This window comes from Rhodococcus olei (assembly GCF_039540555.1).
GTDB classification, from domain to species: Bacteria; Actinomycetota; Actinomycetes; order Mycobacteriales; family Mycobacteriaceae; genus Rhodococcus_G; species Rhodococcus_G olei.
On record NZ_BAABFB010000050.1, the window covers coordinates 284,537 to 342,207 of the forward strand.

Consider the following 57,671-nt stretch of genomic DNA (forward strand, 5'->3'; position numbering starts at 1 on the left):
GATGGGCGCTTCCTCGGTGCACATGAAGCGGGTGCCCATGTTGATGCCGTCGGCTCCGAGCGCAAGCGCTGCGACGAGGCCACGTCCGTCGCCGAAGCCGCCGGAGGCGATCATCGGGATCGTGATCTGTTCGGCTGCCGCGGCAATCAGGACGAGGCCGGGAACGTCGTCCTCGCCGGGATGGCCCGCGCACTCGAAGCCGTCGATGCTGATGCCGTCGACGCCGACTTCCTGAGCCTTCACCGCATGCCGGACGCTGGTGCACTTGTGCAGCACCTTGACCCCCGCGGCATGGAAGCTCGGCAGGTGCGGGGCCGGGTTGGAACCGGCGGTCTCGACGATCTTGACGCCGGACTCGATGATGACCTGTCGGTATTCCTCGTACGGAGGCGGCGTGATCGACGGCAGAATCGTGAGGTTGACGCCGAACGGCTTGTCGGTGAGTTCACGGGTCCGCGCGATCTCCTGCGCGAGCGCCTCGGGGGTCGGCTGCGTCAGGGCGGTGAGCATACCGAGCGCGCCTGCGTTCGCGACGGCCGCGACGAGTGGTGCGCGGCCGACCCACTGCATGCCGCCCTGGACGATGGGATGTTCGACGTCGAAGACGTCGGTGAATGGGGTTCTCAACAGTCCTCCGATGGTTCGGCAAGCCAGTTACCTATCGATCGCTAACTGCCTATCACGACGTGGCGGGCGCAGGCAACCGTCAACAATAGCTAGCGCACGCTAAGTCGGCTCTGGTAGGAATGGTCGGAGTGCGATTCAGGTCACACGGTGCCGAACCGTTGGCGTCGGCACCACGCGAAAGGTGAAATCACGTGCACTCCATGACCACGGCCGCCGAACAGCCTCATCTCGCCCGGCGGGCACACTGGATGAACCACGTCGAGCGGCATGCCGCGACACTCGGCGACCGCGCGGCGATCCGGTTCAACGGGTCCACCACGACGTGGGTGCAGCTCCGAGACCGGGTCCGCGCGTTGGCGAACGGATTCGCGTCACGCGGTGTCGGGTTCGGCGACCGCGTGGCCCTGGTCACGGGCAATCGTCCCGAGTTCGTCGAAACCCTGCTCGCCGCGAATCTTCTCGGCGCGATCGCGGTTCCGGTCAACTTCCGCCTGACGGGGCCCGAAGTGGCTTACATCCTCGCCGACTCCGGCTCGAAGATCGTCGTCGGGGACGAGATCGGCACACCGATCATCGCGGCCGCCGTGAAGGAACTCGACGAACGCCCCGAGGTCATCGCCGTCGAAGCCAACTCCGAGGGATTCGAGCTCTATTCCACCCTGGTCGGTGAGCCGGTGCCTGCTTCCGCCGCGCTGCCGGACGTCCCCGAGGACACGCCGGCCCTGATCATGTACACCTCCGGCACCACCGGAAAACCCAAGGGTGCCGTGCTGACCCACCTCAACCTGCAGGCGCAGGGAATCACTCTGATGCGCGCCTTCCAGTACGTCGACGAGGACGAAGTCAGCCTGATCGCCTCGCCCCTGTTCCACATCGCCGCGGTCGGGACGGTTGCCCCGGTGCTCTTCGTCGGCGGTACCGTCGTCCTCCATCCGACCCGCGCCTTCGCCGCGGGCGAGATCCTGGACACGATCGAAAACGAAGGTGTCACAAGCTGTTTCCTGGTGCCCACGCAATGGCAGGCGCTCTGCGCCGAGCCCGGTGTCACCGGCCGCACGCTCGACCGGCTGCGTGTCCTGGGGTGGGGCGCCGCGCCGGCGACCGACACGCTGCTGCGTCAGATGGACGAGACCTTCCCCGGCGCGATGAACGTCGCGTTCTTCGGCCAGACCGAGATGTCGCCGGTCACCTGCGTCCTGCAGGGCAAGGATGCGATCCGCAAGCTCGGTTCGGTCGGCCGGCCCGTTACCTCCGTCGCGATCCGGGTGGTCGACCCGGACATGGACGACGTGGCACCGGGCGAGGTCGGTGAGATCGTGTACCGCGGTCCCGGACTGATGCTCGGGTACTGGGACAAGCCGGAGGCTACCGCCGACGCCTTCCGGGGCGGATGGTTCCACTCCGGAGACCTCGTCCGGGTCGACGAGGAGGGGTTCGTCCACGTCGTGGACCGCGCGAAGGACATGATCATCTCCGGCGGCGAGAACATCTACTGTTCCGAGGTCGAGAACGTCCTCGCCGCGCACCCCGACATCGTCGAGGTCTCGATCGTCGGCCGGGCCCACGACGTGTGGGGCGAGACGCCGGTCGCCTTCGTCGTCCTCCGGGACAACTCCGCCCCGCTCGACATCACCGCCCTCCGCGAGTGGGCGGCGGCATCGCTGGCAAGGTACAAGCTTCCGACCGAACTGCGGATCGTGCAGGCCCTTCCCCGCAATGCATCCGGCAAGGTTCTCAAGAACAGCCTGCGAGAGCAGGTTCAGCCCGTCTGACCGGCGACACCGGTCGAGCCTGTGCCCGTTCGTGTGCGGCGATCGGTGGTGGCATCACCTTCACCCTGCCCGCCGACATCCGTCCGGTCAGTTCGAAGGCCACCCTCGGTTTCGTGTTCGCTCGGCGTGGCCTGGTCCCGGAGTCGTGCTCGAGTTGGTTCCTGCCGCGCATCGTCGGAATGACTCACCGCGCTGGAATGGGTGATGACCGGCCGACTCGTCGGAGCCGAGGAGGCGCACGCCAAGGGCCTGGTGCACGCGGTGCACCACCGGAGTCGCTGCTCGACGAGGCCTACGCGATCGCGCGGCAGATCGCGACCCGGACGGCGCCGGTCTCCGCCGCGCTCTCCCGGCAGATGCTCTGGTGCTCCTGGGAACTGGATCACCCGATGCGGGCGCACGAGATCGAGACGCATGCGCTGAACGTGCGCGGCACGAGCAACGACTTCCGTGAGGGCCTCGCCGCGTTCTTCGACAAGCGCGATCCCGAGTTCGTCGACCGGGTCAGCTCCGATCGCCCCGATGTCTTCGCCGACCTGCCGGCCGGCGCGACCAGTAGTCGCAGCCCACCCGGCGATCGGATCGAGCGCCGTCGCGTGACGCGTTCACGTGCCGACGGTGATCGACGAGACACCCACGAAACGGCGAACGCGCGCCGCACCTTTCGGGGTGCGGCGCGCGTTCGGGATCAGTCGAGGATCACATGCCGTAGCCGGGAGGCATCAGCACGGACTTGAGCTCACAGAAGGCGTCGATGCCCTCGGGTCCGTTCTCGCGGCCGATGCCGGAGTTCTTGTACCCGCCGAACGGCGAGCCCGGATCGAAGGCGTACCAGTTGATCCCGAAGGTGCCGGTGCGGATCTGCCTGGCGATCTCGATGCCCTTGTCGATGTCGGTGGTGTACACCGAGCCCGCGAGGCCGTAGTCGGAGTCGTTGGCGATCTTGACGGCCTCCTCGACGCTGTCGTAGGGGATCACCGACAGGACCGGTCCGAAGATCTCCTCGCGCGCGATCGTCATCGAGTTGTCGACGTCCGCGAAGATGGTCGGCTCGACGAAGTAGCCCTTGTCGAGGGCGGCCGGAACGCCGCCGCCGAGGACCACACGCGCGCCCTCCTCCTTGCCCTTCTCGATGTAGCCGAGCACCTTCTCGCGCTGCTTCGCGGTGATCATCGGGCCGAGCTGCGCGGCCGGGTCGTCCGGCATGCCGACGGGCATGAACGAGGCGAAGTTCACCATCGCCTCGACGATCTCGTCGTAGCGTGAGCGCGGTGCCAGGATGCGGGTCTGACCGACGCAGGCCTGGCCCGCGTTCATCAGGCCGGACATCACCAGCATCGGCATGGTCGCCGCGACGTCCATGTCCTCGAGCAGGATCGCGGCGGACTTGCCACCGAGCTCGAGCGAACACCGCTTGAGGTTCTGGGCGGCGATCGCGCCGATCTTGCGGCCGACGGCGGTGCTGCCGGTGAAGGTGACCTTGTCGACGTCGGGGTGCGAGATCAGGTACTCGCCGGTCTCCGCGCCGCCCGGCACGATCGACAGCACGCCCTCCGGCAGCCCGGCCTCTGCGAAGATCTCGGCGATGACGTTCGCGCTCAGCGGCGTCTCGGGCGCCGGCTTGAGCACCATCGTGCAGCCCGCGACGATCGCCGGGGCGAGCTTGTTGATCAGCAGGAACACCGGCACGTTCCACGCGATGACGGCGCCGACGACGCCGACCGGCTCCCGCAGGACCTTGGTGACACCGAACGGACCGGTGCGCTGTTCCTCCCACGGGAACGACTCCGCGATCGCCGCATAGGTGTTCAACACCGCGAGCGACGGGACCTTCTGCATCATCTCGACGCCGGGGGCAGGCGCGCCCATCTCGGACGAGATCACCGGGATCAGCTCCGCGGAGCGCTCCTCGATCAGCTTGGCGGCCTTGGTCAGGATCTCGGCCCGCTGCGCCGGCGTCGTCTGCGGCCACGGACCCGACTCCAGTGCGGTGCGGGCGGCGGCGATCGCGGCGTCGATGTCGGCCGGAGCGGCGACCGGCACGCTGCCGACCCGCTCCTCGGTCGCGGGCGAGAACACCTCGAGGCGTTCGTCGGTGGACGGTGCCACCCACTGTCCGCCGATGTAGAGCTTGTCGTAGTCGGTCATCAGTTCTTCCTTGCTGGTGCGGATTCCGTCGATGGTCGGGGGTCGGGGGTAGGCCCGGGTGTCACGGCACCCGGGCCCAGTACGTGCCGTCGAGCATGGCCTCGAGCGTCGGGCGGTGGAGGATCATGTCGTCCGGGTCGGCGGGTGGCGCGGCCTGACCGAACGCGATCGCGCGGCTCTGCACCCGGAACATGATCGTCGCGTGCCGCAGGGCGGCGTAGACGCTGTAGTAGTCGAGGTTCTCCGGGGTGTGGCCGGTCAGTTCCGCGTAGCGCGCGGTCACGTCCTCGCGCCGCATGAAGTCCGGCAGGCCCGGCAGTCCGGCCATCGACGCGAGGTCCTCGAAGAACCTGTGCAGGAACACCATCCACGCCACGTCCATCTCACGGGGACCGAGCGCGGCCATCTCCCAGTCCAGCACCGCGACCGGCGCGAAGTCCCGGTACATGATGTTGCCGATCCGGGAGTCGCCCCAGCACAGGACCGCGGGAGACGGGTCGGCGGGCACGTTGGCCTCGAGCCAGTCCAGTGCGCGCTCGATCAGCGGGGAGCGGGGCCCGTCGGCGGTCGCCCACTCGTAGTAGCCGCGCTGGCGGGCCAGATGCGCCCGGAACGACTCCTCGGCGCTCGATCCGGCGTCGTGCAGGCGCAGGAACCCGAAGTGATCGGCCGGGTGCGGGATCGCGTGCAGCTGCGCGAGCACCTCGACCGACGCGTCCTGCAGTGCGCGTCGCTGCTCGGGCGTCGCCTCGGACAGCCAGGAGCCGAAGTTGTACGGCATCACGTCCGGCGGGACCTCGCCCTCGATGCGCTGCATCACGAAGAACGGTGCGCCGAGCGCGGTCGGATCGGACTCGGACCAGTACGTGGTCGGTACCGGTACGGAGCAGAGTTCGCCGACGGCCTTCATCACCGCGAACTGGGCGCCCATGTCGTAGCTGGGGAACACCGGCATCGACGTCGCGGCGGGTTCGATGCGGGCGACGAGCGGATGGACGCGGCGGGTGCCGGACTCGGTCCACTCGGCGTCGAACAGCACCGTCTCGCTGGAGATGCCGTTGGCCTCGGGTACGTGCACGTCGGTGACCTGCGGATCGGCTCCCGCGTCGAGGCGCCCGGCCAGCCAGGCCTGCAGGTCCTCGCGGAGTTGCCCGGGCTCGCGCCGCGACTCGGTCGGCCGCGCGACCTCGGAGTAGTTGTCACCTTCGCCGAATGCTGTTTCAGCTGCGCTCACGGTGCCCTCGTTCCGTCGTCCTCGCGGGCGCCGGAGGTCCGGCGACCGTCGAGGCTGGGTGTGGTGAGAAGCACACTAGAACACGTTACAGAGTTCCGCGGGGTAAATCAGCCCCATTTCCGGTTGAGCGTGTATCGAAATTGAAATCGGTCAGTCGACCTGCGTCAACAGGCCCGCACCGATCAGCGTCGCCCGCCCGCCGAGCGTCGCGGGCACGAGCCGGAGGTCGCGTGCGAACGTGAGCCGCGCGTGCCGACGCGCGGCCGCGCGCATCGGCTCCCACAACGGTGCACCGGCCTGTCCGAAGCCACCGCCGACGACCGCGAGATCCAGGTCCAGCAGCGCCGCGGTCGACGCGACCGCGGTCCCGACCGCCGTCCCCGCCCGGCGCAGCGCCGCGAGCGCGACCTCGTCCCCGGCGACCGCGGCCCCCGCCAGCTCGAGTCCCGTCGATCCCGGCCAGCCGTGGGCGTTCGCCCACCGCACGGCCGACGGCCCGGACGCCACGGCCTCCAGACAGCCATGACCACCGCACGCGCACAGCGCGTCGTCGGCGCCCGGGACCACCACGTGCCCGATGTGTCCGGCGTTGCCGGTCCGGCCACCGGCGATCCGCCCGTCCAGCAGGACACCGCCGCCGACCCCGGTCGAGACGATCATCCCGATCTGGTTCGGTGTCCCGCGGCCGGCGCCGAACCGGTACTCGGCGAGCGCGGCGCACGCCCCGTCGATCGCGAGGGAGACGTCGGCCTCCGGGAACAGCGACTGCACCGCGTCGACGATCGGAAAGCCGTCGCGCCACTCGGGGATGTTCAGCGGTCCGACGACGCCGGCGGCGACGTCGACCGGGCCGGCCGAGGCGATCCCGACCCGCTGCACCCGCCGACCCTCCGCGACGTCGGTGAGCAGCGTCGCCGCGGCCGTCCACACGCCCGACCCGGGGGTCGGGACGCGGCGTTCGCCGGTCAGGGTGCCGTCCGGGTGCACGCACGCGGCGGCGAACTTGGTGCCGCCGATGTCGAGGGCGAGTGCGGTCATCGCCGCAGGGTAGGGCATCTCCGCCGCGACCGGCCGGATTCGGGGGACACGCCTAGCGCCGGCGCAGGACGAGCACGAGGTTGGAGACCAGGAATTCGCGCACCCAGGGCACCCGGACCAGCCACCACGCCCAGCGCGGGTGGTAGCGGGGGAACGCGGCGAGCAGCTCGCCGTCCGGGGTCGCGCGCGCCCACGCCAGTCCCTCGGCCGCACCGACGTCGAACAGCGACACCCCGAACCGGTTCTTCGGTTCCCTGCCGTGCTTGCGGGCGTACCGCCGGGCCGCGTACTCGCCGCCGAACGCGTGCCACGGTCCGGTCTCGTGGCCGCCGAACGGACCCCACCACAGCGTGTACGACAGCACCATCAGCCCACCGGGCCGGGTCACCCGCAGCATCTCGTCGGCCATCGTCCACGGTTCCGGCACGTGCTCGGCGACGTTCGACGAGAAGCAGACGTCGACGGCCGCGTCCCGCACCGGCAGCGCCATCCCCGACCCGCGGAGGCCACCGTGCGCGGGCAGGCCCGCGGCGTGCATCTCGGTCGGATCCGGCTCGACCGGCACGTAGGTCGCTCCGGCGCCGCGGAACGCCTCGGCGAAGTAGCCGGGGCCGCCGCCGACGTCCAGCACGGTCACCCCGTCCAGGGACCGGCCGGTCGCGCCGGCGTGGAGGTCGGCGATCAGCTCCAGCGAATCGGAGGCCAGCGCACCGTAGAACCGGTCCGGATCGGTCTGCTCGTACCGGAAGTCCGACAGCAGGCTCACCGACCTGCGGAGGGTCGCCCGGCGGGCGAAGATGCGGGTCACGGGCAGCGCGGTCACGAGGTGCCACCCTATCGACCGGGCCGCCGATGCGGTGGGGTGGAGTGCAACAGCGGCAGACGCAAAGCCGATAGGGTGTGCAGCGGCCGCCGCCGCGGTCGACACACCCGACGTCCAGGAGTAGTGCCGTGCGCGAGGTTCTGTTGCTGTGCTGGCGGGACACCGGGCACCCGCAGGGCGGCGGCAGCGAACGCTACCTCGAACAGGTCGGCGCCGGACTCGCCGCGCGCGGTATCACCGTCACCCTCCGCACCGCCGCCTACCCGGGCGCCGCGAAGGAGGAGGTCGTCGACGGCATCCGGATCAGTCGCGGGGGCGGCCGGTTCACCGTGTACCCGCGGGCCCTCGCCGCGATCGCCGCCGGCCGGCTCGGATTCGGACCGCTCCGGGGCATCGCGCCCGACGCCGTCATCGACACCCAGAACGGCATCCCGTTCTTCGCGCGTCTGGTCGCCGGCGCCCCCGGCACCGTGCTCGTGCACCACTGCCACCGGGAGCAGTGGCCGGTCGCCGGGCGCCTGATCGGGCGGATCGGCTGGTGGGTCGAGTCGCGGCTCTCGCCGCGCGTGCACCGCCGCAACCAGTACCTGACGGTGTCGCTGCCGTCCGCGGAGGAACTCGAAGCGCTCGGCGTCGACCGCGACCGGGTCGCCGTGGTCCGCAACGGAGTCGACCCCGTCCCCGTGACCGCGCCGGTCGGCGACACCGGAACCCGCACCGCGCACCCGAGCATCTGCGTGCTCTCCCGACTGGTGCCGCACAAGCAGATCGAGGACGCGCTCACCGCGGTCGCGGCGCTGCGCACCCGGATCCCCGGACTGCACCTCGACGTCGTCGGCGGCGGCTGGTGGGAGGACAACCTCCGCGACTGCGCCGGTGCCCTCGGGATCGCCGATGCCGTCACCTTCCACGGCCACGTGTCCGAGCACCGCAAGCACGAGCTGCTCTCCCGCGCCTGGGTGCACGTGATGCCCTCCCGCAAGGAGGGGTGGGGGCTCGCCGTCATCGAGGCGGCGCAGCACGGCGTCCCGACCGTCGGCTACCGCAGCTCCCGCGGCCTGACCGACTCCATCGTCGACGGGGTCACCGGGCTCGTCGTCGGCGACGTCGTCGCCGACCCCGCCGGTGCCGGGGACGACGTCGCCGCGCTCACCGGGGCTGTCGAGGTGCTGCTGCTCGACGCCGAGTACCGCACGGAGCTGGGGGAGAAGGCGCGGGTCCGGGCCGCCGAGTTCTCGTGGGACCAGACCGCGTCCGGGGTCCACGACGTGCTCGCCGCGACCGCGGCGGGACGGCACGTGTCAGGACTGATCGGCGCGGATCCGGCGGTCACGGAGCCGGCCGAGTACGCAACCGAGCGCGCCGCCGGCTAGCAGCGCCGCCCACGCCAGGTGCGTCGTGGCCAGCGCGACCCGGGCGGCGACACGGTCCGGCCGCGGGACCGGATCCCCCGGCACCCGGTACAGCGTCAGGTGCTCGTCGGTGTGGACCCGCTCCAGGCGGTCCAGCAGCTCGGTGTTGCCGGGCAGACCGGGCGTGTCGTCCTCGACGAGCACCCAGCCGACTCCCAGCGCGGCGAGGTCCTCCGGGGCCCCGCCGCCGATCAGCACCAGCTCGATCTCCGCGGCCCGGCCGCCCTCGCCGCTGATGTCGATGTACCCGGGGCCGGTGAAGGTCGGTTCCGCGGGTACGACGAGCAGGCGGCCGGTCTGGGGCACGTCGGCCGGCAGCATCCGCGGCGCCGGGTCCAGCACCGGCGCGGTCCCCGAATACGGGAACCGCCGGAACGTGCCCGCCGGCAGCACCGCGACGTCACCGTCGGCGCCGTCCAGCAGCTCCGCGACACGACCCCACGACGGCGGATAGTGCACCGGGCGCAGCGCACCCCCGACGCCCCACGCCAGGTCCGGCAACACCGCCAGCACCGCGACGATCGCGACCGCGGACACGACCCGGGTCCGCTCGCCGCCCGGCGCGCGTTCCGGCGTGAACACCCGCCGGCCCAGACGCGCGAGCGCGGGCACCCCCGCCGCGGCGGCCAGCGCGTAGAACGGCACGGCGAGGGCCACCCACTTCTGGGTGTCGCGCAGCAACCCGAAGCCGGGCACGCGCGCGATCGCCCACTCGCCCGCGGTCAGACCCCAGCCGGTCGCCGCGAGCGCAGGCAGCACCACCGCCACCGCCGCGAGCGCGGCCAGCGCGACGAGCACCGGGTTGCGGCGCCGTCCCCCGCACGCGGGAGGTGCCCCCAGCCACAACGCGGGCAGTCCGCTCACCACGACCGCCAGCAGCACGACCGTGCCGACCGCCGCCCACGCCGTCGTCCGGCTGTCCGGGACCGCGTCCGCGTTCCAGATGCCGCCGAGCCCGGCGAGGCTGCCGAGGGTCGCGAGGCCGGGTTCGGCGCGGGCCGCGAACGCCGCGACCCCCGACGCGTCCGAACCGGCGACGCCCGCGCCGGACAGGGCGGTCGCGGTCAGCCACGGCGCCGAGGCCAGGGCCGCGAGCAGTGCACCAACCGCGACCCTCGGACCCCGCCGGGACCGGCCACCCGGCGCGGCGAGCAGCACCAGCGTCAGGACGGTGGCCAGCACGGCACCGGTCGGTGTCAGCCCCGCCGCGGCCAGCGGCAGCGCCAGCGGCGCCCACAGCAGGGGGGCCCGCACCGAGCCCGCGCGGCGAATTCGCAACGCCGCCACCACGATCCACGGTAGCGCCGCATATCCGGTGAGCAGGCTCCAATGTCCCTGCAGCAGCCGCTCGGCGACGTATGGATTCCACAGCGTCACCGTCGACGCCAGCAGCCGGCCACCGAGTCCGACGCCCGGCAGCATCCCGGCGACCATCCGCGCGGCACCCCACCCGGCCGCCCACAACGCGACCAGCAGGATCGCCTTGACGAGGACACCGCCGTCGACGACCGTCGACGCCACCGCGATCACCGCGTCCTGCGGCACCGCCCGGGCCGCCGCGTCCGACAGACCCAGCGCCGAATCCGTGAGATACGACCTCGGTGTGCTGACCGCGTCCCGCAGCAGCAGGTACCCGGGGCCGAGCAGCGGACCGAGGATCAGCAACGACAACGCCAGGCTGTACACCGGAACGGCGGCGCGGACGAGCCCCGTGGGCTCGGTGGCCCGGGAGAGCCTGGGGAGCCGCACGATCATGGATCGAACCATAGACAACCCCTTCGCGGCGTGTGCGTGTCGGGGGTGGACGCCCGGTGGGGCGGGGACGACGATGAAACGGGGTTCCCCGTATGCCGAAAGTGCGCACCCGGCCGTCGACCGGAGGAGGAGTGCCGTCATGGCCACGAACCGTCAGGGCAAGATCGCGGTGGACATTCGAGACTCGGTGGCGGACTGGTCACCGTACCTGCCCGCCCGGGCCCCAGACGGGGCCCCGAACGTGCTGATCGTCGCGTGGGACGACGTCGGCTACGGCAGCATGGACGTCTTCGGCGGTCCGATCGAGACCCCCACCATGCGGCGTATCGCGGACGCGGGCGTGCGCTACTCGAATTTCCACACCACGGCGCTGTGTTCGCCTACCCGCGCCTCGCTTCTGACCGGCCGCAACGCCACCTCCAACGGGATGGCGACGGTCGCCGAACTCAGCTCCGGGTTCCCCGGCATCTCGACCCACATCCCGTTCGAGAACGGATTCATCTCCGAGGTGTTGGCCGAACGCGGCTGGAACACCTACTGCGTCGGCAAGTGGCACCTGACCCCGAACGAGGAATGCAACCTGTCGGCGGTCAAGACCCGGTGGCCGCTCGGCCGCGGTTTCGAGCGTTTCTACGGCTTCCTCGGCGGAGAGTCGAACAGTTGGTACCCCGACCTCGTCTACGACAACCACCCCATCGAGGCACCCGGAACGCCCGAGGACGGCTATCACCTGTCGAAGGACCTGTCCGACAAGACGATCGAGTTCATCCGCGACGCCAAAGCGGTCGACCCCGACAAACCGTTCTTCATGTACCTGGCCCCGCAGGCCGGGCACGCCCCGCACCACGTCCCCGCGGAATGGGCCGACAAGTACAAGGGCAGGTTCGATCAGGGCTACGAGGCCATCCGCGCCGACATCCTCGCCCGCCAGAAGGAACTGGGCCTGCTGCCCGCGGACACCGAGCTGTCGCCGATCAACCCCCACGGGGAGCCGCACACCACCGGCCCGGACGGTCAGCTCTGGCCGATCCTCGACACCGTGCGCCCTTGGGGTTCGCTCGCCGCCGACGAACAGCGCCTGTTCATCCGGATGGCCGAGGTGTTCGCCGGATACATCTCCTACGCCGACGATCAGCTCGGCCGGGTGATCGACTTCCTCGCCGACTCGGGGGAACTCGACAACACCCTGCTGATCGTGATCTCCGACAACGGCGCCAGCGGCGAGGGCGGCCCGAACGGGTCGTTCAACGAATGGCGGTTCTTCAACGGCGTCGCCGACACCACCGAGGTGACGCTGCCTCACCTCGACGAACTCGGCGGCCCCGCCTCCTACAACCACTACAACACGGGATGGGCGTGGGCGTTCGACACCCCGTTCCCGTATTGGAAACGGTGGGCGGGGTACGAGGGCGGTATCGCCGACATGTGCATGGTGTCCTGGCCGGCGAAGCTGCCGCACGACACCGAACCGCGGCACCAGTACATTCACGCGGTCGACGTCGTGCCCACCATCTACGAGCTCCTCGGCGTCGAACCGCCTGCGGTGCTCAAGGGCTACACACAGAGTCCGATCGAGGGCGAGAGCTTCGCGGCGTCGTTGACCGACCCCGCCGCTCCGGGGAAGGAGACTCAGTTCTACGCGATGCTCGGCCAGCGTTCCCTCTACCACGAGGGGTGGCTCGCCTGTTCGCTACACCCGCCCATCTCCGGCTGGGGCAACTTCGGCCACGACGTCTGGGAGCTCTACCACCTCGACGAGGACCGCGCCCAACTCCACAACCTCGCCGACACCGAGCCGCAACGACTCGCCGAGATGAAGGAACTCTGGTTCTACTACGCCGGCATCTTCAACGGCCTCCCCCTCGACGACCGCAACGCCCTCGAACAGGTCCTCGCCGACCGCCCGCACCCCGGCAAACGCCGCGACCGCTACGTCTACTACCCCAACTGCGCGGACGTCCCTGAAAGCGCGGGTGCCGCGATCACCGGCCGCTCCTTCACCATCGCCGCCGGAGTCCATGTCGACACGCCGGACGCGGAGGGGGTGCTCTTCGCGCACGGTGGCGTGGCAGGCGGACACAGCCTGTACGTCAAGGATCACCGACTCCGGTACACCTTCAACTGGCTCGGGACCCGTGCCGAGGACGTCACCGCCGACCGCGACATCACCCCCGGCGGCCACGTGTGCACCGCCGAATTCACCGTCAAGGGCAGGAACGAGGACCCGGCGATGCCCGGATTCGCCGGCACCCTCGACCTCTACCTCGACGACCAGCAGGTGGCCAGCAGCGACATCGTCACCCAGCCCGGCGTGTTCTGTCTCGTCGGCGACGGGATCTGCGTCGGACGCGACAGCGCCTCCCCGGTCACCGCCGACTACACCGCACCGTTCCCGTTCACCGGCGGAACCATCGACAAGGTTGTGGTCGACGTGTCCGGGCAACGCTACGTCGACCACGAGGCACAGGTCCGGGGCTGGTTCATGATCGACTGACACCCGCCGACGCCGAACCCGGACACGCCTCCGAGAGCACACACGAGGACCGCCGACTCCGCCGGCCGCGATCGTGTGGCCAGGTATCCGGACGGGTCGGGGAGACGCACCCGGTGCGATCATGGGCGGATGACACCTCGCCCCGCCACGACGTCCGCGGTGGCCGGGATGACGATGGTGACCGCGGGGTCGATGACGGCGAACGCGGTGTCCTACCTGCTGGCGCTGGTCGCGGCCGCGTGGCTCGGACCGTCCGGGTACGGCGAGTTCGCCGCACTGACCGCTTCCCAACTCGTGCTCGCCGTTCCGGCGCTGGCGCTGCAGACCGTCGTCGCCCGCGAAGTGGTGCTCGGCCGCGACGCCGCCACCCTGCGCCGCCTCGAAACCCGGTGCGCGGTGATCGTCGCGGTCCTCGCCGCCCTGCTCGTCGCGCCGATCGCCGCGATTCTCGGCACGGGTACCGGCGCGACCGTCGCCGCACTGCTCACCGCGCCCCTGCTCGTGCTGCTCGCCGGCGAGCAGGGCCTGCTGCAGGGCACGGGACGGTTCGGGAGGCTGTCCGCCCTGCTCGCCGCGGCCGGTCTCGGGAAGGTCGCGCCCGCGGTCGCGGTCCTCGCGCTCGGCGGCGGTCCCGGTGCCGCGCTCACCGCGTCGGCGGTCGGGACCGGTGCGGTCGCCGCCGTCGCCCGAGTGCTCACCGGCCGCGGCACCGATTCCGACGAGCCGCGCGCGGCCGTCGGTGTCGCGGCGGTGCTGCGGGCGTCGCAGGTGCAGCTCGCCCTGGTGGTGCTGTCGTCGGTGGACGTCCTGCTCGCGCGGGTCGTGCTCGGGGACGAGCAGGCCGGGCAGTACGCGCTCGGCGCCGTCGCGACCAAGGTCGCGTTCTGGCTGCCGGCGGCGGTCGGGGTGGTGCTGTACCCGAAGATGGCGAGTCCCGACCACTCCGGGCGGGCGGTCCGCGCCGCGCTCGGGGTGCTGGTCGGGATCGGGGCGGTCACCGTCGCCGCGGCCGCGGCGGTCGCGCCGCTGGTCCCGGCCGTGCTCGGCGAGGACTACGCGCCGGTGCGGGGACTGCTGTGGGCGTTCGCCCTCAGCGGTGGATGCCTGGCCGTGCTGCAGGGCGCACTGCTGTCCGCGATCGCCCGGGAACGGACCCGGCTGGCGCTTGTCGCATGGGCGGGTCTGGCCGTCGAGGTGGCACTGATCCTCACGGTCGTGTCGACGATGCAGCAGCTGATCGCCGTCGCCGCAACCACCGCGGCCCTCACCGCCGCCGCGGCCGGCCTGCTCGTCCTTCGCGGCGTCGCCGGCCCCTCCCGCGGGTTCCCCGATGTCACATCGGGTACCCCTGAGTGACCGAATGTGACATCAGGGAACCGGGCGGGCCCTCACAGCCGCACCCCGACCTCCGCGAGCCGCCGACGCAGCCGGGTGACGTGCCCGCCGGGCCAGTACACCTGCCCGCAGTCGCGGCAGCGGCACACCCGCTGCCCGGGGGCGACGTCCTCGGGCACCCGGTCCGCGACGTGTTCCCGCGGCACCTCGTCGAGGACGCCGTTGCACCGGGCGCAGCGGGTCAGCGACCGGATCTGCCCGTGCAGGTCGAACCGGTCCAGCACCTCCCGTAGCTGACGGCGCGGGTCGGTGGCGTGCACGAACGCCCCGCGGGTCACCGCGGCGCGACGCAGCAGCCCGATGTCGCGGGTCAGCACCGTCCGGGACTCGGCCACCGACACCGCGACCAGTTCGGTGTCGTCGACGTCGTTGCGGTACCGGCAGTCGAAGCCGAGCAGTCGCAGGTAGGACGCCAGCCGCCCGAGATGCACGTCGGCGACGAACCGAGGCTCCCGGAGCGGCCGGGGACGCAGTCGGGTCAGGCCGGTCAGGTCGAAGCGCTCGAACACCGGGTACACCGCGACCCGCTCGCCGCCGCGCAGCAGGTGGTCGAAGCCGACCGAGACGCCGTCGACGAGTACCAGATCGACCTCGGTGTGCGGCACCCCGAGTGCCTCGATGCGGTCCTTCACCGACGGGGTGCCCGCGAAGTCGTGCCGGAAGGACCGTCGGCGCAGCGTGGGCGCGAGGAAGTCGTTCAGCTCCTCGTAGAAGCGGAACTCGCTGTGCCGGCCGGTGCGAGACATGCTGCCCCTCGTCCCCAACCTACGCCCGGACGAATCGGCCGATCTCCTGGTCGCCGCGGAACCCGGTGCCCGCGAACGGCGGCGGGGTCGGCCGCCGACGATCAGGTCGCGACGTCGACAGCGCGGTGCGCACGGTCCGCCCTCACCGCGGGTCGGTCAGGCCGAACGCCATGCTGCCGTCCCGATTGATCTCGTAGATCTCCACCCCGTCCGACACGTTGGCCGCGTCGGCGCCGGTCGCGACCGCGATCTTGTTGGTGGCGTTGCGCATCATCGTGACGACGAGCTCGACGGCCTGGGCGGGGGAGAAGTGCACGCGTATCGCGTCGATCACCTCGTCGTCGATGAAACCGGGCTGCCACACCATCGCGTCGACGAGTGCGAGCGCCGCCTTGTGTCGATCGGACAGCGCGGCACTGCTCGCGTGGTCGTCGATCTCGTCGAACGTCGACTCGTCCGCGCCCGCGGCGAGTGCCGAGCGGTTGCGCAGCGACTTGCAGATGCGGCAGTTGTGTTGCCGCGCCGCCCGCAGCCGCACCACCTCGCTCGTGACCGGGTCCAGTTCACCCAGCCCCGCGACACGGGTGATGAACGCATCGACCAGGGGCCACGTGTCGGTCGGGGACTCGTTCCAGTGCGCGGGAGCGCTCCAGCCGTCCTCGCCGGCGCCGAAGAGCTGATCGAGAACCCTACGCAGGCGGGGTGTCCAATCGGCAACGTAGACCGACGTGACGAACGCCGCCGAGCGATCAGCGAGCGCCGCGAACAGCACCGACCGCATCGGGTCGTCGATCGCGCTGACGTCCACGCTCATCTGCTCGGCGAACTCGAGCGCCGCCCGCCCGCCGTCCGACAGCGTCGCGGCGTCGAACTCGCCGGTGTCCGGGACCGGCAGCGGGGGCAGGGACAGGGCCGTCGCGCACGTCGCCCGGGCCAGCGCCGCGAGCGGTTCGCCCGTGGTCGGTGGGTTCAGTGCGACGAGTGCGTCGATCGCGTCGGCCACGTCCGGCGCGTGGCGTCGCAGCGCACTCGCACCCGTCCCGTCGAATCCTGTGTTCACGGTGGATCTCCCCTCTCGGTACCAACAACTGCTCGACAGAGTGACAAGTATTGGTCATGCAGGGACTGTTGTTTGGCGGTGAGAGCGTAGTGGAGCACCCTATACCGCCGGCGAGCTCGACGCGGCGAAGGCGCTCTCGATCAGCTACCTGGGTGCGCCCGTGTTCGACGGTCGCAACCACGCCGTCTACGAGCTCCAGGTCGGTCCGCTGAGGCCGGATGTGAGCAAGCCCGAGCGGGACCGGTTGATCCACGAGCTGGTCCGCACGGCCCGGGAGCTCGGCGATGCCTCGTCCACGTTCCGGTCCCCGGCGTGGCGCTGGACCGCCCGCGAAGCCCGTCCGCCCCGGCGACCGCGTCCCGGACACACGCAGGGCCCGCGCCCGAGAAGTCGGGGGCGGGCCCTGCGCGGAGGACTCTAGAGCCGGGTGGTCGGCGGATCCTGATCCGGCTTCACCTGCGGGATCTCGACCGTCTGATCGGTCGTGTAATCGTGCCGCGGGATCATCTCGGTGTCGGGTTCGCTGTATTCGCCCGGGTGCGGACCGGCGGCCGGGGCGGGCGCGACCGGCGCACCGCCTTCGACGGCCGGCTTCGGGCCGCGGCCACCGCGGGTGCCGAGGAAGATGCCGGCGATCAGCGAGATCACACCGAGGATGCCGGCGATGATCGGGACGGTGCGGCCGAACATCGCGAGCTTGTCCTGGCCGTCCTTGGCCTGGCCGATCTGGTACTCGATCGTGTCCTCGTTGAACGGCAGGGTCGCCTTCAGGACGGTGACCTCGGGCTTGTCGCCGCTGCGGGCGTAGTACTGGTACAGCTTCTCCTGGCCCTTGACGACCACGCCGGTGATCGGGTCGACCCAGACGTCACGCTCGTTGGTGTACCAGCGGGTCATCGTGATCGGCGCGGTGCCGCCCTCGACACCCCAGGTCTCGGCAGGCAGCGACAGCTTGTTCGTCGGGGAGGCCACGACCTTCGACAGGTCGACGGGGCCGACCTTCTGGTTGTAGTGGTAGACCTTCATCCCGTTGATCTCCGTCTCCTCGACGAAGTCGATGTCCTTGCTCGCACGGGCGTTGATGTCGAAGTACGGGTAGGACTTCTGCTCGGCGTCGAACGGCCACTTGTACTGCAGGCCGGTGTGCTCGACCTCCTCGGCGGGCTTGTTCGCCTCGGTCTGGATGGTGCCGACCGGGTCCTGGATCGGCATCGAGGTGACGCGGTCGGCGGTGACGCGGTCCACGGTCGCGGTCAGCAGGCCGGTGTCGCCCTGCTTGTCGGTGCGGCGCAGCGTCTGGCCGGCCTGCACCGTGATGCGGTCGGCGTCGGACGGGTCGACGACGGTCACGTAGCGCTGCGCGACGAGCGGGACGTCGGTGTTGACGACGGCCTTGCCTGCGGTCAGGGACTTCGCGTCGAGCACCTCGCCCTTGCCCTCGGCGATCGTGGTGACCTCGAGATCGAGCGGGGTCTTCTTCAGCTTGCTGACGGTGTACGTCGGGATCAGCAGTGCGGCTGCCAGTAGGAATGCGCCGAGCCCCACGAGGATGCAGGCGATGATCCTGCTCGGCCCTGAGCGTTCCGCCATACTGAATCTCCTTCGTCCACTGATGAGCCCGTCTTGACGATGAGCCGCCCCGAGGGGTGCGACTGGCGCCGCCCCCGAACACAGGGTGCCCCGGTCGTGACACCCGACGAGCCCAGACAGTAACAGTGTCCGGTGTCCGATTGCGCTGGCACGCCATATTTCGGGCGCCGTAAGAAAGAGGCCGGCGCGCCCGGGCCGACCGCTCACCGGGCAGACTGGACCCGAAATGAATGCCATCCGAACCGCCGCCGCGCCCGCCGTCGTCCCGCACCGGGCGGCGCGGGGATTCGTCCCCGCCCTCGAGGGGATGCGGGGACTGGCCGCGCTCGGCGTCCTGCTCACCCACGCCGCGTTCCAGACCGCCGCCACCGCGACCCCGGTCCTCGGGCGGGTGTGGGGCCGATTCGACCTGGCCGTGGCCGTGTTCTTCGCGCTGTCGGGATTTCTGCTGTGGCGTCCGCACGCCGCGGCCGCCCGCGGCTACGGCGACCGCCCCGCGACCGGCCGGTACTTCCTGCACCGCGCCGTCCGCATCCTGCCCGCGTACTGGGTGGTCGTGATCGTGGTCCTGACCTTCCTTCCGAGCGCGGGGACCGGTTGGCGGGTGTGGGCGTCGAACCTGGCGCTGGTGCAGGTGTTCGTCCCGCTGACCCTGACCGACGGGCTCACCCAGATGTGGAGCCTGTCCGTGGAGGTCGCGTTCTACCTGGTGCTGCCGCTGCTGGCGTTCGCGCTCGTCCGGCTCCGCGGCCCCGCGGCCCGATGGCGGATCCCGACCCTGCTCGGGGCGGTCGTGCTGAGTCTGGGATGGGCATTCGTATCCGTTCCGACCCCGGACGGCATCCACTCCGACAACTGGCTGCCCGGGTACCTGCCGTGGTTCGGGGCGGGGATGCTGATCGCGGAGCTGGTGATGCTCCCGGACGGCCCGGTCCACCGGTTCGTCGGCCGGCGCCGGGTGATGGCGGCGATCGCGCTGGTCGCGTTCGCGCTCTCGTGCACCGACCTCGCCGGTCCGGCCGGGCTGGTGCGGGCCGCGCCGTGGCAGTACGCGGTGAAGATCGCGCTCGGCGCGGTCCTGGCGTTCGTGTTGCTCGCGCCGCTGGTGCTCGGTGACCGCGCCGAGCACCGACTGCTCGCCGGACCGGTCGCACTGGCGGTGGGCCGCTGGTCGTACGGGGTGTTCATCTGGCACCTGCTCGTGCTCTCGATCGTCTTCCCCGTGTTCGGGATCCTCCCGTTCCACGGCCAGTTCGTGTTCGTGCTCGTCGTCACCGTCGTGCTGAGCCTGGCCGTGGCGTCGGCGAGCTACGCGCTCGTCGAGGAGCCGGCGCGCCGGGCGCTCGCCCGCTGGGAGGCCCGGCGTCGCAGCAGCGCCGACACCGCGGACCGCGACAGCGGCACCGCGGACCAGCCGACCGCGACGACCCCCACCAGCGCCGCCAGCTGAACGAGCCAGGCGTGCCCGACGTAGCCGTCGGGGAACCGCCACGGCCCGGTCGACAGCAGCGCGGCCCCGAGCGCGGTGCCGATCCCGGCCGCACCGACCAGCGTCCGGGCCGCGGCCACGGGCCCCCGGAGCCGTCCGACCGCCACGACCGCCGCCGCGCAGGCGGCCGCGACCACGGCGCCCGGCCACCCGGCGACGACGGTCGCGGTGGCCAGCACCCCGACGGTGCCGACGGTGGTGCTGCGCCAGGTGCGCGGCACGGGGCCCGGGTCGCGACCCGGCCCCCGCCGGCGCGGCCACAGTGCGAACGCGAACAACGGGAGCAGTGCCAGCAGCCCGGCGCCGATGCCGAGCCGGTACCAGCGGTCGGTGGGGAAGTCGAGGGTGACGGTGCCGACGGTGCCGGCGGGCACCACCCAGCCCTGCTGCCAGCCGTCGACGACGACGGGTGTCAGTTCGGTGCCGTCCGGGGCGGTGGCGACCCAGCCGACGTTCTGCGACTCCGGGTTCACCAGGAGGCGGGCGCCGGCGGTGCCGGCAGTCGACTCCGCGTCGGCGGCCGGAACCGTCAGTTCCCGATGGTTCGGGGCCCACGCGGTGGTGGCGACCGGGGCGGCCTGCTGGGCGGCGGGCGCCGCCGGGGTCGCGTCGAGACGCAGGCCGTCGACCGAGAAGGCGGGACCGGGCGCGACCACCACGGACGGCGATCCGGCAGGCAGCGGCACGGCGGGTGCGGACGACCCGGTCGCGGATCGGGTGCCGTCCGGGCCGTCGACGGAGCAGACGGTCGCGGAAACCGGCGCGCCGGACCGCAACTGGCCGACGGTCGCGGTGACGGACGTGTGCACCACGGATCCGGCGAACGAGACGACGGGGCCGTCGGCGCACCCGACGGTGACGGTGCGATCGCCCGGCGGCGGGTCCTGGGCGCCGGTGCCGGGAACCGTCACCGTGGCGCCGTCGGCGTCGGTGGTGAGGACGCCGATCTCGGCGAATCCGGGCGGCTGGGGTTGCGCGAAGCCGAGCGCGGTCTGGTCGAGGACGTCGTCCCAGTCGACGACGCTGACGACGATGCGGTCGGTCACGGTGGGGGACAGCGAGATCCGGTCGCCGTCGGTCAGCTCCCGCACCTGGGGGCCGGCGCCGAGGTCGACGGCGACGCGGGTCGCCCGCGCCGGCAGCGCACCGCGGCTCGGTGTCAGTTCGAGTCCGGTGACCCGGACCGGTTCCGGCAGTGTCACGGTGAGAGTCGGTTTCGCGCCGGTGCCTTCGATGCTGTCCGGCGACGCGGTCCAGCTGGTGCGCGGGTCGCCGTCGACGGCCGCGGCCGCGGACCCGCGGACGTCCGCGATCGCGGCGTCGCCGTCGGCGCGCGGCCGGTCCGGGTCCGCCACGAGACGCTCGAGTTCGGGACCCTGCCGGGACCGCAGCACCAGCCGCGGGGTCACCGCGGTGTCCCGCGGCACCGACAGGGTGCGTTCGAAGGTTCCCGGCTCCTCCGGTTGCAGGCCGAGTCCGGGATGGCAGCGCACCCGGTCCGGAGCTTCGACGCAGGAGGTGTGACCGGGCAGCTCCTGCCCGAGGTCCCAGCCGGTGACGGTCGCGCCGCGCGGCGTTGGGGGTAGCACCGTGTGGTGCCGGATCGGCACGGTCACCGGATGGTCCCGGTCGGTGTAGTCCTCGACCGACACCTCGCTGATCCCGAACTGGGTTCCGGTCGACCCGTCCTCGGTGTGGGTGGCGGTGACCTTCACCCAGTCGGTGCGCCCCGGAGGAAGCGAAACGGTCAGTGGCTCACCGGGTTTGGAGACGCGGACGGCGGTGCTCCCGTTCGCGGTCGACACCTCGAGCTGCTTGACCGGGACCCCGAGAGCGGCCGCGCTGGTCCGCAGGTGCAGCAGCCCGCTGTCGACGGGCTTGTCGAGGTCGATCCGAAGCCATTGCCCCAGGGCGCTTTCCAGTCCGTTGCTGAACCATCCGGTGGCCGGGTCTCCGTCGACCACCGCGGCCGGTCCGCTGCCGGGCGCGGTGCCGCCGAGCTGGGTGGCGTCCGCCGCCGAACTCGACACCGTGATCCGGGCGCCCTGCCACTCGCCGGTGACGAGAGCGGCGCCGTCGACCGGATAGTCCGGCACCAGGTTGTAGGTGCGGCGCGGGTCGCCGGGCCCGCGCAGCGCGGAGCTGTGGTTGTCGACCTGACCGAAGTCGGTTTCCCGGTCGGTGGGGGTGTCGGTCACCGTGACGGCGTCGACCGGCAGCCCGGCCCGCGCGGCATCCGCGGCGAGCAGCACCGGCCCGGTCGGCACCGGGACCCCGTCCCCGGGGCGGGTCGCCAGGCGCTGCAACGACTCCGGGCCGCCCTGCACGATCGGGACGCCGGCGAGGTCGACGATGTGGGGGCCGGCGGGCTGCGTGCCGGGGTACGGGCTGTCGACCCGGTAGATCTCGATCGCCGGGTAGCGCGGTCGCAGGTCGCCGTCGGCGACGAAGCCGTCGACATGTCCGGGTCCGACGTCCTCGCCGAACTCCGCGACCCGGGTCAGGCCGGGGGACCCCTCGATCGTGGCGTGGACCTGCAGTGGACGGGTCGAGCGGGACGTCTCGGGGTCGAGGTCGTTGCGGACGACGACGTACCCGACGCCCTGTCCGCGGAGGGTCTGCGCGAGCCCGTCGGAGGGGGTGCCGTCGGCGATCAGGCGCTGCACCGAGTCGAGGGCGCGGATCGCGCCCGGGGGGACCAGCGGGACCGCGTCCCGCACCGCCCACGGGGTCGTGGCGAGTGCCTGCAGTGGCTCGTCGCGGGTCAGACCCCACACCTGCGCGGCGAACGGCGCGCCGGGGACCACGAGCGCGCGGGTCGCGTCCGAGCCGTCCGGGGAGCTGCCCGCGGCGTGGTCGCCGAGCCAGTCCGCGGCCTCGTGCCAGTACCCGGGGACCGCGTCGTAGGCGCCGCGCGGCGCGAGCCTGCCGGTCCACGCCAGCGAGGAGGCGAGGGTGAGCGCGACCAGGATCAGGCTGGTCAGCGCCACCATCGGTTCCCGTTCGGGGTGCGCGAACGCGCTGCGCCAGCGGGCGGGCCGCACCGACCCCGGCAGCGGAACCTTCGCCAGCAGGTGTGCGAGCCCGAGCACCAGCGGCAGCCGCACCAGCGGTTCGAGCTTGTGCACGTTGCGCAGCGGGGCGCCGGCCGAGTCGAGGAACGTGCGGACGGTGTCGGCGATCGGGGAGCCGAGTTCGCCGACGTAGCCGGCTCCGAGCCCGGCGAGCCCGACGAACAGGATCAGCGTCAGCCTGCCCTTGGCCGGCATCGACCGCATCGCGAGCCCGGCCATCCCGGCCGCGGCCAGTGCCCCGGTCGCGACCACGGCCGCGGGCTGGGTGACGAGCACCGCGCCGGCGATACGCTCCGGCGACACGAACGGCGTCCAGCTGTCGGTGCCGCGCAGCACCTCGGTCAGGCTGGTCCACTGGGTCGTCACCCCGGACGACTCGATGTAGTCGAGGAACGGTGGGCTGACCCGGCCGAGGAGCAGCAGCGGCACGATCCACCAGATGGTGGCGACCAGGCACAGCGGCAGCCACCAGGCGGTGAAGATCCACCAGCGCCGGTTCGGCCGGTGCGCGATCCACCAGAGTGCCGCGACGAGGCACGCCGCGCCGGTCGCGACGGCGTTGACGGCGCCCATCAGCGCGACCGCGACCGCCGAACGGGCCGCCAGCAGCGGCAGCCCCGCCGCCGGTGCGCGGCGCTCACCCCGACCGGGTGGGAGCCCGCTCAGCGCGAGCACGACCGGCAGGAGCACCCACGGGGCCAGCATCATCGGCAGCGTCTCGGAGGAGATCGACCCGAGGGTGGTCAGGACGCGGGGGGCGAGCGCGAACGCGATCGCGGCGATGATCCGGGAGCTGCGGCTGCCGACGCCGATGGCCTCCGCGAGCCGGACGATGCCCCAGAACCCGGCGATCAGCAGCAGCGCCCACCAGATCCGCTGGGTGATCCACGGCGGGATGTGCAGGACGTGGCCCAGGCCGAAGAACGTGCCGTGCGGGAAGAAGTAGCCGTAGGCCTGGTTCTGCACCTGACCGAGCGGCGCCAGCGACGACCACTGGTGCGACGCGCGGCCGAGGAACCCGAGCGGATTCTGCGTGAGGTCGTACTTGGTGTCGGCGACCAGCCTGCCCGGGGCCTGGAGGAACGCGAGGACGACGGCGACGACCGAGGCGCCGACCAGCCACCGCCGGGTCAGCGGCTCGGTGCTCGGCGTCTCGGTGATCGAGTCGTGGGGGGTGGACACCGGGGAGCGGCGACGCCGCTCGTCCGTGGTGGTGCTGTTAACGGCTGCCGTACTCCACCTGGTTGAGCAGCGAGGAGCTGGAGTTGCCGCTGGTCTCGACGTTCGGGCGGGTGTTGTCCTGGGCGGCTGCGGTGACGCCGAAGACGGTGGCCAGTCCGAGGACGGCGCCGATCACTGCACTTGCCACACCGGGGACAAGGAACTTCATCTCGGATCTCCCACTTGCTGCCGGACTTCGAACGTGTCGCGCCAAGGTATCACCCGGGGCGTCCGGGCGGGTGCGCTGCCCGAGCAGCGGTGTGGCGGTGATCGTCGAGGTGGCGCGGTGGGGCGCTACCCGGCGATGTCGAGCGCTCCGAGCAGGGTGCCGAGTTTCGCCGTCGTCTCGGCGAGCTCGGCCTCGGGGTCGGAGCCGGCGACGATGCCGCCACCGGCCCACGCCCGCAGCCGCAGCCCGTCGGCGGAGATCTCGGCGCACCGGATCGCGACCGCCCAGACGCCGTCGCCGTCGGCGTCGCACCAGCCGGCGGCACCGCCGTAGAAGCCGCGTGGCTCCTCCGTCGCCCGGATCGCGTCGAGGGCGCCCTGCAGCGGGGTGCCGCACACCGCCGGTGTCGGGTGCAGCGCACGGGCCAATTCGAGTGCGGTCGGCGCGGGGTCGCGCAGCAGCCCGTGCACCGGGGTGGCCAGGTGCCACACCTGCGGGGTGCCGATCAGCTGGGGCCGGTCCGGAACGGTCAGGGTCTCGCACAGCGGGTCGAGGACCTCGCGGATGCGGTCGGTGACGAAGGCGTGTTCGGCGAGGTTCTTCGCCGACGCCAGCAGGTGCTCGCCCTCGGCGCGGTCGGCCGCCGCGTCGCGGTGGCGCGGTGCGGTGCCGGCGAGCGGGAAGCAGCGGACCTCGCGTCCGGTGCGTTCGAGCAGCAGTTCGGGGCTGGAACCGACCAGCGCGCGGCCGGTGTGATCGGCCCCCGCGGGGGAGAGGTCGACACCGAACCCGTTACCCCCGGGGTCGCGGGCGACGAGCCGCGCCAGCAAGGGCCACGGCCGCACCGGCGCCTCGGCCTCGACCAGCACCGAGCGGGCCGCGACGACCTTTCCGAGCTCGCCGGAGCGCAGCCGCGACACCAGCGCGGCGACGCGAACGAGGTGGTCGGCGGGGGTGGGCACCTCTTCGGTGATCCGGGCCGCGGGCAGCGCCGGCACGGAGTCGGGGGTCCACGGTCCGACGGTGTGTTCGGCGGTCTCGGGCGCGGTCAGCGCGGCCGGGTCGTCGGGGTCGAACGGCAGCGCGCCGACGACGAGAGGGACGCGTCCGGCCGCGAGTGCGTCGACCGCGGCGTCGACGGTGTCGTAGCGGTCCCGGCTCCCGGAGGTGCGCAGGGTCCGGTCGGTGCGCGAGAGCAGGAAGCCGTCCATGTCGGTGTCCGACGATAGTCGGCGCCGGTGGACCGGGCCCGGCCGCGTGCTACTTGCCGGGCGGGACGATCAGCACCGGGCGGTGACTGTGCCGGAGCACGTGGTCGGCGACCGAGGACTGCAGCAGGGACCGCAGCCCGGTGGTGCCGCGGGTGCCGGTCACGATGATGTCGGCGTCGAGGTCGTCGGCGGTCTCGACGATCGTGGTCCAGATCGTGGTGACGCACTCGATGGTCCGGCCCTCGGCGTTCAGGCCCACGCTGCGCGCGAGGTCGGTGCCCTCGCTGTTGACGGTCCTGGCGTCGGTGAGGGCGATGTCCTCGGTGTCCTCGTCGGGTACCCATTCGGGTTGCACGACCCCGGACAGCCCCGACATCCGGGCCGCCTGCCGGACCATCGGCTCCCACGCGGTGATGACGACGGCGCGTTCGGCGCTGAGGAATCGGCCGGCGTACTCGACTGCGCGCTTGGCGTTCTCGCTGCCGTCGTAGGCGATGAGCATCAGGTCGGCGGGCATTCGTGACCTCCTCGTGCACGGGGCGATCCTGCTGTCAGGCTACCCGTTCGCCGTGATCCGGGGTGGGTACGGTGGCGGGGTGATCCGCAACCGTCTGCCCCGCGTTCTGCCCCTGCTGCTCGGCCTCGGGGTGGTGGCCGGATGCGGCGGCACCGGGACGCAGACGGCCGCGACCACGTCCCCCGCCTCGTCCGCTGAGCCGACGTCGACGCAGGCCCCGTCGGCCCCCGCTGCGGCGGCGCCGGCCGCGGCCGCACCGGCCTGCGGCAGCGACTTCCTGGCGTCGCTCACTCCGCGGCAACGGCTCGCGCAGCTGCTGAACGTCGGGGTGACGGGGACCGCGGACGCAATGTCGGTGGTGCGCGACGAGCAGGTCGGGGGCATCTTCGTCGGCAGCTGGACCGACGAGTCGATGCTGGCGAACCGGCAGATACCGCAGGTGCAGGCCGTCTCGAAGGTCCCGGTGGCGGTGAGCATCGACGAGGAGGGTGGCCGGGTGTCGCGGGTCGCGGACCTGCTCGGGGAGGATCCGGCGCCGCGGACGGTCGCGCAGACGATGACACCCGAGCAGACCTACGCGATGGCGCTCGAACGGGGTCGCGGCCTGCACGACCTCGGGATCACCGTGAACTTCGCGCCGGTCGTCGACGTCAGCGACCAGCCCGCGAACACGGTGATCGGGGACCGGTCGTTCTCCGGGGATCCGGAGGTCGTGACGCGGTACGCCGGCGAGTACGCCCGCGGCCTGCGCGACGCCGGGGTGTTCCCGGTGATCAAGCACTTCCCCGGGCACGGGTCGGCATCGGGCGACTCGCACACCGGCGCGGTCACGACGCCGCCGCTCGACCAGCTGCAGACCCACGATCTGGTGCCCTACCGGACGTTGGTCACCACCGGAGTCGGTGTGATGGTCGGGCACCTGGACGTACCCGGTCTGACCGCGCCCGGGGTGCCGGCGAGCATCAGCCCGGCCGCGATGTCGCTGCTGCGGACCGGAACCGGATACGGTGCGCCGCCGTTCGACGGGCCGATCTTCACCGACGACCTGTCCGGGATGCGGGCGATCACCGACCGGATGGACATCGCGCAGGCGGTCGCGGCGTCGTTGGAGGCGGGCGCCGACGTGGCGTTGTGGCTGACGACGGACGAGGTGCCGCGGGTGCTCGACCACCTCGAAGCCGAGGTCGCGGCGGGTCGGTTGCCGCAGGCCAAGGTGGATGCGTCGGTGCTGCGGGTGGCCCGCGCGAAGGGGGTCGTGCACTGCTGACGGCGGGGCGGTGCGGATCGGCGGTCGCCGATCGAGGAGAATGACACCCGACACACGACATTCTTACTCTAGAGTAAGATCAACCCTGGGGGTCGACCGCGGTCGATGCCGCAGACTCTGGAGGAACGATGGCCGGTGGAACCAAACGACTCCCGCGCGCGGTGCGTGAGCAGCAGATGCTCGACGCGGCGGTCGAGGTGTTCTCCGCCAAGGGGTTCCACGACACCTCGATGGACGCGATCGCCGCGGCGGCCGAGATCTCCAAGCCGATGCTGTACCTGTACTACGGCTCCAAGGAAGAACTGTTCACCGCCTGCATCGCCCGTGAGGGGCAGCGGTTCGTCGAGGCCCTGGGACCGGCCACCGACTCCACCCTCACCCCGCGCGAGCAGCTGCGGGCCGCGCTCGTCGGCTTCCTCGGGTTCGTCGACGGGCACCGGTCGTCGTGGATGGTGCTCTACCGCCAGTCGATGGGCGAGCAGGCGTTCGCCAGCCAGGTCCGCACCAGCCGCGACCGGCTCATCGAACTGACCGCGAAGCTCCTCGAGTCCAGCACGCGGGAGCCGGAGCCGGGCACCGACTTCGGGATCATGGCCGTCGCCCTCGTCGGCGCCGGCGAGGCCGTCGCGGACCGGGTCGCCGGCGGCGAGATCGAGGTCGAGAAGGCCGCCGACCTGCTCGAGAACCTCGCCTGGCGCGGTCTCGCCGGCAAGAAGAAGTAGGCGCGGTCCCGCACCGGGGGCGGTGTCACGCCCGCGGGTGCTGCCCCCCACGCCGACACCGCGGCCGACGGGCGAATGCACCTGGCGTCCGCTCGATCCGGTCGAAGGACGGAAGCGTTCATTCGATCGGATCGAGCGGATGTGCCGTTCCCCCGGCGGCGGACTACCGCAGGGTCGCGGTCAGGTGCGGGTACCCCTTCTTCGGGTTGCGCAGCGCGAGGTCCCAGCCGGTGCCGACCTCGTCGGCATGGACGTTCACCGTCGCGGGCAGCACGATCGGCTTGCCGAACTTCACCCGGTAGGTGACGGCGTCCGGGATGCGGCCCTCGACCGCGCCGAGGATCGCCGCGGCGCTCCACATGCCGTGCGCGATCGCGCGCGGGAACCCGAAGGCCTTGGCGCCCAACGACGACACGTGGATCGGGTTGCGGTCCCCGGACACCGCCGCGTACCGGCCGATGGTCTTCTGGTCGACGCGCAGGGTCCGCATCGGGCGCGGCGGAACCTCGTCGGGATGCGACTGCTTGGGCTCCTTCGGTGCGCCGGTGGGGTGCATCTTCAGGAAGGTGCTCACCTGACGCCACACCAGTTCCCGGCCGACGTTGATCTCGCTGACCAGATCCACCTGGGTGCCCTTCGGGTGCAGTCGGATGTTCTCCGCGTGCACCGCCAGGTCCAGGGGCTCGCTCACGGAGATCGGCCTCCGCTGTTCGATCACGTTGTCGGTGTGCACGGAACCGATTGCCGGGAACGGGAACTCGGACGAGACCATCAGCTTCATCACGGTCGGGAACACCAGGGTGAACGGGTAGGTGATCGGCAGGGTGTCGCCGAAGCGCAGCCCGCACACCCGGGTGTAGCCGGCGAGGTTGTCGGTGTCGACGCGCAGCCCCTTCAGTGCGAGGGTCTGCGTGGGCAGGCTGCGCCGCACCCCCGACTTCCCGAACACCGGCAGCACCCCCAGCGCCGCGCGGGCGTACACGTCGAGCGTGCTCGGCTGGTGCGCGAGTTCGATCGTGCGCCCGGCCATCACGCCCCCAGCAGCGACTGGCCGCAGACCCGGACGATCTGCCCGGTGACGGCGTTCGACGCGGGGCTGGCGAAGTACGCGACGGTCTCGGCGACGTCGACGGTCTGGCCGCCCTGCAGCAGCGAGCTCATCCGGCGGCCGGCCTCGCGGGTGGCGAACGGGATGGCCGCGGTCATCGCGGTCTCGATGAAGCCCGGGGCGACGGCGTTGATCGTGATGTCCTTCTCGGCCAGCACCGGTGCGGTGGCCTGCACCAGCCCGATGACGCCGGCCTTCGAGGTGCCGTAGTTGGTCTGCCCGCGGTTGCCCGCGATGCCGGCGATGGAGGACACGTCGATGACCCGGCCGCCCGGCTTGAGTGCACCCTTGGCGACGAGGTGGTCGGTGATCTTCTGCGGAGCAAGGAGATTCACGCCGATCACCATGTTCCAGCGGGAGTCGTCCATGTTGGCGAGGGTCTTGTCCCGGGTGATGCCTGCGTTGTGGACGATGATGTCCGCGCCGCCGTGTCGCTCGAGCAGGTGGGTGGCCAGCTTGTCGGCAGCGTCCTCGGCGGTGACGTCGAGGGCCAGGGACGTGCCGCCGACCTTGTTCGCGGTCTCCGACAGCGCCTCGCCCGCGGCGGGGATGTCCGCGCACACGACGTGGGCGCCGTCACGGGAGAGCACCTCGGCGATGGTCGCGCCGATACCGCGGGCGGCGCCGGTCACGACGGCGACCTTGCCCTCGAGGGGCTTGTCCCAGGAGGTCGGGGCGGTCGCGTCGGCGGCGCCGACCCGGATCACCTGACCGGAGACGAACGCGGACTTGGCCGAGAGCAGGAAGCGCAGCGTGGACTCGACACCGGACAGGCCGGTCGAGGCGTTCGGGGACACGTACACCAGCTGAGCGGTGGCACCGCGCTTGACCTCCTTGCCGACACTGCGGGTGAAGCCCTCGAGCGCGCGCTGGGCGATGTGCTCGTCGACCCCCGCGGTCTCCTCGGGCGTGGTGCCGAGTACGACGACGCGGGCGCACGGAGCGAGGTTGCGGATCACCGGCTGGTAGAACTCGAACAGCTGCACCAGGTCCGTGACCTGGGTGATCCCGGTGGCGTCGAAGACGAGGGCGCCGTAGCGATCGTCGTGCGGCTGGGCGGCAGGGTAATCGGAGAGCAGTTCGCGCAGCGGCTCGACGAGGCGACCCTGGCCGCCGATCAGGACGGGGCCGGCCAGCGGAGGCTCGCCCGCCTTGTAGCGACGCAGCTTCTCGGGCTGCGGAAGTCCGGCCTGCTTGGCGATGAATGCGCCCGGCGCGGAGTTGAGGAACTGGGAGTAGAGGTCGGGAGCGCCCTTGCTGGCTGCCACGGTCCACCTTCTCTGTCGCTGATTCGTGCACCCGGAGCCCGGATGCGGTGTCGACAACTAACTTACTCTGAAGTAAGTTTGGTGTCGAGGCAGGAATCATCGACGCAGGAACCGATCGACTATGGAGAGACCGTGACCACCAGAGCGCGAACCACCAAGAAGCCGGCCCCCGCGAGCACCGGCGGACGCCGGTTGCGTCCCGTCGCGATCGTCGGCGGCAATCGCATCCCCTTCGCGCGTTCGGACAAGGCGTACGCGCAGGCCTCCAACCAGGACATGTTCACCGCCACGCTGGACGGGCTCGTCAGCCGGTTCAACCTGCAGGGCGAACGGCTCGGCATGGTCGTCGGCGGTGCGGTGCTCAAGCACAGCCGCGACTTCAACCTGATCCGCGAATCGGTGCTGGGCAGCGTGCTGAGTCCGTACACCCCGGCGTACGACCTGCAGCAGGCCTGCGGCACCGGCCTGCAGTCGATCGTCGCGGTCGGTGACGCGATCGCGGCCGGGCGCATCGACGCCGGCATCGGCGGCGGCACCGACACCACCTCGGACGCCCCGATCGGCGTGAACGACGAGCTGCGCGAGTTCCTGCTGTCGGTCAACCGTGCCAGGACGACGGCGGACCGGGTCAAGCTGCTCGGTCATGTGCGTCCCTCGATGATCGGCATCGACATCCCCCGCAACGGGGAGCCGCGCACCGGCCTGTCGATGGGTGAGCACGCGGCGATCACCGCGAAGGAGTTCGGCGTCCGCCGCGAGGATCAGGACGAACTGGCCGCCGCCAGCCACCGGAACATGGCCGCCGCCTACGACCGCGGCTTCTTCGACGACCTGGTCACCCCGTTCCTCGGCCTGACCCGCGACGACAACCTGCGTCCGGGCTCGACCGTGGAGAAGCTCGCCACGCTGAAGCCGGTGTTCGGCACCAAGCTCGGCGACGCGACGATGACCGCGGGCAACTCCACCCCGCTCACCGACGGCGCCTCGGCGGTGCTGCTGTCCACCGACGAGTGGGCCGAGCATCGGAACCTGCCGGTGCTCGCGCACCTCGTGGACTCGGAGACCGCGGCCGTCGACTACGTGCACGGTCCCGACGGGCTGCTGATGGCCCCGACCTACGCGGTGCCGCGGCTGCTGGCCCGTAACGGCCTGACCCTGCAGGACTTCGACTACTACGAGATCCACGAGGCGTTCGCCTCGGTGGTGCTCGCGACACTGCAGGCGTGGGAGTCCGACGAATACTGCAAGGAGCGGCTCGGTCTCGACGGTGCGCTCGGCAAGATCGACCGCAGCAAGCTCAACGTCAACGGCTCCTCGCTCGCGGCCGGGCACCCGTTCGCGGCGACCGGTGGCCGTATCGTCGCCTCGCTCGCGAAGATGCTGGCGGAGAAGGGATCCGGCCGTGGCCTGATCTCGATCTGCGCGGCCGGCGGGCAGGGCGTCACCGCGATCATCGAGCGGTAGCCGGCGCCCGGCGGCGAGGATCCGGACCGTGTGGCGACACCTCGGTGTCGCCACACGGTCCGCCTGCGGCATCGCGGCCGGTGGGCCACGATGGGCGTATGAGCGACAACGAGGACTGGAACGCAAAGATCATCGCCGAGTTCCGCGCCAACGAGGGCCGGGTCGGCGGGGACTTCGAGGGTGCGCCGCTGGTGTTGCTCCATCACCGTGGTCGGAAGACCGGCCGCGAAGTGGTGAATCCGGTGATGTATCTGCCCGACGAACAGGACCCGGACACGATCTACGTCTTCGCCACCTTGGCGGGCGCCCCGAAGAACCCGGCCTGGTTCCACAACCTGACCGCGGCGGGCGACGCCGAGATCGAACGCGGTACCGAGTCGTACCGGGTGGCCGTCACGGAGGTGACCGGTCCGGACCGCGACCGCATCTACGCCGAGCAGGCCCGACGTTATCCGGGCTTCGCGGAATACGAGGAGAGGGCGCGGGGGATACGCACCATTCCGGTGCTGGCGCTGCGGCGGATCTGACTACGCGCGCGGCGGTTCGCTGCGATCACGCTGATTTCAGACCGTGCGTTCCGGTGCGCGGTGGGTGAGGATGCGAACCATGACGGTTCGCACCATTGCACTCGCGGAAGATCTTCATGTCAGTGCCCAGGGCTACGGGGCCATGTCGGTCGCGCCGGTCTACGGGCCGGTCGACCCGGCACAGGCCCTCGCCACACTCCACCACTCGATCGACGTCGGCGTGACCTTCATCGACACCGCCAACGTGTACGGGGAGGGCGCCAGCGAGAGAGCCGTCGGCGAGGTGCTGCGCACCCGGCGCGACGAGGTGCAGTTGGCCACCAAGTTCGGTCTCGTCGGCAACGTCGCCGCCGGACAACGGGGGATCGACGGGCGACCCGAGCACGTTGCGGGTTACCTGGACGCGTCGCTGAGCCGCCTCGGCGTCGACAACGTCGATCTCTACTACCTGCATCGGGTCGATCCGAACATCCCGATCGAGGACACGGTCGGCGCGATGGCGGAGCTGGTGGCCGCGGGCAAGGTGCGGCACCTGGGTCTGTCGGAGGCCACCGGCGAAGAACTGCGCCGCGCGCACGCCGTTCACCCGATCGCAGCGATCCAGAGCGAGTGGAGCGTGTGGAGCCGGGACGTCGAGCGCAACGTCGTCCCGACCGCGGCAGAACTCGGGGTCGGATTCGTGCCCTACTCGCCGGTCGGCCGCGGCTTCCTCACCGGGACCTACGACCCGGCCGCTCTCGGTGCGTCCGACCTGCGCCGCAGGTTCCCCCGATTCGATGCCGATGCGCTCTCCGGCAATGCGAAGGTGCTCGCGGTGATCGACGAGGTGGCCCGGGACTCCGACGCGACGCCTGCGCAGGTGGTGCTGGCCTGGCTCTACGCGAAGGGTCGCGAGTTCGCGCTGCCGGTCGTGCCGATCCCGGGCACGCGTGTGGCCGCCCGGGTCGAGGAGAACGCCGCGGCGGTGGAGCTCGACCTCCCCGCGGACCGCATCGCGCGGCTCGACGAACTGGCCGCGATCACCGTCGGGGCGCGGTCGGCGGACCCGAGTTGGGTGTCCTTCGGCAGGGAGTAGGACGACCGCCGGAATGTGTCACGGGGCGGCCGATGGCCGCCCCGTCGAAGGTCACAGCCGTCCGGGCAGCGGTGTTGTGTAGGTCACGAATTGGTCTACGAGCCCTCGTGGAGACGGCCACCCGCTTGGCGGTGAGTCTGTGGGGGCAACGACCCCGGAAAACGTGGGGCAGGCGGTCGGAGACGACGATCCTCCCGCACCCTCGTCGTACCCCTGGCGTGCCTACTGGAATCGAATGTCGTTGTAGTACAGCGTAATCGGCTCTCGATGCGGCTTCCGGTCTCGTCGGATTCGAGGTGGATACCGACCGGTGTGGCGGTGGTGGGAGTGTGGCCCTCTCCGTCGGGGCGCATGGTCGCGAATCGGCGGCAAAGGTGAGTTGGGACTTTTATACGTTGTCAACGTGAGCCTGATCACTATTCATTGAAAACTCTTTGATCTGCAGCGTTACCTGGTCGTGACCTTTTTGCTGCGCGATGGTGACTCGCGAGGGGCCGAAGCCCCCTGCGTGACACCCGCGCCCGTTCGGCGGCCGAAACCGCATTCGGCCGAACCCTGGAGCACGACCAATGTTCGCTTCGAATGCGCGGTCCTTTGTCCGCACGCGCCACATCGGTGCCGCCCTCGCGGCCGCGGCGGTTGTTGCAACCGCAGTCGCGGTTGCCGGTCCCGGTGACGCCCCCGTCGCCAATGCCGACGCCGTCGCCTCCGTGTCGGTCGGGTATCGAGAGTCCGGCGACCTGTTCGCGAAGCTCCAGCTCCCGGTGCTGACCGCCGCCGGGGCGGCATCGGGCGCGGGGGAGCAGGCCGCGTCCACGCCGGGTGTGCAGTCGGCTCCCGAGGGTGCGGCCGAGCCGGCGTCCGGTGAGTGGCTCGCGTCGACGTCCGCGGGGTGGGTGCAATCGAAGTACACGCCAGCGGCGAAGCCCGCCCCCGTCGAGCAGGCCCCCGCGCCGGCCCCGCCGCCGCCCCCGCCCCCGCCGCCGCTCGCGGTCACCCCCGATGAGTTTGCGCGGATCGTGCCCGGCATCTCGGGTGACAAGATTGCGCAGTACATCGTCCCGCTCAACGAGGCGATGGCGCACGGTGGCATCGACAGCCCGGTCCGTCAGGCGGCGTTCATCGCGCAGCTCTCGGTCGAGTCCGACGGGTTCCGTACCTTCGAGGAGTACGCCTCCGGGGGCGCCTACGAGGGCCGCGCCGACCTCGGCAACATCCAGCCGGGAGATGGTGAGCGGTACAAGGGGCGTGGCGCCATCCAGATCACCGGCCGCCACAACTACGAGAAGGTGAGCCAGTACACCGGCATCGACTTCGTCGCCCACCCCGAGCTGCTGTCGGCGCCGGAGAACGCATTCACCACCGCTGCGTGGTACTGGACGTCGCGCAACCTCAATCAGGTTGCGGACACCGCAGGGATCGTCCGGGTGTCCGAACTCGTCAACGGTGGCCACAACGCCCTCTCCCAGCGTGTCGCGGACTTCCAGCGAGGACTGAACGTTCTGATCCACCCGTAGGCGGGCCGAATCGGTGCGGTGATTTGCAGGCAGTCCGGACTGTTTGTTGCTATCGTGCCGGTGTGACCCAGGGCACGCAACGTCCGACACGGACGCAGGCGCAACGCAGCGCACACACCCGACAGAGGCTGCTCGACGCGACGATCGAGTCGCTCGTCGAGCTGGGCTACGCAGGCACCAGCACGCAGGGCATCGCCCGGCGGGCCGGCGTCTCCCGCGGCGCTCAGCTGCACCAGTTCCCGACCAAGGTCTCGCTTGTGGTCGCCGCGGTGGAGTACCTGGTGGAGAAGCGGCTCGCCGAGATCCTCGCCACCCGGCCCGCGCCGGAACGCGGACTCGAGGTGCTTGTCGACGTCTTCTCGGGTCCGTTGTTCTACGCGGCTCTCGAACTGTGGGTCGCCGCGCGCACCGATCGCGAACTGTTCGAGGCGATGGTGCCGCTCGAGCGGGTCGTCGTCGACGCGCTGACGGGCGGGGCCACCGAGGTGATGGGTGAACGGTTCGGGCCCGACGGGATCGAGCTGAGCATCGAATTGGCGCGTGGCTTCGCGGTGTCCGCGTTGTTCCGGACCCCGGCCGAGGAATCCGAGCGCCGCGCGCGGCTGTTGCCGGCGTGGGAGGCGATGGTGACCGGACGATGAGCAGCGCGACAGCATTGACCGAACTTCCCTCGCACACTCCCGTTCTCGTCGTGGGCACCGGGTTCGGCGGCCTCGCGGTCGCGGCCGAGCTGGTCCGGGGCGGTCGCGGTGCGGACGTCGTGGTCATCGAGCGGGCCGACGAGGTGGGCGGCACCTGGCGTCAGAACACGTACCCCGGCTGTGCCTGTGACGTACCGACCTCCCTGTACTCGCTGTCGTTCGCACCGAGCGCGGACTGGAGTCACACCTTCGCCCGGCAGCCCGAGATCCTCCGCTACCTCGAGACGGTCGCCACCGGCAGCGGCGTTCGGGCGCGCACACTGTTCGACTGCGCACTGCTGGAGGCGAACTGGGACGCAGCTTCGGCGCTGTGGCGGGTGCGCACCAGCCGGGGGGAGCTGACCGCCGGGTCCCTCGTCGCCGCGACCGGTGCGCTGTCCGCCCCGAACGTGCCCGCGATCGACGGGCTCGAGGACTTCGGGGGCACCGTCTTCCACTCCGCCGCCTGGAACCACGACCACGACCTGACCGGTGAGCGGGTCGCGGTGGTCGGGACCGGCGCGTCCGCGGTGCAGTTCGTCCCCGAGATCGCCGACCGCACCGCGCGCCTCACCGTCTTCCAACGCACCGCGTCGTGGGTCATCCCGCGCGCCGATCGCACCCGCGGCAGCGTCGAGAAGGCGCTGTACCGTCGAATTCCCCTGTCCCAGAAGCTTGTTCGCGGACTGGTCTACTCGACGCGCGAGATGTACGTGATCGCCTTCGCGTACCTGACGTGGTTGCTGCCGCTGTTCGCGGTGGTTTCCAAGGCCCATCTGCGCAGGCAGGTGGCCGACCCCGTGCTGCGCCGCGCGCTGACGCCGACGTTCACGATCGGCTGCAAGCGGATGCTGCTGTCGAACGACTGGCTGGCCACCCTCGACCGTGACGACGTCGACCTGGTGCCGTCCGCGCTGGTGCGGGTCACCCCGACCGGCGTGGTCGGATCCGACGGCGTCGAGCGCCCGGTCGACACGATCATCTTCGGCACCGGGTTCACCCCGACCGAACCGCCGATCGCGCGGCTGCTGCGCGGCACCGACGGCCGCACCCTCGCCGAGCACTGGGACGGCAGCCCCAGCGCCCACCGCGGTATGACCGTCCACGGATTTCCGAACCTCTTCCTGATGTACGGCCCCAACACGAACCTCGGCCACAGCTCGATCGTCTACATGCTCGAGAGCCAGGCCGCCTACGTGCGAGCCGGGTTGACTCATCTGCGTTCCCACGGAATCGCCGCGGTCGAGGTGTCCGAGCGGGCCCAGCGCGCGTACAGCGCTCACGTGGGCGCCGCGCTGGAGTCGACGGTGTGGAACCGGGGCGGCTGTTCGAGCTGGTACCTGGACCGGCGGGGCCGCAACTCGGTGATGTGGCCGACCTTCACGTGGCGCTATCGCGCCCAGATGCGCCGGTTCGACGCCGAGAACTACCGTGCAGTCGCGCCGGCCGACGAGACGGCGGTGGCGTGAACGCGGCACCCGAGGTGCGTCTGTCGGCCCCCGGCGTTCGGCGCATCGGCCCTGATCGCGGCCACCGGACCCGGCCCTGAGATTTTTTTCGCGCGGGATGTAACGCTTCCCTCGGGGTGCTCGATAGGCATGTTGTCCCGCGTTGCAGCCAGACCCCCGACCCGGTTGCAGCGCGGGACACCTCTGTCTCCGGGGCACGTCCCGGTGCGCGGGTGTCCGATTCACCCCGTCTACCCTGGGTGTCCGAAACGGGTGCTGGCCCAGCAGAACGACACACTTCGGGAGGGCCGCGACATGACCGGCGGAAACGGCGAGGGCTCGGAGCCTCAGCACACGCCGGACCGGCCCGACGCACAGGCGCCCGAGCCGGCACCTCCGGTCGGCGACGGCTCCGAGATTCCGGTCGGTGATGCGTCCGCGTCCCCGCTCGGCGATGCATCCGCGGCCGGGGACGTCTCCACCGACCCGGTCGGTGGCACCTCGGTGCCCAGCCCGGCCGAGGGCGCCCCGGCGGCCCCGGTCGGTGACGGCTCCGAGCTGCCGGTCGGCGATGCACTGGCACCGTCGGCCGGTGACGCCTCCGCAGACCGGGCCGAGGGCGCCTCGGCGGACCCGGCGGGCGATGGGCCCGAATCTCCCGAAGGTGACGTCTCCCCGGACGCCGTCGCCGCGAGCGAGCGGCTGCGGCCCGAGGACGTGCCGACCACGGTGCTGCCGAAACTGGCCCCACCCGACAGCGTCGTGCCGGTGGCGGAGCCCCCGGCGCCGAACCCGGCCCAGGACGCCTCGGCGGACCCGGCAGACGATGCGCCCGCACCTCCCGTCGGTGGCACGCCCCCGAACGCCGTCGCCGCGAGCGAGCGGCTGCGGCCCGAGGACGTGCCGACCACGGTGCTGCCGAAACTGACCCCACCCGTCGATGCCGTGCCGCCGACGGAGTCCCCGGCGCCGAACTCCGCCGTCCCGCCTGCGACGACTCCCGGTCCCGCGCCCTCCCCGCCGGTGCCGGATGCCGCTCCGGCGGCGGACGTTCCCGGTCCGGACGCGACGCGTCCCCGGCGCCGGATCGTCGTCGGGGCGATCGCCGGTGTCGTCGTGGCCGGTGCCGCTCTGTACGTCGCGGATCTCGCGATGTCCTCCGACCGGGTGCCGCGGGGAGTGTCGGTGGCCGGAGTGGATGTCGGCGGCATGTCGCACGCAGCCGCCGAGACCACCCTGCGCGCTGCGATCGAGCCACGCGCGCAGCAGCCCGTGCCGGTGCGCGCCGGCGACGTCACGACCGAGGTCGTGCCCGCCGCAGCCGGGCTGGGCGTCGACTGGGCCGCGACCCTGGACCGCGCGGGCAGTCAACCGCTCAACCCGATCACCCGGCTGACGTCCCTGTTCACCCACCGCGACGTCGGCGTCGCAGCGACCCGCGACGAGGCCGCCCTCGCCGCGGCGGTGGAGGGTCTGCGTCCGCGCACCGACCGTGCCCCGGTCGAGGGCACCGTGGTGTTCGAGGGCGCGACCCCGGTCGCGGTGTCCCCGCGGCAGGGGCAGGTCCTGGATGCGGCCGGTGCGCAGGACGCGCTCGCCGCCGGCTGGGCCGAGACCGGCGGTGTCGAGGTGCCGGTGACGCTCGAGCCGGTCACCGTCACCCCAACCGGTGTCGACCGGGCGCTGCGGGACGTCGCCGCCCCGGCCGCGTCGGCGGATCTGGTGGTCACGGGCCGGGACGGATCGAAGGCGGTGCTCGGCCGCGACCGGGTCGGCACGGTGCTCTCGTTCACCCCGGACGGGACCGGGGGACTGATCCCGCGGTTCGACCCGGACGCCGCGATCGCGGTGCTGGCACCCCAGCTCGCCGGTACCGAGACCAAGCCGAAGGACGCGTCGTTCCGCCTCTCGGGTGGTGCGCCGACCGTGGTGCCCGCGACGGTCGGCGAGATGGTCGAGTGGCACAAGACCCTCGAGTCGCTGCCCGCCGTGCTGTCCGGGTCCGGTCCGCGCACGGTCGCGGCGGTGTACGAGCCGAAGCAACCCGAACTGACGACCGAGGCCGCCCGGAAGCTCGGCATCACCGAGGTGATCGGCGAGTACACCACTGGTGGTTTCGAGTACGCGTCCGGGGTGAACATCCGCCTCGCCGCGAGCGAGATCGACGGCGCCCTCGTGAAGCCCGGGGACACGTTCTCGCTCAACGGGTACACCGGTCCCCGCGGCGCCGCGCAGGGGTACGTCGAGTCCGGGATCATCAACAACGGCCGACCCGGCAAGGCCGTCGGCGGCGGCATCAGCCAGCTCGCGACGACGCTGTACAACGCCGCGTACTTCGCCGGCATGGAGGACGCCGGGCACACCGAGCACAGCTACTACATCTCGCGGTACCCGGCGGCCCGGGAGGCGACGGTGTTCGAAGGCGCGATCGACCTGCAGTTCCGCAATCCCGGGCCGACCGGGGTGCTGATCGAGACCATCGGCACCGGCTCGGACATCACGGTCCGGTTGTGGGGCACCAAGCGGGTCGAGGTCGAGTCGGTGGCCGGCGATCGCTACGCCCACACGTCGCCCAACACGGTCACCCTGCCGAAGGGGCCCGGTTGCGTGCCGTCCGGGGGTGCCCAGGGATTCACGACCAGCGACACCCGGATCGTCACCGATCACGTCACGGGACAGGAGATCTCGCGCCACACCCGGACCGTGAAATACGACCCGGTTCCGATCGTCAAGTGCGAGTGACGGCCGGGACGCCGACCGCCGGTCACAGCGGTGCGACCTCCGGCGTCTCGTTGCCGAACAGCCGGCGCTGATCCCGTTGCAGCTGGCGCTCCCCGTGCCGCTGCAGCCAACGGTTTCCGGCCGGGAACCGGCCCACCACATGGTGTTTGACGACGTTGACGGCCAGCCGTCCGGCCGGATACCACGGCGGCCGGATCGGGACCTGCAGTGCGCGGACGCCCGCCGGGCCGAGCAGGGTGGTGGCCAGCGACAGTCCGCGCTCGTACTCGTAGCGGCGGCGCAGCCATTCGAACCGGTCGTGGCGGGTGTGCAGGGGCAGGTCCACCAGGGACCGGGCCAGCGCGAGGCTGTTGTCGTCGGCGGCCGGTGACGACGCCCCGATCTGGTACATCATCCGCAGCCCGGCGCGCTCGTCGAACGGCAGCCACCGCTCGTCGACGCCCATCAGCCAGCCGACGTAGCACCACAGGTGCAGGACGGCGTCGGCCTCGCGGCGGGTGTACCGCACGCCGAGCACCCGGGTGTGCAGCAGGAAGGTGATCGAGAACAGCCCGAGGGTGCCCGCCTGGTCGAACTGGTTCACCGGCAGTCCGCGTTCGCCACTGTCCCAGTCGGTTTCGTGCTCGTGGTGGTAATCGATCATGGCGTGCATCAGACGGACGTGCACCGAGAGCGTGAATCCGGCGCCGAACCGGTCCAGGCCGCCGTCCGCGACGCACCCCTGCCACCAGGTGCCGGTCTCCGCGGTGCGGCGCCGGGTGCGTTCCCCGGTGAGCCGCCCGGACGCCATCAGCACCGGCAGGGGTCCGGAGTTGTTGTACCCGCCGAGCAGCGAGCCGTAGGCGAGGACGTCGCCGGCGTCGGATCCGACCCGGCGCAGGGTGCGGGCGCCGAGCGCGATCAGCTCGCGGTCGACCCAATCGGGAGTGTCCTCGATCAGCGCGAAGTACTCCCGCAGCGCGGCGGGCGCGTCGGGCACCGTGTCGATGCCCTCGTTCAGGGCCCGCCGGAACTGGCCGAGGGTGACCGTCCGGTCCTCGCGGATCGCCCGCACCAGGGCGGCGCTCGGCTCGTCGCGCTCGAGCAGGGCCCGACGCAGCCGGCCGGCCTCCTGCGCGGTGGCGTCCGGCGAGGGCCAGGCGAACGGGCGCAGGGGGGCGGTGGTCCGCGCGGCGGTCGCGCGGTCGCGCATGTACCGGGTCGGCCCGGTGGCGGTCGTCGTCACCCTTCTCACCCTGCAACTGACAACGCATGTTGTCAACCGGTGTCGGGCGCGGCCGGTCCGCATCCGAGCCGGCGCTGCAGCGCCATCGCGTCGAACGGGGCCCGGCCCGCCGCGTCGTTGTCGAAGTACGCGTACACGTCGCGACCCTGTGCCGCCCAGCCGGAGATGCGCTCGGCCCAGGCGTCGAGCGCACGGTCGTCGTATCCGCCGCCGTACAGGACGGTGTCGCCGTGCAGCCGCACATACCCGAAATCGCCGGTGCACCCGTCGATCCGCGGATACCGGCCGGCGGTGTCCGCGACGACGAGCGCGACCCCGTGGCGCTCGGCGAGGGCCGCCGCCTCCGGTGCGGTGAACGTCGGGTGGCGCACCTCGACGGCGTGCCGGACCGGGAGCACCGCAGCGGCCACGGTCAGGGCGCGCTCGGCGGGGAGCTTGGTGTCGTGGTGGGCCGCGAGCGCGGCGAGCGCGGTCGTCGTGCGCGGCAGCGCGCGCAGGAACGCGTCGAACGCGTCGGGGTCGAGCGGCAACGTCGGCGGCAGCTGCCACAGCACCGGCCCCAGTTTCGAGCCGAGGGCCAGCAGTCCCGACGCGAAGAAGTTCGCCAGCGCCGCGCGGGTGTCGGCGAGCCGCCGGACATGCGTGACATAACGGCTGCCCTTGACCGCGAAGACGAAGTCGTCCGGGGTCTCGGCGCGCCACCGGGCGTACGTCTGCGGACGTCCCAGCGCGTAGAACGAGGCGTTGACCTCGATCGACGACACCCGCGCGGCGGCGTACGCCAGCTCGCGCCGATGCGGCAACCCACTCGGGTAGAAGTCGCCGCGCCACCCGGGGTACACCCAGCCCGAGATCCCGACCCGGATCCGCGCCATGGAAAGACCTTAGTTCGTTTCGCCGCCCCGGCGGGTGTGTGGAGAGGACGATGGAGCCGTCTGATCAACCGAGCCGAGGGACGAGGATCATGCCCAAATATCTGTGGCGGGTCGGCTACACGGCGGACGGTGCCGGCGGACTGCTCGCCGAAGGCGGATCGGCGCGGCGGGACGCGATACGCACCGCGGTCGAGAGCGTCGGCGGCACCGTGGAGAGTTGCTACTTCGCGTTCGGCGGCCACGACCTGTACGTCATCGGAGACGTGCCCGACGAGGTCGCCGCGGCGGCGATGAGCATCCGCACCGCGGCCAGCGGGGCCGCGCGGACCGAGACGATCACGCTGCTCTCGCCGGAGCAGGTCGACGAGGCGGTGCGCCGCCCGGCCGACTACCGGCCACCCGGCCGCTGACCGAACACGCGTCGACCCGGTGACACGGGTTCGGCCCGCCTCCGGTGCCGGAGACGGGCCGAACCACTGTGCGGGAGCACGGCTCCCGGGGCTGCTACTTCTTCGCGGGCGCGTTCAGCGCGGTCATGAACGGCTGGGCGTTGGCGGCGAGGGCGCCGAGGCCACCGATCGCGGTCCCGGCCAGCGAGGCTCCGGAGCCGAGAAGCAGCGCGCCACCGATGCATCCGGCGAGCGGGCCGGCGCCGAACAGCATCGCGGCGGGAGCGGACACGACACCGGCCGCGGCCGCACCGAGCAGGCAGCCGCCGACCAGACCGGATGCGGCGCCGACGAACCCGCCGACGGACGCGGTGAGGCTGAGGTTGTCCTTGACCGACGACACGGCGGCGGGCAGGTCGATGTCCTGCAGCGGCAGCGCGACCGGGGTGGCCTTCTCCGGGCTGGTGTCGGCGGTCAGCACGGCGGTGCGACCGTCGATCTGGGCCGAGATCGGGTGGGCGGTGCCGTCGAAGGCGATCGCCAGCGGCACCGAGTCGACGAGGTTGCCGCCGGCGTCCCGGACGACGAGGTGGTTGTCCTCGTTGCTCAGGGAACCGGCAGTCGTGTTCACGAGAACCTTGTCGCCGTCACGGCTGACGTTCCAGCCGACGGGCTGAGCGCTGTCCGCGGCGGGCTCGGCGTAGGCCGTGCCGGCGACGACGCCCATCGAGGCGATGGTCATGGCCGCGACGGCAGCGAGCTTCGTCATGCGGCGGGTACGGGTGATGGTTGACAAGAGTGCTCCTCGGATCGGGTGTGGCTGAGACCCTAGGAGCGATGTGTGACGGCTGTGCGAACGCGCGATGACGGAGCCGTATGCAGTTGGTGGCCAGTCGTTTACGTCTGGTACACCGCAGCCGGCTCCGAATTGTGAGTTCTGCGAAACGATTTGCGGTTGTGTAAAACGCTATCGGTGTCGGAACTGGACTTCTCGGTCGATCCGCATGGGATTCCGTGAGATTCACATCACACAGTACCCAAAAAGGCGATGCCGCACACCTCGATGTGGTGTGCGGCATCGCCGTGCCGTGCGGCCCGGCCGGTGACCGAACCGGGTTGCCGGGTTCTAGAACCCGGCCTCGTCGAGCTCCATGATGTCGTTGTCGACGTTCGCGATTATGCCGCGCGACGCGGTCAGCTCGGGCAGCACGTTCTTCGCGAAGAAGGACGCGGTGGCGACCTTGCCCTCGTAGAACGGCTTGTCCTTCGCGGAGACGCCGGCGTCGAGCGCGGCGAGCGCGATCTCGGCCTGCTCGAGCAGCTTCCAGCCGACGAGCAGGTCGCCGACGGACATCAGGAAGCGCACTGAGCCGAGGCCGACCTTGTAGAGCTCGGTCGGCTGCTCCTGAGCCCCCATCAGGAACCCGGTCAGGGTCGCGACCATCGTCTGCACGTCCTCGAGCGCGGTCGCCAGCAGGGCGCGCTCGGACTTGAGGCGGTTGTCGCCGTCCTCGCGGTCGATGAACTTCTTGACCTGGCCGGCCACGTGGGCGAGTGCGACGCCGCGGTCACGGGCGATCTTCCGGAAGAAGAAGTCCTGCGCCTGGATCGCGGTGGTGCCCTCGTACAGGGAGTCGATCTTCGCGTCGCGGATGTACTGCTCGATCGGGTAGTCCTGCAGGAAGCCGGAGCCGCCCAGGGTCTGCAGCGAGTCGGTCAGGTACTGGTAGGCCCGCTCGGAGCCGACGCCCTTGACGATCGGCAGCAGCAGGTCGTTGACGCGGTGCGCCAGCTCGGCGTCGGCGCCCGAGACGTGCTTGGCGACGGTGGCGTCCTGGTGGGCGGCGGTGTACAGGTACACCGCGCGCAGGCCCTCCGCGTACGCCTTCTGCATCGCCAGCGCCCGGCGCACGTCCGGGTGGTGGGTGATGGTCACGCGCGGGGCGGCCTTGTCGGTCATCTGGGTCAGATCGGCGCCCTGCACGCGCTCCTTGGCGTAGGCCAGTGCGTTGAGGTAGCCGGTGGACAGGGTGGAGATGGCCTTGGTGCCGACCATCATGCGGGCGTGCTCGATGACGTTGAACATCTGCGCGATGCCGTTGTGCACCTCGCCGACCAGCCAGCCCTTGGCCGGCACGCCGTGACCGCCGAAGGTGAGCTCGCAGGTGGCCGAGGCCTTCAGGCCCATCTTGTGCTCGACGTTGGTGACGAAGGCACCGTTGCGCTCGCCGAGCTCGTTCTTCTCGAAGTCGAAGTGGAACTTCGGGACGAAGAACAGCGACAGGCCCTTGGTGCCGGGGCCTGCGCCCTCGGGGCGGGCGAGGACCAGGTGGAAGACGTTCTCGAACAGGTCGTCGGAGGTGGCGGAGGTGATGAACCGCTTGACGCCCTCGATGTGCCAGGAGCCGTCGTCCTGCTTGATCGCCTTGGTGCGGCCGGCGCCGACGTCGGAGCCGGCATCCGGCTCGGTCAGCACCATCGTGGCGCCCCAACCGCGCTCGACGCAGGTGGCCGCCCACTGCTTCTGCTCGTCGGTGCCGTTGTCGAAGAGCACGTTGGCGAAGGACGGGCCTGCCGCGTACATGAACGCGGCGGGCTGCGCGCCCAGCATCATCTCGGCGATGGCCCACACCAGGGCGCGGGGGACCGGCACGCCACCGATCTCCTCGTCCAGGCCCATCCGGTACCACTCGGCGTCCCACATCGCCTTGAACGACTTCTTGAACGACTCGGGGAGGGTGGCCTCGTGGGTCTCCGGGTCGAAGACCGGCGGGTTGCGGTCGGCATCGGCGTACGCTTCGCCGAGCGGGCCCTCGGCCAGCCGTGCGACCTCGCTGAGCATGTTCTTGATGGTGTCGACGTCGAGGTCGCCCCAGGTGCCCTCGTTCAGCGGCTTCTCCAGGTCGAGTACCTCGAAGAGATTGAACTCCAGGTCACGAACGTTGCTCTTGTAATGCCCCATGTCTTCTGTCTCCCTGAGATGGTGCGGTCTAGCCCCTGGTGAGTGACGACGATCTGGCTGTCCAGTCCCTCGTTAGTACCGCCCAAGTGGCTACTCGTCGGTAACTTAGCCGATGTTACTCGCGATTCAGTTAGCTGCCAACAAAAGCGTGAAATCCGGCGAGCGGGAGCTCCCGGGCACGGGTGGCGGCCGTGACGGCGGTCGGGTGGGCCGGGTACGGGAGGGCATGTCGACGGGCAATGCTGGAGCCGTGGGCGAGGCTCCGGGCGCAGCCGAGTTCGACCGGGGTGCAGCGGAATTCGCCGGACGCAGGCGGGTCGGGGCTCCGGGCGCCCGCGTGGCCTGGGCGGGCCCGCGATCGGCCGCGAGAGGGAGTCGGCCGGGCGCCCGTCGCGTCGCCGTGATTCCGGTGACAGTGGCGGGAGTCACGGCGTGACGGGGGTCAGCGGTTGAGTGTCGTGTGCATCAGCAGGACGTTGTAGTTCGAGTGCACGGTGGTCAGGAAGTACAGGTCCGGGCCGCTCGACCACGGGTGGATGAAGGCGCCGTACGCGGTCGGCAGCTCCCGGGTGTCCACCAGCACCTCCGGCGGGCCCCACGGGCCGGTCGGCGTCGGCGACCGGCGCATCACCACCGAGTTGAAGTTGTCGGTCGTGAGCATCAGGTACTGGCCCAGGTAGCTGTTGTACTGAACGGACAGCTCCCCGACGCCGCCGAACACGACCGGCGCGGCCGCGTTGACGTCGCCCTTCTTCCACTCGGTGCCGTTCCAGTACTCGTACGCACCGAGGTCACGGATCTGTTTCTCCGGTACCCGGGCCACGTAGGCGAGCATGCCGCGGCCCGGCGGGGTGCCGTACTCGTAGACGAAGCCGCCGTCCTTCATGAACGCGCTCATCTGGAAGTTCCGGTTGCCGTCCACGTTGGGACGGTTGGTCTCGGGGGCCGGCACCCAGTTCTCGCCGTTGTCGGTCGAGACGGCCAGGCCGGCGTAGTTGGTCTCCCACTTGCCCGGGTCGCCCCAGTGGTTCACCGACATCAGCGACATGTACTGGACGCCGTCGACCGCGACGCCCGCGGTCGGAATGCGGCTGATCTCGACGTACGGAATCTTCGGGCTGGGCACCAGCTCCTTGGACTGCCCCAGCAGGTCCCGCGGGGTGCTGTCGAAGGTCATGCCGTCGGTCAGGTTCTGATCCGCGCTGCGGAACAGGACGTTGCTGCGCCAGGACCACAGACTGCCGGCCAGCAGGTTCGGGATGCCGAGACCGGCGGAGTCGCCGAACGCGGTGAGCACCTGGCCGTTTCCGTTGTCCCACATGATGCCGAGGTCGGTGCCCAGCACGTTCTCGTCCTGGGTCCGGTTGGCGCTGAGCAGCCCGGTCGCCTGGGACACCGCGGTCGAGCGTCCGCGCAGGTCCGGCAGGCCGCTGGTGCCGTTCAGGCCGGGGATCGGGTTCACGGTGTTCGGGTCGGCATGGGCCGGTGCCGTCACCGCCAGCAGTGCCACTGCGCCGACCGTGGCGGCTCGCGCGATCGTTCCCACTCGGCGCCGCACGCCCGGTCCCTGTCCACTCATCACACGTTCACCCTTCGACTCTCGTCGTGTTCGATCGTGCTGCCGCTCGAGCGCCGCGACACGCGCAGCTGCCCGTGACGCCCCCGTGCTGGACAAGGACCGTCGGGTCACGATCGTAGTGACACGTCACCACATCTGCAGGGTTTGGTCGGGGAGGTGTCCCAATCGCGCGTTTCGCGAGTGTCGATTCCTGCGCCTCGTTACCGGTTTCGTAACGAGCGGGACGGCCGGGGTGATATGACCGGCAGTAGACATGGTGGACCGTCCAGTTTGCCGTGGACATCGTCACCGCGCCACTCGAGCGCGAAGTACGGTGATTGACGAGGAGCGTTCGTGGTTTCGCCCGAGCATCCGACGGAAGTGACAAGAGGAGAAGAAGACCAATGGGCGCAGCGATCTCGAACACCACTGAGCTTCGCCATTCCGCGATCCTCGGGCTCGGCGTGTACCGGCCCGAGCGGGTCGTGACCAACGAGGAGATCTGTCAGCAGATCGACTCGACCGACGAGTGGATCCAGTCCCGCTCCGGGATCCGGAGCCGCCGCTTCGCCGGGCCCGACGAGAGCGTGCTGCAGATGGCGATCGCGGCCGGCCGCAAGGCACTCGAGGCCGCCGGGCTGACCGGCGAGCAGGTCGGCACCGTCATCGTCGCCACCTCGACGTACCCGATGCAGACGCCTGCGTGCTCGGCGCTCGTCGCGCAGGAACTCGGCACCGGCGGCGCCGGCGCCATCGACGTGTCCGCGGGCTGCGCCGGCTTCTGCTACGCCCTGGGCCTCGCATCCGACCTGGTCCGCGCCGGTTCCGAGGAGCACGTCCTGGTGATCGGTGTCGAGCGGATGAGCGACTCCACCGAGCCCACCGACCGCACCGTGCGGTTCATCTTCGGTGACGGCGCGGGCGCCGTCGTCGTCGGCCGTGGCGAGGAGACCGGCATCGGCCCCGTCGTCTGGGGCTCGGACGGTGCGCAGGGCCGGGCGATCCGGCAGGAGCCCGACTGGGTGGACTTCGCCACCAACCCGACCCAGAAGCGGCCGTGGATCGTCATGGAGGGCACCGCCGTGTTCCGGTGGGCCGCGTTCGAGATGGGCAAGATCGCGCAGCAGACCCTCGACAAGACCGGTATGACCGTCGAGGACATCGACGCGTTCGTACCGCACCAGGCCAACGCGCGCATCACCGAGGTCATCGCCCGCAGCATGAACCTGCCCGAGACCGTCGCCGTCTCCAACGACATCGCCGAGACCGGCAACACGTCCGCCGCGTCCATTCCGCTGGCGATGGAGGAGATGCTGCGCACCGGCAAGGCGAAGCCGGGTGACACGACCCTGCTGCTGGCGTTCGGCGCCGGGTTGGCGTACGCCGGCCAGGTGGTGAAGATGCCGGTCCTCGCCGGCTGACCCGAGGTCACCGACGACGAAGGCGCCGCCCGGACGGGCGGCGCCTTCGCCGTGCACCGGTCCCGGCGAGTGCTCACCGCGCGGCGTCGGTCCCGGCGACCGCGAGGAGTTCGCCGAGGAACTCGATCGGCACGACCGCCCAGGCCGGGTCCCAGCTGCCGGCGGTCGCGGCCGCTTCGAGTGTGGCGAGGCCGGCGACGACGGCCGGCCCGCCGTCGAGCACGTACCGGATCAGGCCGCACCGGGCGCACCGCGCTGTCACGCTCGCGAGGACGGCCAGCGCCTCGGCGTCCCGCCCGGACGCGAACAGGCACGCGGCGAGCAGTCGGTCCGCCTGCAGGCGGGCGCGGGGGCGCGCGGTGGCGGCCAGCCGGTCCACCCAGGCCTGCGCGATCTCGCAGGCCCGCGCGGTGTTGGCCGCGGTCCCGGTGCGGGCCAGCAGGCGTGCGGTCGTCGCGTCCTCGAGCTGCGCGGTGATCTCCGCACTGCCGTCGGGCACTGCGTCGACCGGAGGCAGGGACGGGTACCGGGGCGCCCGGGTGCGGGTGGTGACCGGGAATTCGAGCCGGACGCGTTCGTTGTCGATGCGCGCCCGCAGGCGCGGGATGTCCAGGGCGTCGGCGGTGCGCGCGCCCTCGACGAGTCGTTTCGCGGCGGCGTCGGGGTCACCGCGGCACACCTTGATCCGGGCGCCGGTGACGTACCGGGCGAGCATGAACTCCACGATCCCGCCCTCGTCGCCGAGTTCGAACCCCTCGTCGAGCAGCTGTTCCGCATCGTCGAGCCGGTTCTGCTCGTACAGCAGGTCGCCGAGCATCGCGGCCGCCAGCCGTGCGGAATGCGAACGCGGACCGGACATTTCGCGGGCAACCCGCAGTCCGCGCCGGAACCAGTCCTCGGCCGTCTCGAGCTCGAGTTGCTCGCTCGCGGCCACCCCCACCATGCAGTAGCCGTACATCGTGGCGAACGGACCGCTCATCGCCTGGTAGTACGGCGCGGCCCACTCCCCCCACCGTGCGACGGCGTCGAAGTCGAACCGGTAGAGGGCGGCGAACATCTGGGTGTTGGCGGCGGCGGACACGACCCACGGGGTGTGCACCTGCGGTCGGGCGAGGCATTTCTCGGCGAACCGTTCGATTCCCGCGGGCCGATCGGAGAACGCGGCGATCGCCCCCTCGACGACGTCGGCCTGCACCGACAGGTCCTCGTCCGGTTCGGCCTCGAGTGCGCCGCGGGCCAGCGCGAGGGCCCGGCGGGCGGCCGCCGGCCGCTGGAGCAGCACGTTGGCCCAGGCGAGGATCAGCTGCAGTCGCGGTCGTCCGGTGGCAGGGGGGAGCTTGTCGACGAGTCCGAGCAGCGTGATCATCCGTGAGTGCTCGAGCAGGTGGAGGCCGTCCCGCTCGACCAGTGCGACCGCGGCGTCGGCCTCGCCGGCGAGCAGGGCGTGGTCGACGGCCTCGCTGACCAGGTGCCGCTGGGCGAACCACCGCGACGCGGTCCGGTGCAGCGCGACGACCCGCTCGGGGTGGTCGCGTTCGAGTCGGCGGCGCAGGTACTTGGCGAACAGGTGGTGGTAGCGGAACCAGCTGTCGACCGACCCGGTGGTGTGCCGCGGCGACTCGTCGTCGAGCCGGAGCAGGAACAGGTCCCGCGCCGCGACCTCCTCGAGCCGGGCCAGGCCGTGGGATTCTCCGGACAGCGCGGATGCCAGGGACCCGCTGAGCCGTTCGGTGATCGAGGTGGTGAGCAGGAAGTCGAGGAGATCGGGTTCGAGGGTGTCGAGGACGTTCTCGGCGAGGAACTCGTCCACGGACTGCTGTTCGGCGAGGTGCTCGATCAGTTCCTCCGGTCGCGCCTGCCTGCGCAGCGACAGCGACGCGAGTTGCAGTGCCGCAGCCCAGCCTTCGGTGGATCTGCACAGGCCGGCGACGTCGGTGTGGGTGAGCTTCAGGCCGCCGAGTCCGACGAGCAGTTCCTCGGACTCGTCCTCCTCGAAACGTAGTGCTGCCGAATCTATTTCGATGAGCTCGTCGAGCACCCGCATGCGGGAGAGCGGCAGACCCGTGTTGGCGCGGCTGGTCACCACGATCTGGAGGTGATGGCAGCCGTTGTCGAGAAGATAGTCCAGTACGGCAAGTGATTCGGGGCTGGTCACCCGATGCCAGTCGTCGATCACGACCGCGACGCGCTGTTTGGAGGTGTGGATGCGGTTGATCAGGGAGTTCAGGACGAAGGCCTCGGCGTCGTGCCCGTGGTCCTCGAGTATCTGCCCGAGTTCCTCGCCGACGTCCGGGGCCGCCCGCCGGATCGCTTCGACGAGGTGCGCGAGGAACCACACCACGTTGTCGTCGTCCGGGGCGACCGTCAGCCACGCGACGGCGACGCCGTCCGCGGCCAGTGCGGCGCTCCACTGGGCGGCCAGGGTGCTCTTGCCGAATCCGGCCGGGGCGTGGATCACCGTCAGGCGCCGTCGCCCACCGGCCCGCAGTCGGTCGATCAGCCGGGCCCGGGAGACCAGGGCCCGGCCGATGACCGGCGGGCGGAAGCGTGTTGCCGGTGCGGGCGGGGTGATCGTGGTGGATCGGCGGGTGCCGGTCCGCCATTGGGTGCCCGTCTGCCGTCGGGTGCGGTCCGGGTGCCAGGTCCCGGTGACGGACCCGGCGTGGCCGGCGGCGGGGGCCTCGGATGCCTCCGGCAGTGCCATCTCGAGCGGGCCGAGGCCGTGTGCGAACGCGACGTTCTCCAGCATCGTCCCGAACTCCGCGGCGCTTGCCGGACGCTGGCCCGGGTCCTGGGCCATCGCCGACTCGAGCGCGGCGCACACGTCGGCGGGAATGTCGTTGCTGCGCAGATCGGGCACGGGCTGTCGGGTGATCCTCAGGAACTGCGCCACCACCTGCTCCCCGCTGCGCCGCTCGAAGGCGGCGTGCCCGGTCAGCGCGCAGAACAGGGTCGCGCCGAGGCTGTACACGTCCGAGCGGACGCTGGGGGCGCGACCCTCGAGCACCTCGGGGGCGGTGTAGGCGGGCGATCCGGTGATCTGCCCGGTCGCGGTCTCGAATCCGCCCGTCGTGCGGGCGATCCCGAAGTCCGTGAGCTGTGGTTCCCCGTACTCGGTGAGCAGGATGTTCGCCGGTTTGACGTCGCGGTGCAGGGTGCCGGACCGGTGGGCCGTCTCCAGCGCACCGGCCATCTTCACGCCGAGTCGGAGCACCTCGGGCCAGTCCAGCGGGCCGTCCCGCCGGATCAGTTCCTGCAGCGAGTTGCGCCGGTGGAAGGGCATCACGATGTACGGCCGGCCCGATCCCGTGGCGCCGACCTGCAGGATGTTGCAGATGTGCGGGTGTCCCGACACCGCACCCATCGCCCGCTGTTCCCGCAGGAAGCGTTCGAGGCTGTCGTGGTCGAGGTCGCCGCTGAGGACCTTGACCGCGACCGTCCGGTCGAGAGCCGGCTGGGAGCACCGGTAGACGACGCCGAATCCGCCACGTCCGATCTCGACGGCGTCGACGAGCCCGGCCGCGCGGAGATCGTCCACGACGCCGTGCGAGGTCTCCCGCGCGGACCCGCGCGGATCCTGCGCGCTCACCGGGACCTCCACCGGCGAGCGGCGGCGCGCGAGGACCGGGTGCCCAGGATTTCCGTCGTCATCGTGGTCGATTCGCTGTGCGGGTCGCAGTCCAGGATAGTCCCGTGACCGGGCCCGACGGCGGTTCCGCACCGACGACGAACGGCAGCGGGTGCGCCCGGACGGACGCACCCGCTGCCGTGGTGGATCAGTGCGGTCAGGAACCGAAGGGGTTGCTGCTACCGCCCCCGCCGCCCGGGGTGGACGGCGCGGTCACGTTGACCACGTGCGCGTCGGAGGTGGATCCGAGGAAGCCGGGTCCGCCGCTGTAGACCGCGGTGATGCCGTGCGCGCCGGCCGAGGCGAACGCGTGCGACAGGGTCGCGGTGCCGTTCGCGAGCGGGATCGGGGCTCCGATGGCGGTGGTGCCGTCGTAGAACTGGACCGTGCCGCCGGCCTGGCCGGGTGCGACCGTGGCGGTCAGCGTGATCGCCTCGTCCTGGGTGGCCGGGGTGGGCGCGGTCAGCGTCGTCGTGGTGGCGGCCTCGTTCGGTGCCGGCGTGGACACCGCCACCGTCGTGGCGGCCGCGGTCGACGGCGCCGATCCCTGTGCCCCGCTGTACTCGGCGGTGATCACGTGGCTGCCCTCGGTGGCGAATTCGTGCGCGAGGACGGCGACGCCGCCGGCGACGGTCACCGGAGCGCCGATCTTCGCGCCGCCGTCGTAGAACTGCACCGTGCCGCCGGTCGGGGCGGGTGCGACGGTCGCGGCGAGGCCGACCGCCACGCCGGTCTTGGCGTGGGTGGGCGTGGTCAGCGTGGTGCTGGTGTCGACGGTGGGCACGCTCACCTGCACGGTCGCCGGCGTCGAGGTCGAGCCCGCGAAGCCGGGGGTGCCGCTGTAGACGGCGGTGATCGCGTGCGCTCCCGCGGTGCTGAACGTGTGGCTCAGCGTCGCGGTGCCACCGGTGACGGTGACCGGTCCGCCGATCGTGTCCTCGCCGTCCTTGAACTGGACGGTGCCACCGGTCGGCGCCGGCGCGACGGTGGCCGTCAGGTCCACTGCCGTGCCGGTGTTCGCGCTCGCCGGAGCGGTCAGTGTCGTGCTGGTGGTCGAGTCCGGCGGGGCGGTGACGTTGATCGTGGCGAGCGGTCCGCCACCGGCGTTCAGCGGGACACCGGAGCCGGGGTTCGTGCCGTCCTTGGGCACGCACCGGGTGGCCGACCAGTAGGAGACGCCGAACACCGGGTCCTTCTCCCGCACCAGCGAGGTGAAGAAGTTCTCGTCGGCCTTGTAGTTCGCGGCCGCGCCCGCGGTCCGGACCTTCGGGGTGACCGTCGACCCGGCGGGGCCGGCCACGACGGTCACCTCGATCGCAGGCAGTCGGTAGGTGGTGTCGCCGGATCCGGCGGCCGTCACGACGATGCCGCCCTCGGCGCCGTCGTCGGTGCTGGGGCCGTTGCCGACGGTCTCGTTGTTTCCGGACAGACGCAGGATCGTGCCGGTCGCCGACGGGGTGCCGTTGTCGGCGACCCGGGTGACCGTCGGCGCCGCCCCGCCGAGGCCCACGCCGGTGCCGGGGACGACGGTGGCCGAGACGAACCCGGCCGGAACCTCGTAGTCGACCTTGAGCCGCGACACACTCGCCCGGATCCGCAGGTTCTCGCCGTCACGCGGCAGCGTCATCTGCTTCGGCTGCACCCGGTAGGTGAACGTGCTGCCGGTGACCACACTGGCCGGGGCGTCGACGGTGACGCCCGTCGCGATCGTCTTGTTGGTGTTGTCGAGCAGGCTCTTGAACTTGCCCCAGCACGCGGCGTTGAAGTCGACGGTGCTCGGGGCTGCGCCGGCCGGCGCGGCCAGCAGCAGTGCGCCGGTGGTCAGCGCGGTGGCCGCGAGGGCCGCCGCGCCGCGGCGCAGGGGGGTGGGGTACATCGAACTACTCCTGGATGGGGGTGTGGAGAATCTGCGGGGCCGCACCGATCAGGACCCGAACGGGCCGGCGGGCTTCGGGGCGGCGGTCGCGGTCACCGCGAACGGCGCGGACGTGGAGGCGACGAAGCCCGGCGCCCCGCTGTACACGGCGGTGATGCTGTGGTCGCCGGCCGCGGTGAAGGTGTGCGGCAGGATCGCGGTGCCGTTCACCACGGCGACCGGGGCGCCGATCGGTGTGGTGCCGTCGACGAACTGCACGGTGCCGGCGGCGCTGGACGGCGCGACGGTGGCCGACAGGTCGATCTTCTGCCCGACCGTGGCGGTCTCGAGCGCGGTCACCGTGGTCACCGTCGCGACGTCGGTGGGTGCGGGTGCGCTCACCTCGACGGTGGCCGACGCGGTACGGGAGCCGAGGAAGCCCGCCGCGCCGCTGTAGGTGGCACTGATGTTGTGGTGGCCGGTGCCGGTGAAGGTGTGCGCGAGGGTGGCCACGCCGCCGACGACGTCGACCGGCTCGCCGATCGGGGCGTTGTCGTCGAGGAACTGGACGGTGCCGCCCACCGGCGCGGGCGCGACGGTGGCGGTGAGCCCGACCGCGGACCCGGCGGTCGCGGTGGCAGGCACGGTCAGCGTCGTCGCGGTCGCGACGTCGACCGGCGCCGGGCCGGACACCGCGACGGTGGCCGCGGCGGAGGTGGAGCCGGTGAACCCGGCGCCGCCGCTGTAGACCGCGGTGATGGCGTGCGCGCCTGCGGTCGCGAACGTGTGGGTGCGCGTCGCGGTGTCGCCGGTGACCGGGACCGGCGCGCCGATGTTCGTGTCGCCGTCCTTGAACTGGACGGTGCCGCCCGTCGGGGCGGGCGCGACGGTGGCCTTCAATTCGACGCCGACACCGGTGGTGGCCGTCGCGGGCGCGGACAGCGTCGTCGTGGTGGCCTGGTCCGGGGCGGCGACCGTGATGGTGGCGAGCGGGCCGCCGCCGGCGTTGAGCGCGCCGGTGCTCGAGTTCTTGGGCACGCAGCGGGTCGGCGCCCACACGGTGCCGACGAGCGGCGCGCTGGCCTTGGCCAGCGAGGTGCTGTAGTTCTCGTCGGCGTTGTAGTTCGCGGCGTTGCCGCTCACCCGCAGGGTCGGGGTGATGGTTGCGGCCGACCCGGCCACGACGGTGACGTCGACGGCGGGCAGCTGGAAGACGCTGTTGCCGCCGGAGTTGGCGCTGCCGTCGAGGTTCTTCTTCAGCTTGGGTGCGGTGATGCCGCCCTCGCTGTTGCCGCTGGAGGTGGGGCTGTTCCCGATCACCTGGTTGTTGCCGGACAGCCGCAGGAACGGCCCCGCCGCATCGACGTTGCCGGAGTTGTTGACCCGCAGGACGTTCGCCGCGACACCGCCGAGGTTCGCGCCGGTGCCGGGCACGACGGTGGCCTCGACGAGGGTGGCGTTGGCCGGGATCTCGAAGTCGAACTTGAGCCGCGACAGCCCGGCGGTGGTGCCGCCGGATTCGGAGTCCGGGTACGAGCCGGGGCCCGGCTGGATCCGGTACGTGAAGGTCTGTCCGGGCGTGACCGTAGCCGGCGCGGTGACCGTCGCGGACGCGGCCACGACCTTGTGCTGGGGGCCGGCCAGCGAAGTCGAGGGGGTGGCCTGGCAGGACGTCTGGAAGTTGACGGTGTCCGCGGAGGCGGGGGTGCCGATCAGGGCGAGCCCCGCGGTCAGGGCGACGGCGCCGATGGGTGCCGCGCTGCCGCGCAGGGGGTGTCGAAGCATGGATGGACCGGGTCTCTCGTGTCGATGTCGGGCGCAGATGACCGTGCATTCCAACACGGCACCCGCGTCCGAATCAGGAGAATCCGGCAAATATATGAACGATTGTCCAGGTTGCGTCCGGTGAGGGGCCGGATGTGCCGAAGGACGCCTCCGGATACGGAGACGCCCTTCGGTCGTCCGGTGGGAGTCGCCCGTGACGGGCCTCCCGGCAGACGGGGTTGCTCAGATGGCGCGGACGCCGGTGGCCTGCGGGCCCTTCTGGCCCTGGCCGATCTCGAACTCGACTCGCGCGCCCTCGTCGAGGGTCTTGAAACCCGACGACTGGATCTCGGAGTAGTGAACGAAGACGTCGGGTCCGTCACCGTCCTGCTCGATGAAGCCGAAACCCTTTTCCGCGTTGAACCACTTGACGGTGCCTTGTGCCACTTTTTTTGCTCCTGTAACTGCGAGCCGGTCCTCAGGACGAGGGCTGGTCTCGACTACAGCCTGCCAGCTCTGGCCGGGGGTGTCGACAGCGGGTCTATACTTCCCGGTCCTTCGGCGCGTCGCGGCGGCCTCGAACAGCTGCTCGCGACCCGGGGGTCGACCCCGACCGGCGACGGGCCGGTCGCGGCGGGGGTCCGTTCGTCGAGGTTGCCCGGGGCCCGCGCCACCGACATCGAGAGCCGGCCGGGAGCGCAGTCGGTCAGCTGTACACGTAGGACGTCTTCGTCATCGATTCGGGATCGACCCAGTCGGCGAGCGCGGGGCCCTGCAGCGACAGGAAGGCGTCGTGGGCGTGGCGCGCCACGGCTCCCGCGTACTGCTCGTTCTTGTCTCCGTACCGGAAGCTGAACTCGACCACCACGGGCGACTCGGGATCCTTGTCGAGGTCGTACCAGACGATCAGTGCGCACTTGGCCTCGACCTTGGGTGACCTTCCGATCTGGATGTCGGCCCCGGTGAGCACCAGCTCCCGGATGGTGGACGCGCCGACCGTCGAGATGGGCTCGTGCCCGTCGATCGAGGGAAGTTGGTCGGCGAGTCCGGGATACAGGCCGGTCGCGTCCTTCAGGCGGTCGAGCCGCCGGCCGGCACCGATCTCGAGTGTGGTGGAAAAGCTGTAGAGGGAGTGATGCGGAGGTTTGATGTCCTCCTCGAATTTCGCCGTGCCCCAGTCCGGCTCATCCGTGGACAGGTGGCAGTCCTGTGCGACATAGCGATCGGGATGGCGAAACTTCAGGGTCGTTTCCCGCTGTCCGGTGACCACGTCGGTGCGCTCCCGGAGGATGTAGTCGTGCCGTCGCAGGTGTTGCCCGGGCGTGTCGACGAAGCGAATGCGGCGCCGCTTGGAGACGGAATCGAGGGTCCCGTCGATGTCGAACGCGACGGCGCGAATCGGAGTTTCGGACGCGTGCCGGAATGCGTCCGCTTTCCGGAGCACGATGTCCTCCGTTCCGGTGAACATCGCGGCGCGCAGCATGATCTTGTATTCGCGTGACGTGACGTGCGCTGCACTCATGGTCATCCCCGCTCCACGGACGACGAACGAACTCGCTGCCCACGGTGCGTCGCGGCCCGAGCACCGTGCGATCCGTCGATTGTGGGACGTCCGTCCGCCGACGGGCATCCGTGATCGGCTACTCGATTTCGGGCGCGGGCAGCCCCGTCGAGGCGGTTCGCGGGACCCGGGGTGCGGGCTGAGGTCGACACGGTGAAAATCGAGTACCCGGCTACGCATGACGACCCCGACGCGGGTCGGGATGATCGAGGAACCCCGCGGCGCAACCCCGGCGGTGCCCGGACGGGGCGCCCGCCGGACACCGCCCGCCGGACACCGGAACGGCCCCGCTCACACCGTCGAGGCAATCATGAAGCGCTATCACCCGCTCGCCCCCGGAACGTACTCGGGCGAGAGCAGTGGCTACCGGACCCCGGATCGGCCCGACCACCGAGGCGTCGACTTCGCTGCGGACAGCGGCACCCCGGTCTACGCACCCACCGACGGCACCATGGCCCATGTCGGGATCAACGACGACCCGCAGGGCTTCGGCTCCTGGCTCGTCCTCGACGCACAGGAGGACTGGGGACTGGATTTCATCTTCGGCCACATGCCTCCGTCGTCGTTCGTCAACCCCCACACCGGCCGGCAGTGGCGACACGGCGATCCCGTGCACGCGGGCCAGCAGATCGCGGTGGTCGGTTCCGAAGGCGGTTCGACCGGTCCGCACCTGCACTTCGAGACGTTCGGTGCGCCCGGACGATTCGGTGGGCCCGACCTGAATCCCGACACCACCTGGCTGTTCGATGCAGCCGATCCGCGACTGGCGCCGCACGTCGACGGCGGCGGCTCGCTGGTGGGCGCGACGCTGGTGGACTACTCCGCCGGCGTGCCGGCCGC

42 protein-coding genes and 1 pseudogene (2 of these 43 running past the window's edge) are annotated in these 57,671 nt (G+C 71.3%); 18 read left to right on the top strand and 25 right to left on the bottom strand.

The features are described 5' to 3' along the window. A protein-coding gene (locus ABD951_RS16895) for an NAD(P)H-dependent flavin oxidoreductase (protein ID WP_345347406.1) crosses the window boundary here: on the bottom strand, positions 1–630 show its 5' portion. The gene continues 354 nt to the left of window position 1, outside the view; the window shows 630 of its 984 coding nt (coding positions 1–630); its start codon is at positions 628–630; the stop codon falls past the left edge of the window. A 197-nt stretch (positions 631–827) separates the two neighbouring features. Here ABD951_RS16895 and ABD951_RS16900 point away from each other — a divergent pair, with 197 nt between their 5' ends. Together ABD951_RS16900 and ABD951_RS16905 are read left to right on the top strand one after the other, a co-directional pair. Beyond that, positions 828–2,399 carry an AMP-binding protein gene (locus ABD951_RS16900; RefSeq protein WP_345347409.1) on the top strand — a complete coding sequence of 524 codons (1,572 nt, stop codon included), beginning with the start codon at positions 828–830 and terminating at the stop codon, positions 2,397–2,399. A gap of 41 nt (positions 2,400–2,440) precedes the next feature. Then, positions 2,441–3,136: an enoyl-CoA hydratase-related protein gene (locus ABD951_RS16905; protein ID WP_345347412.1), complete on the top strand. Its 696-nt coding sequence runs from the start codon at positions 2,441–2,443 to the stop codon at positions 3,134–3,136. Here ABD951_RS16905 and ABD951_RS16910 read toward each other — a convergent pair. From ABD951_RS16910 to ABD951_RS16925, 4 genes are all read right to left on the bottom strand, one after another. Next, complete coding sequence (locus ABD951_RS16910; protein WP_345347241.1) at positions 3,099–4,547, bottom strand: aldehyde dehydrogenase; 1,449 nt, start codon at positions 4,545–4,547, stop codon at positions 3,099–3,101. The genes ABD951_RS16905 and ABD951_RS16910 overlap by 38 nt on opposite strands. 61 nt (positions 4,548–4,608) lie before the next feature. Beyond that, positions 4,609–5,781: a phosphotransferase family protein gene (locus tag ABD951_RS16915; RefSeq protein WP_345347244.1), complete on the bottom strand. Its 1,173-nt coding sequence runs from the start codon at positions 5,779–5,781 to the stop codon at positions 4,609–4,611. Positions 5,782–5,931: 150 nt separating this feature from the next. Continuing rightward, complete coding sequence (locus ABD951_RS16920; protein ID WP_345347247.1) at positions 5,932–6,819, bottom strand: ROK family protein; 888 nt, start codon at positions 6,817–6,819, stop codon at positions 5,932–5,934. Between the two features lie 52 nt (positions 6,820–6,871). Continuing rightward, complete coding sequence (locus tag ABD951_RS16925; RefSeq protein ID WP_345347250.1) at positions 6,872–7,642, bottom strand: class I SAM-dependent methyltransferase; 771 nt, start codon at positions 7,640–7,642, stop codon at positions 6,872–6,874. 128 nt (positions 7,643–7,770) lie between these two features. On the opposite strand from ABD951_RS16925, the gene ABD951_RS16930 reads away from it, so the two are divergent. Beyond that, positions 7,771–9,015 carry a glycosyltransferase family 4 protein gene (locus ABD951_RS16930; protein ID WP_345347253.1) on the top strand — a complete coding sequence of 415 codons (1,245 nt, stop codon included), beginning with the start codon at positions 7,771–7,773 and terminating at the stop codon, positions 9,013–9,015. Here ABD951_RS16930 and ABD951_RS16935 read toward each other — a convergent pair. Continuing rightward, entirely contained in the window at positions 8,944–10,809 is a 1,866-nt protein-coding gene (locus ABD951_RS16935; RefSeq protein ID WP_345347256.1) for an MmpA family trehalose lipid delivery protein, read from the bottom strand. The genes ABD951_RS16930 and ABD951_RS16935 overlap by 72 nt on opposite strands. 139 nt (positions 10,810–10,948) lie before the next feature. On the opposite strand from ABD951_RS16935, the gene ABD951_RS16940 reads away from it, so the two are divergent. Together ABD951_RS16940 and ABD951_RS16945 are read left to right on the top strand one after the other, a co-directional pair. Then, the gene (locus ABD951_RS16940) at positions 10,949–13,303 is read left to right on the top strand and encodes a sulfatase-like hydrolase/transferase (RefSeq protein WP_345347259.1); all 2,355 of its coding nucleotides are present in this window, start codon (positions 10,949–10,951) and stop codon (positions 13,301–13,303) included. Between the two features lie 129 nt (positions 13,304–13,432). After that, positions 13,433–14,659: a polysaccharide biosynthesis protein gene (locus tag ABD951_RS16945; RefSeq protein WP_345347262.1), complete on the top strand. Its 1,227-nt coding sequence runs from the start codon at positions 13,433–13,435 to the stop codon at positions 14,657–14,659. 32 nt (positions 14,660–14,691) lie between these two features. Here the strand turns inward: ABD951_RS16945 and ABD951_RS16950 are convergent, their stop codons facing one another. The 3 genes from ABD951_RS16950 to pgfA all read right to left on the bottom strand — a co-directional run bounded on the left by ABD951_RS16950 (position 14,692) and on the right by pgfA (position 18,094). Then, the gene (locus ABD951_RS16950) at positions 14,692–15,444 is read right to left on the bottom strand and encodes a Mut7-C RNAse domain-containing protein (protein WP_345347265.1); all 753 of its coding nucleotides are present in this window, start codon (positions 15,442–15,444) and stop codon (positions 14,692–14,694) included. Between the two features lie 142 nt (positions 15,445–15,586). Beyond that, positions 15,587–16,504 (bottom strand): carboxymuconolactone decarboxylase family protein, encoded by a 918-nt coding sequence (locus tag ABD951_RS16955; protein WP_345347268.1) that lies wholly within the window; start codon positions 16,502–16,504, stop codon positions 15,587–15,589. A 417-nt stretch (positions 16,505–16,921) separates the two neighbouring features. Beyond that, positions 16,922–18,094 (bottom strand): cell envelope lipid trafficking protein PgfA, encoded by a 1,173-nt coding sequence (gene pgfA / locus ABD951_RS16960; protein WP_345347271.1) that lies wholly within the window; start codon positions 18,092–18,094, stop codon positions 16,922–16,924. A gap of 226 nt (positions 18,095–18,320) precedes the next feature. Between pgfA and ABD951_RS16965 the strand changes: the two are divergent. Beyond that, positions 18,321–19,379 (top strand): annotated as a pseudogene (locus tag ABD951_RS16965) (acyltransferase family protein); the annotation flags it as partial. Between the two features lie 23 nt (positions 19,380–19,402). Here ABD951_RS16965 and ABD951_RS16970 read toward each other — a convergent pair. From ABD951_RS16970 to ABD951_RS16985, 4 genes are all read right to left on the bottom strand, one after another. Continuing rightward, on the bottom strand, positions 19,403–23,839 hold the full coding sequence (locus ABD951_RS16970; RefSeq protein ID WP_345347274.1) for an alpha-(1->3)-arabinofuranosyltransferase domain-containing protein: 4,437 nt from the start codon (positions 23,837–23,839) through the stop codon (positions 19,403–19,405). Positions 23,840–23,876: 37 nt separating this feature from the next. Next, positions 23,877–24,047, bottom strand: coding sequence for a DUF2613 domain-containing protein (locus ABD951_RS16975; RefSeq protein WP_345347277.1), 171 nt, complete (start codon positions 24,045–24,047; stop codon positions 23,877–23,879). Between the two features lie 125 nt (positions 24,048–24,172). Then, positions 24,173–25,258 carry an isochorismate synthase gene (locus ABD951_RS16980; RefSeq protein WP_345347280.1) on the bottom strand — a complete coding sequence of 362 codons (1,086 nt, stop codon included), beginning with the start codon at positions 25,256–25,258 and terminating at the stop codon, positions 24,173–24,175. Between the two features lie 49 nt (positions 25,259–25,307). Beyond that, positions 25,308–25,775: a universal stress protein gene (locus ABD951_RS16985; protein WP_345347283.1), complete on the bottom strand. Its 468-nt coding sequence runs from the start codon at positions 25,773–25,775 to the stop codon at positions 25,308–25,310. Between ABD951_RS16985 and ABD951_RS16990 the strand changes: the two genes are divergently transcribed. Further along, on the top strand, positions 25,753–27,042 hold the full coding sequence (locus tag ABD951_RS16990) for a glycoside hydrolase family 3 N-terminal domain-containing protein (RefSeq protein ID WP_345347286.1): 1,290 nt from the start codon (positions 25,753–25,755) through the stop codon (positions 27,040–27,042). The two genes, ABD951_RS16985 and ABD951_RS16990, sit on opposite strands and share 23 nt — an antisense overlap. Before the next feature lie 128 nt (positions 27,043–27,170). Beyond that, positions 27,171–27,764, top strand: a complete 594-nt coding sequence (locus ABD951_RS16995; RefSeq protein WP_345347289.1) for a TetR/AcrR family transcriptional regulator — start codon at positions 27,171–27,173, stop codon at positions 27,762–27,764. 163 nt (positions 27,765–27,927) lie between these two features. Here ABD951_RS16995 and ABD951_RS17000 read toward each other — a convergent pair whose 3' ends face one another. Together ABD951_RS17000 and ABD951_RS17005 are read right to left on the bottom strand one after the other, a co-directional pair. After that, positions 27,928–28,794, bottom strand: coding sequence for a MaoC/PaaZ C-terminal domain-containing protein (locus ABD951_RS17000; protein WP_345347292.1), 867 nt, complete (start codon positions 28,792–28,794; stop codon positions 27,928–27,930). After that, a complete protein-coding gene (locus ABD951_RS17005; RefSeq protein WP_345347295.1) occupies positions 28,794–30,140 on the bottom strand; it encodes a 3-oxoacyl-ACP reductase in 1,347 nt (448 codons plus the stop codon). The genes ABD951_RS17000 and ABD951_RS17005 overlap by 1 nt, the downstream gene beginning before the upstream one ends. Before the next feature lie 132 nt (positions 30,141–30,272). Between ABD951_RS17005 and ABD951_RS17010 the strand changes: the two genes are divergently transcribed. The 7 genes from ABD951_RS17010 to ABD951_RS17040 all read left to right on the top strand — a co-directional run bounded on the left by ABD951_RS17010 (position 30,273) and on the right by ABD951_RS17040 (position 39,593). Further along, positions 30,273–31,604 carry an acetyl-CoA C-acetyltransferase gene (locus ABD951_RS17010; protein WP_345347298.1) on the top strand — a complete coding sequence of 444 codons (1,332 nt, stop codon included), beginning with the start codon at positions 30,273–30,275 and terminating at the stop codon, positions 31,602–31,604. Positions 31,605–31,702: 98 nt separating this feature from the next. After that, positions 31,703–32,131, top strand: a complete 429-nt coding sequence (locus tag ABD951_RS17015) for a nitroreductase family deazaflavin-dependent oxidoreductase (protein WP_345347301.1) — start codon at positions 31,703–31,705, stop codon at positions 32,129–32,131. A 79-nt stretch (positions 32,132–32,210) separates the two neighbouring features. Next, positions 32,211–33,206, top strand: coding sequence for an aldo/keto reductase (locus ABD951_RS17020; RefSeq protein ID WP_345347304.1), 996 nt, complete (start codon positions 32,211–32,213; stop codon positions 33,204–33,206). A 569-nt stretch (positions 33,207–33,775) separates the two neighbouring features. Continuing rightward, positions 33,776–34,723 carry a glycoside hydrolase family 19 protein gene (locus tag ABD951_RS17025; protein ID WP_345347307.1) on the top strand — a complete coding sequence of 316 codons (948 nt, stop codon included), beginning with the start codon at positions 33,776–33,778 and terminating at the stop codon, positions 34,721–34,723. A gap of 62 nt (positions 34,724–34,785) precedes the next feature. Then, positions 34,786–35,364: a TetR/AcrR family transcriptional regulator gene (locus ABD951_RS17030; RefSeq protein WP_345347310.1), complete on the top strand. Its 579-nt coding sequence runs from the start codon at positions 34,786–34,788 to the stop codon at positions 35,362–35,364. Continuing rightward, complete coding sequence (locus tag ABD951_RS17035; RefSeq protein WP_345347313.1) at positions 35,361–36,872, top strand: flavin-containing monooxygenase; 1,512 nt, start codon at positions 35,361–35,363, stop codon at positions 36,870–36,872. The genes ABD951_RS17030 and ABD951_RS17035 overlap by 4 nt, the downstream gene beginning before the upstream one ends. Positions 36,873–37,166: 294 nt before the next feature. Then, a complete protein-coding gene (locus ABD951_RS17040) occupies positions 37,167–39,593 on the top strand; it encodes a VanW family protein (RefSeq protein WP_345347316.1) in 2,427 nt (808 codons plus the stop codon). A gap of 22 nt (positions 39,594–39,615) precedes the next feature. Here the strand turns inward: ABD951_RS17040 and ABD951_RS17045 are convergent, their stop codons facing one another. After that, complete coding sequence (locus ABD951_RS17045) at positions 39,616–40,818, bottom strand: oxygenase MpaB family protein (RefSeq protein ID WP_345347319.1); 1,203 nt, start codon at positions 40,816–40,818, stop codon at positions 39,616–39,618. A 32-nt stretch (positions 40,819–40,850) separates the two neighbouring features. Beyond that, positions 40,851–41,693 carry a DUF72 domain-containing protein gene (locus ABD951_RS17050; protein ID WP_345347322.1) on the bottom strand — a complete coding sequence of 281 codons (843 nt, stop codon included), beginning with the start codon at positions 41,691–41,693 and terminating at the stop codon, positions 40,851–40,853. A gap of 89 nt (positions 41,694–41,782) precedes the next feature. Here ABD951_RS17050 and ABD951_RS17055 point away from each other — a divergent pair, with 89 nt between their 5' ends. Continuing rightward, on the top strand, positions 41,783–42,103 hold the full coding sequence (locus tag ABD951_RS17055) for a GYD domain-containing protein (RefSeq protein ID WP_345347325.1): 321 nt from the start codon (positions 41,783–41,785) through the stop codon (positions 42,101–42,103). A gap of 94 nt (positions 42,104–42,197) precedes the next feature. Here ABD951_RS17055 and ABD951_RS17060 read toward each other — a convergent pair whose 3' ends face one another. From ABD951_RS17060 to ABD951_RS17070, 3 genes are all read right to left on the bottom strand, one after another. Next, a complete protein-coding gene (locus tag ABD951_RS17060; protein WP_345347415.1) occupies positions 42,198–42,851 on the bottom strand; it encodes a DUF8020 domain-containing protein in 654 nt (217 codons plus the stop codon). A gap of 357 nt (positions 42,852–43,208) precedes the next feature. Beyond that, positions 43,209–45,044 (bottom strand): acyl-CoA dehydrogenase, encoded by a 1,836-nt coding sequence (locus ABD951_RS17065; RefSeq protein WP_345347328.1) that lies wholly within the window; start codon positions 45,042–45,044, stop codon positions 43,209–43,211. 442 nt (positions 45,045–45,486) lie between these two features. After that, positions 45,487–46,623 carry a glycoside hydrolase family 183 protein gene (locus tag ABD951_RS17070; protein WP_345347331.1) on the bottom strand — a complete coding sequence of 379 codons (1,137 nt, stop codon included), beginning with the start codon at positions 46,621–46,623 and terminating at the stop codon, positions 45,487–45,489. A 383-nt stretch (positions 46,624–47,006) separates the two neighbouring features. Between ABD951_RS17070 and ABD951_RS17075 the strand changes: the two genes are divergently transcribed. Next, positions 47,007–48,023, top strand: coding sequence for a beta-ketoacyl-ACP synthase III (locus tag ABD951_RS17075; RefSeq protein ID WP_345347334.1), 1,017 nt, complete (start codon positions 47,007–47,009; stop codon positions 48,021–48,023). Between the two features lie 73 nt (positions 48,024–48,096). Here the strand turns inward: ABD951_RS17075 and ABD951_RS17080 are convergent, their stop codons facing one another. The 5 genes from ABD951_RS17080 to ABD951_RS17100 all read right to left on the bottom strand — a co-directional run bounded on the left by ABD951_RS17080 (position 48,097) and on the right by ABD951_RS17100 (position 56,798). Further along, on the bottom strand, positions 48,097–51,612 hold the full coding sequence (locus ABD951_RS17080) for a protein kinase domain-containing protein (protein ID WP_345347337.1): 3,516 nt from the start codon (positions 51,610–51,612) through the stop codon (positions 48,097–48,099). Between the two features lie 196 nt (positions 51,613–51,808). After that, complete coding sequence (locus tag ABD951_RS17085; protein ID WP_345347340.1) at positions 51,809–53,527, bottom strand: Ig-like domain repeat protein; 1,719 nt, start codon at positions 53,525–53,527, stop codon at positions 51,809–51,811. A 48-nt stretch (positions 53,528–53,575) separates the two neighbouring features. After that, complete coding sequence (locus tag ABD951_RS17090) at positions 53,576–55,291, bottom strand: Ig-like domain repeat protein (RefSeq protein ID WP_345347343.1); 1,716 nt, start codon at positions 55,289–55,291, stop codon at positions 53,576–53,578. A 222-nt stretch (positions 55,292–55,513) separates the two neighbouring features. Beyond that, on the bottom strand, positions 55,514–55,717 hold the full coding sequence (locus ABD951_RS17095; RefSeq protein ID WP_345347346.1) for a cold-shock protein: 204 nt from the start codon (positions 55,715–55,717) through the stop codon (positions 55,514–55,516). 259 nt (positions 55,718–55,976) lie between these two features. After that, complete coding sequence (locus ABD951_RS17100; RefSeq protein ID WP_345347349.1) at positions 55,977–56,798, bottom strand: hypothetical protein; 822 nt, start codon at positions 56,796–56,798, stop codon at positions 55,977–55,979. A 211-nt stretch (positions 56,799–57,009) separates the two neighbouring features. On the opposite strand from ABD951_RS17100, the gene ABD951_RS17105 reads away from it, so the two are divergent. Then, positions 57,010–57,671, top strand: the start of a protein-coding gene (locus tag ABD951_RS17105) for a DUF4185 domain-containing protein (protein ID WP_345347352.1). It continues 2,644 nt past the right edge of the window; the window shows 662 of its 3,306 coding nt (coding positions 1–662); its start codon is at positions 57,010–57,012; the stop codon falls past the right edge of the window.

Bases quoted from the DNA above. Each gene is read 5' to 3' on its own strand.
- ABD951_RS16900 (WP_345347409.1), top strand. From the start codon at position 828: ATGACCACGGCCGCCGAACAGCCTCATCTCGCCCGGCGGGCACACTGG.
- ABD951_RS16910 (WP_345347241.1), bottom strand. From the start codon at position 4,547: ATGACCGACTACGACAAGCTCTACATCGGCGGACAGTGGGTGGCACCG.
- ABD951_RS16920 (WP_345347247.1), bottom strand. From the start codon at position 6,819: ATGACCGCACTCGCCCTCGACATCGGCGGCACCAAGTTCGCCGCCGCG.
- ABD951_RS16935 (WP_345347256.1), bottom strand. From the start codon at position 10,809: ATGATCGTGCGGCTCCCCAGGCTCTCCCGGGCCACCGAGCCCACGGGG.
- ABD951_RS16940 (WP_345347259.1), top strand. From the start codon at position 10,949: ATGGCCACGAACCGTCAGGGCAAGATCGCGGTGGACATTCGAGACTCG.
- ABD951_RS16945 (WP_345347262.1), top strand. From the start codon at position 13,433: ATGACACCTCGCCCCGCCACGACGTCCGCGGTGGCCGGGATGACGATG.
- ABD951_RS16950 (WP_345347265.1), bottom strand. From the start codon at position 15,444: ATGTCTCGCACCGGCCGGCACAGCGAGTTCCGCTTCTACGAGGAGCTG.
- pgfA (WP_345347271.1), bottom strand. From the start codon at position 18,094: ATGGCGGAACGCTCAGGGCCGAGCAGGATCATCGCCTGCATCCTCGTG.
- ABD951_RS16975 (WP_345347277.1), bottom strand. From the start codon at position 24,047: ATGAAGTTCCTTGTCCCCGGTGTGGCAAGTGCAGTGATCGGCGCCGTC.
- ABD951_RS16980 (WP_345347280.1), bottom strand. From the start codon at position 25,258: ATGGACGGCTTCCTGCTCTCGCGCACCGACCGGACCCTGCGCACCTCC.
- ABD951_RS16990 (WP_345347286.1), top strand. From the start codon at position 25,753: ATGAGCATCAGGTCGGCGGGCATTCGTGACCTCCTCGTGCACGGGGCG.
- ABD951_RS16985 (WP_345347283.1), bottom strand. From the start codon at position 25,775: ATGCCCGCCGACCTGATGCTCATCGCCTACGACGGCAGCGAGAACGCC.
- ABD951_RS16995 (WP_345347289.1), top strand. From the start codon at position 27,171: ATGGCCGGTGGAACCAAACGACTCCCGCGCGCGGTGCGTGAGCAGCAG.
- ABD951_RS17000 (WP_345347292.1), bottom strand. From the start codon at position 28,794: ATGGCCGGGCGCACGATCGAACTCGCGCACCAGCCGAGCACGCTCGAC.
- ABD951_RS17015 (WP_345347301.1), top strand. From the start codon at position 31,703: ATGAGCGACAACGAGGACTGGAACGCAAAGATCATCGCCGAGTTCCGC.
- ABD951_RS17020 (WP_345347304.1), top strand. From the start codon at position 32,211: ATGACGGTTCGCACCATTGCACTCGCGGAAGATCTTCATGTCAGTGCC.
- ABD951_RS17025 (WP_345347307.1), top strand. From the start codon at position 33,776: ATGTTCGCTTCGAATGCGCGGTCCTTTGTCCGCACGCGCCACATCGGT.
- ABD951_RS17035 (WP_345347313.1), top strand. From the start codon at position 35,361: ATGAGCAGCGCGACAGCATTGACCGAACTTCCCTCGCACACTCCCGTT.
- ABD951_RS17040 (WP_345347316.1), top strand. From the start codon at position 37,167: ATGACCGGCGGAAACGGCGAGGGCTCGGAGCCTCAGCACACGCCGGAC.
- ABD951_RS17050 (WP_345347322.1), bottom strand. From the start codon at position 41,693: ATGGCGCGGATCCGGGTCGGGATCTCGGGCTGGGTGTACCCCGGGTGG.
- ABD951_RS17055 (WP_345347325.1), top strand. From the start codon at position 41,783: ATGCCCAAATATCTGTGGCGGGTCGGCTACACGGCGGACGGTGCCGGC.
- ABD951_RS17060 (WP_345347415.1), bottom strand. From the start codon at position 42,851: ATGACGAAGCTCGCTGCCGTCGCGGCCATGACCATCGCCTCGATGGGC.
- ABD951_RS17065 (WP_345347328.1), bottom strand. From the start codon at position 45,044: ATGGGGCATTACAAGAGCAACGTTCGTGACCTGGAGTTCAATCTCTTC.
- ABD951_RS17070 (WP_345347331.1), bottom strand. From the start codon at position 46,623: ATGAGTGGACAGGGACCGGGCGTGCGGCGCCGAGTGGGAACGATCGCG.
- ABD951_RS17075 (WP_345347334.1), top strand. From the start codon at position 47,007: ATGGGCGCAGCGATCTCGAACACCACTGAGCTTCGCCATTCCGCGATC.
- ABD951_RS17085 (WP_345347340.1), bottom strand. From the start codon at position 53,527: ATGTACCCCACCCCCCTGCGCCGCGGCGCGGCGGCCCTCGCGGCCACC.
- ABD951_RS17090 (WP_345347343.1), bottom strand. From the start codon at position 55,291: ATGCTTCGACACCCCCTGCGCGGCAGCGCGGCACCCATCGGCGCCGTC.
- ABD951_RS17100 (WP_345347349.1), bottom strand. From the start codon at position 56,798: ATGACCATGAGTGCAGCGCACGTCACGTCACGCGAATACAAGATCATG.